This window comes from Gordonibacter sp. (assembly GCF_036667095.1).
Taxonomy (GTDB): Bacteria; Actinomycetota; Coriobacteriia; order Coriobacteriales; family Eggerthellaceae; genus Gordonibacter.
In genome coordinates this window covers 1-47480 of record NZ_JAVWUP010000003.1, presented here as the reverse complement: position 1 = coordinate 47480, position 47480 = coordinate 1, and the positions used below count along the sequence as shown (strand labels likewise).

The following is a 47480-nucleotide window of genomic DNA, read 5'->3' as shown; positions in this document are numbered from 1 at the left end:
GTGCTTTAGTGTCTAGAAAATTTATTTGAATGCATATCTTCGGCATAATCCTAGAATCTGAATCCGCAGTTGAAGCATAATCCCAAGGGTTCTCGACTGTGTTTCCTGGGATTATGCCGAAGATATGCATTCAAATCCTAGAAATCACAGCCCAGGAATCCTTGAGTTTGGGATTAACCCCGCCAGACACACTTTTCTGCCTATAAGCCTGAGTTTTGGCCTATAGCCCTGAGTTTATGCTTCAACTGAGAATTCAGATTGGGGAAAAGGATTGGCCCGGGGAGAGGGGAGCTCCACCGGGCCACAAGGAGGGGGTGCGGTGCCTTGGGGGCACCGCTCTGCTTTTAAGAAGTTAAAGCAGATGCAAACCAAAAGGAGGGGAGCCTTTTGTTCGCAGTACCTATTATAAAAGTAAACCTTGAAAAACATATGTACCGCTCGTGCGTGTTTTATGAATTAGAGGGTCTAAAAGTAACAATTAGGCAAATTCTGCCTGATTGTTACCCGAAAAAAGGATTGGCCCGGGGAGAGGGGAACTCCGCCGGGCCACAAGGAGGGGATGATGCGATGCTCGAGGCATCGCTACTGCTTTGTAAGGGACGCAAGCAGTGCAGGCTGAAAGGAGGGGAGCCTTTCGCTTGCAGAGATTATTATAAGATGAGTAGTTGAAAAACCTGTGACGGGAGCATGTCCATCCTATGCAACGGACGTGCAGTATCGGTGAATTGCACGAATCGAATCGACGCAGGCCGCTCGCGGTCGCTCACTGCCCACTCGCGTTTCGTGCGGATTTTCGCTGCCTTCCGGCATCGCTGCCGGAAGCATTCGGTATCATAGTCTTTGAAAAGAAAGGAACCCTCCATGCCCGACATTTCGTTGCGCTTCCATAAAGACATGCTGGTGCTGTCAGCCCCCCTAGCCGCCGTGTTGGCGCGTCAGGGCATCGATACGGCGCGAGATCTTGAGTACCTGAACCTGGTCGAGCCCGAGGCTGTGCGCGATGCGCTGCGGCTCGAGTCCCTCGCGGGCGCGCAGTGCCTCGTCGCCAATACCGAGGGCATGGCGCCGGCGCGTCTGGCTCATCAGGGCATGGAGGACAACCTGGATGCGCTTGCCCACTCTGCGCTCGCTACTGCGCGGGGGCTGCGTCCCCAGCATCTCCTGGTGGAGATCGGTCCGTGCGGCTTGCCGCTGGATGGTTCAAGCGCTTCGTCGCTCAACGAGAACCGCGACCAGTATGCCCGCGCTGCGCGTGCTTTTGCGGGCGAGGAGTTCGATGCGTTCCTTCTGAGCGGGTTTGCTGGCGCCTCCGACCTCAAGTGCGCGCTCATGGGGGTAGGGCAGGTGAGCGACCGGCCCGTGTTTGCATCGGTGGAGGTGGGGGCTGACGGCTTTCTGCTCGACGGCCGCACTTCGCTTGAGGAGGCCGTGGCGCTTATGGGCGAGTTCGGAGCATCTGTTGCCGGCTTTGCCACGGGCGCCGCGCCGAGACAGGCCGCAGCGCTCGCCGGGCGCGCCTGCGCGGCCGGGTACCTGCCGGTGCTCGCGCAGCTGCGCGTGGCTGCCCATGCCCCGAAACAGGGCGAGGCGACGCCGGAGAACCCGTATTATTGCCCCGATACCATGGTGCAGGCCGCAGCGCTTTTGAGGGCTGCGGGGGTGCAGTTCTTGCGTGCGACGGGAGAGGCGACTCCTGCCTACACGGGTGCACTTGCGGCTACCACCGAAGGCTTCGATGTGGCCCGTGCCGTCGAGGAGGCGTAAATGGGCTCCAATACCGATCGTAGCCCGCATTATGGCGCGCTGCAGGACGTTGTCGACGGTCTGTTCGCCGATACGTGCGTCGAGGCGGTACGTCGCCTGGACGTGGTGATCGCCGCCGAAGCCGCCGACCTGCCAGCCGATTTGAGCGAGGTTATCTCCCTGCTGCCTCCTGGCACCTATACGCGCCTGCGGCTCTGCGACCAGATCAACTCCTCTATCGGCGGTCATGCTTGGGGTCAGGTGTACGGCACGGTAGAATAGGCGGCTTCCTCTGCCGTCTGGGGGCATAGTGGACGTTTCCGGCGCACTCGCGCTACCTTTGGCATCGTAGGCGTTTCCGGTGTGGAAGACGGCGGGGCTGTGGCGGTGCTTCCGCCTTCCTTGGCGCGTTGCTGAGGAAGCTCGTCGGCTTCTTCATGCCGATGTGGAATATCCGTGAACCTCCTCGTGGTTTCCGAATGAAACTAAAATGGTAACAAATTCTCCCCTTGCTTTTACGGCGGTCGCTCGGTACTATATGTCCACGCGGAAACCTCCATACACCACAATATGTTGTGGAAAATTAGCTAAAAGACAGTGGAAACCTTGGGCAAAACCATCGCATAACCACTGCTCGTTTACGGAAAACGAACGAATCGAAGAGAGCATCAGACGGAAGGAACCACAGCATGGCCACGACCATCATCAAGCGCGACGGGCGCACGGCGGAATTCAGGGTAGATAAGATCGCCGAGGCGGTGGAGAAGGCGTTTCAGGCTTGCGGCGCCATGCAGGACCGCGCAGCAGCCGAGGATATCGCGCAGAAGGTTATGGGCAAGCTGGACGGCGGCGCCATCGAGGGCGTGCCTACCGTCGAAGGTGTGCAGGATTTGGTGGAGGAGACCCTCATCGAGTCCGGCTTCGTGCAGACGGCCAAGTCCTACATCCTCTACCGTGCCGAGCGCAACCGCGCCCGCGACGTGAACAGCCGTCTGATACAGACGCTCAAGGACATCACGTTCTCCAAGGCGTCCGACTCCGACATGAAGCGCGAGAACGCCAACATCGATGCTGATACGGCTATGGGGACCATGCTGAAGTATGGCTCCGAGTCGGCCAAGCAGTTCTACGAGATGTGCGTCATCGATTCGAGGTTCGCCCGCGCCCATCGCGAAGGCGACATCCACATCCACGACATGGACTTCTACACGCTTACCACCACGTGCTGCCAAATCGAGCTGCGCAAGCTGTTTAGGGGCGGCTTCTCCACCGGACATGGCGTGCTGCGCGAGCCGAGCGATATTTCCAGCTACGCGGCACTGGCCTGCATCGCCATCCAATCGAACCAAAACGACCAGCACGGCGGCCAGTCGGTGTGCGACTTCGATTACGGTCTGGCCGAAGGCGTGCATAAAACGTATCGCCGTCTGTACAAGAAGCACCTGGCCGAGGCCATGGACATGCTGTGCGAGCTCGAAGATGCCCGCGCCTTCGCCCAAAGCGCGCTTGAGGGCGTCGAGGCCCAGACGGGTGTGTGGGCCAGCCTCGCTATGGACGAAGCCTACGAAGCTGCCGTGCGCGTTGCCGTGAAGGAAGCCGGCGCTGATGACGCGGTGGCCGACCGGGTGCTGGCCTATGCCGCTAAGAACGCGGTCGCCGACACCGACCGTGCTACGTTCCAGGCGATGGAAGCGCTCGTGCACAATCTGAACACCATGCATTCCCGCGCCGGTGCCCAAACGCCGTTCAGCTCTATCAACTACGGCATGGACGTCACGCCCGAGGGCCGCATGGTCGTGAAGAACATGCTTCTGGCTACCGAGGAGGGCTTGGGCTCCGGCGAGACGCCCATCTTCCCCGTGCAGATCTTCCGCGTGAAGGAAGGCGTGAACTACAACCCGAGCGATCCGAACTACGATCTGTTCAAGCTGGCTATGCACTGTTCGGCAAAGCGCCTGTTCCCCAACTTCAGCTTCCTGGATGCGCCGTTCAACGCCCAGTATTACAAGGGAACGCCCGAGACGGAGATCTCCTACATGGGCTGCCGCACGCGCGTCATCGGCAACGTATTCGACCCTGATCGCGAGGTCACGCCGGGGCGCGGTAACCTGTCGTTCACCTCTATCAACCTGCCGCGTCTGGCTATCCGCTCCAAGGGTGATCTCGATCTGTTCTTTGATCTTTTGGATGCGAAGCTGGCGCTGGTGGTGGGTCAACTTGACGAGCGTTTCGAGATTCAGGCGCGCAAGCGAGTGTACAATGCGCCGTTCCTTATGGGGCAGGGCGTGTGGATCGATTCCGAGAAGCTGGCACCGGACGCAGAGCAGCGGGAGGTGTTGAAGCACGGCACGCTGTCGGTCGGTTTCATCGGCCTGGCCGAGGCCCTGGTGGCGTTGACCGGCCAGCATCATGGGCAGTCGCAGGCATCGCAGAACCTCGGCCTTGAGATCGTGGGTCACATGCGCAGCTATCTGGATAGGCTGTCGCAAGAGCGCAAGCTGAACTACACGCTTATCGCCACGCCGGCTGAGGGCCTGTCGGGACGTTTCGTGCGCATGGACTGTGCGCGCTATGGCTCGATCGAGGGCGTCACCGATCGCGACTACTACACGAACGGCTTCCATGTGCCGGTGTACTACGATATCAACGCGTTCGACAAGATCACCACCGAGGCTCCCTACCATGCGCTGACCAACGCAGGTCACATCTCGTATGTGGAGCTCGACGGCGACACGACCGAGAACCTTGAGGCGTTCGAGGCCGTTATCCGCCACATGAAGGAAAGCGGCATTGGCTACGGTTCGGTGAACCATCCGATCGATCGCGACCCGGTATGCGGCTACAACGGCATTATCGGCGACGTGTGCCCCAAGTGCGGCCGTACCGAGGAAGAGCACGGCGGCTCCTTCGAGCGTATCCGCCGCATCACCGGCTACCTGGTGGGCACGCTGGACCGTTTCAACGATGCCAAGCGCGCCGAGGAATCGGACCGCATCAAGCACTCTTTGTAATGGCCGCCCCCGATACCATCCGCTTGTACGGCACCGCTCCGGATTCCATTGTCGATGGGCCGGGGCTGCGCTTTGCCGTGTTCGTGCAGGGATGCACGCATGGCTGCCCTGGCTGCCATAACGAGGACAGCCAGCCGGCGTGCGGCGGCACGGTGGAGCGCATCGACGATCTCGTGGCGCGCATAACGGCGAACGGATTGGCGCAGGGGGTGACCATTTCGGGAGGCGAGCCTTTTGAGCAAGCGCTCGCCTGCGCTGAGCTGGCGCATCGTCTGCGCGAGCGCGGCTTGGGCGTATGGACGTACTCCGGCTACCGCTACGAGGACCTGGCTGCCAGGGCCGCTACGGCTGTCGCTCGGGACGCTGCCTCTTGCGCGGCCGTTACTGCCGCTCCATCGAGTTTCGATGCGTCAGACGACGAAGCGGGCGTGTCGAAGGCATCGGGCAATGCGTCCGGCCCTGCCAAGGAGTCCGAGGCGCTTGCCTCGGTGGATGCTGCCGGCGCACGCGATCTGCTCGCTGCCACCGACGTGCTGGTGGATGGGCCTTTCGTGCAGGCGCTCCACTCCTTCGAGCTACCATGGCGCGGCTCGTCCAACCAACGATTGATTGACGTATCCGCCACTCAGACGCAAGGCCGCATCGTTTTATGGCAAACTCGGGAAGACTTTCCCTGCAAGCCGGCTTCCTGGTAGACGCCCCGTACCATCTTTTTCGCAGGGTTTCGAGCGCAGTGGGGAACCCACGCGAGGGAAATGCGAAAGCGGGCTGCTTTTGCAGGGTACTTGCTCTCGGGATAGGCCTCGGACATGGTAGGATAGCGACATGGAACAGTTCTTCCAGCATATCGAAAACGTCGTCCGCGCCGATTGGTTCAACACGGCCCTCACGGTGCTGGTCATTCTGGCTGCCACGGCTCTGACCGCGCGACTCGTGACGCGCTTCCTTAGCCACCTGCTGCACTTCAACGAGCAGAAGAACCTGCCCTCCAGTTCCATCTTCATCAACATTGGACGTGCGAGCGTGTGGTTTTTGGGCGTATGCATCATGCTGTCCACCTGCTTCAACGTGAATGTCAGCGCCGCTATCGCCGCACTGGGCGTCGGCGGCATCGCCATCTCGCTGGGCTTCCAGGACACCATATCGAACCTGATCGGCGGCTTGCAGGTCAGTCTCATGCGTATCGTGAAGCCGGGCGACAACATCCAGGTGGGAACGTCCACGGGCGTGGTGAAGGACATCACCTGGCGCCATACCACCATCAAAAACGCGCTCGGCCAGGAAATCATCATTCCCAACTCCATCATCAACAAAACGGCGCTGGTGCACTTGCCGCCCACCAATCAGGTGAGCGTGCCGTTCGTGGTGGCAACCGACGGCGATCGCCTGGGCGAGGTGGCCGTTGCTATCGAGCGTGCTGCAGCCGAGGCGGCGGGCAGCGTCGGAAAGCTGACGAAAAACCCCGTCGTGTCATTCTCCGAGATCGGCGACGCCGGATTCAAGGCATCGGTCGTGTTCCGCATGGCCGACAGCCGCGACGGGGGAAAGGCATCTGATGCGGTGGTGCGCGCCATTGCGCCGTTGACCCGGCAGCATGCAGGCGACGTTGAGGGAGTGCGGGAAGGTGAGCAGGCATGAGCGAGAGTTCCGAAGAAACCAGGATCACCCGCGAAGGGCCGCTGCATCGGCTGGACGGAGCGCTTGCGGCGCGAGGGTGGGCTACCCAGCCGCTGCTCCACTACGATCGCGCCCGCATCAAGGCCTCGCGCTGGCGTATCAAGGAATGGGACTACTACCTGGTGGGCGACGACTCGTATGCCGTTGCGCTGACGTTGAGTGACCTGGGATATGCAGGGCTAGTGTCGGCCTCGCTCGTCGATTTCGAGCAGGGAGCCTACAAGACCACCAGTGTCGTTACCCCGCTGCCGCTCGGCCGCTTCAAACTGCCCACTTCATCGAAGGAGGGCATCTCTGCGTTCGAGAACGACCGGGTGTCGTTTCGCTTCGAGGTGGCGGATGGCGTACGTACGCTCAGCGCCCGGTTCGCCCGCTTCGACGGGGACGACGACTTGACGTTCGAGGCGGTGTTGGACGACGAGCCGCGCGATTCAATGGTCATCGTTACGCCGTGGGCCGAGGACCCGAAGGCGTTTTACTACAACCAGAAGATCGTGGGCATGCAAGCGCGCGGCAGCTTTAAAAAGGGCCTGGTAGTGCACGGCTTTGCTCCGAACGGGTCGTTCGGGTTGCTGGACTGGGGCCGGGGGGTGTGGACGCGCGACAACACCTGGTTCTGGGCGGTGGCCCAAGGCTGGCAGGACGGCAAGGGCGGCGTGGCGCCCGGTTCCCATCGTTTCGGGTTGAATCTGGGATACGGCTTTGGCGACACGTCGTCGGCGTCGGAGAACATGGTGTTCGTCGACGGAGTGGCCCATAAACTGCATCGCGTCGACTTCGGTGTGCCCGAGCGTGGCGGCTCGCGAGATGCCCGCAAGGTGGTCGACCGCTTCGATCTGCTGAAGCCGTGGCACGTCCGCGATGACCAGAACCGTCTCGATCTGGTGTTCACGCCGCTGCTCGATCGCGTGGACGCTATGGACTTCGCCTTGATCCGCACCGACCAGCACCAGGTGTTCGGTCGCTTCGACGGCACGGTCGTCCTCGACGACGGGAGTCCTTTCAAAGTGGCGGGTCTACCGGGGTCGGCTGAGGTCGTGCACAACGTCTACTAGCAAGAATGCCCGCTTGCGGCGGGCATTCTTGCTAGTAGCTCTTTTTGGGGGCCTGTCCTACAGCCCTTCGGCCTGGAAGCGCTTCTCCAGCGCCTCTTGATGGATGCTGTACTGCAATGCCATCTCCCTGGCTACGCGCCCGCTTTTCACGAGTTCGAACAGGCTCTGATCCATCGTGCGCATGCCTTCGGCGCCGCCTGCAGCAAGAACACTGTCTATCTGGTGCGTCTTTTCTTCGCGAATGAGGTTGCGAATGGCCGTGTTCATGATCATGATCTCGAAGGCGGGTGCCACCTCTCCCTCTACCGTGGGCACGAGCTGCTGGCTTACGATAGCCTCGAGCACCATGGACAGCTGCATACGAATCTGGCGCTGCTGTGAGGCAGGGAAGGCATCGATGATACGGTCGACCGTGCCGGCTGCACCGGTGGTGTGCAGTGTGGAGAACAGCAGCTGCGCCATTTCCGCCGCCGTTACCGCCGTGCCGATGGTGTCGTAGTCGCGCATCTCGCCCAGCAGCAGGACATTGGGACTCTCGCGCATAGCCGAGCGCAGCGCTTCGCCGTACGTGGCTACGTCGGTGGGCACCTCGCGCTGGGTGACGATGCAGCTGCCGTGCTTGTGCACGTACTCGATGGGGTCCTCCATGGTGATGATGTGCCCCGTGCGCTCGTGGTTCAGCTTGTCGATGATGCAGGCGAGCGTCGTGGATTTGCCGGCACCGGCAGGACCGGTGACCAGCACAAGCCCCTTCTGGAGCTTCGCTAGGCGCAGTACCTCTTCGGGGATGTGGTACGCAGCCGGGTCGGGCAGGCCGAAGGGGATTACGCGAATGACCGCGCCGTACGATCCGCGCTGGCGGAACACGTTGGCGCGGAAACGTCCGATACCGGAAAGAGCGAACGAGAAATCGTCGTCGTGGTTGCTATTGTCCACGAAATGCCTCATGCTGCGGTCGGACACTTCGTAGATGGCGCGTACGAACGTCTCGGTGTCGTCGGGCATAAACGGTGCCGAATCCAGGCGTATCTGCCGTCCACTTACCTCGTAGGAAAGCGGCAGGCCTGCGATGATGAAGATGTCGGACGCATTCGCGTCGACCATTTCCTGCAGCAGCTCTTCAAGTTTCATCCGTTAGCTCCTATCGTGTTGATGCGGTGCCCGACCACAGTGTTTTTCCTGCGCTGTCGTCCGTCCACAGCGTCGTTGCCTTCCATGCGGTTATTCGGTACGTCGCATTTGCTTCTATGATTAGCTCGACGTTGAGCGTGCGTCCGCTTTCGGCGGTGAATTCCGCACGCACGGTCGTCTCGTCGAGCTTCGCGCCTGCGGGCAATATTCTCTTGACGGCAGCACGAGCTTCGGTCTGTCCGCCCCCGGCCGCGCGCACCGAAGCGAGCGCCGCATCGACCTTAGCCGTGAACTCCTGTGCCGCACGCTCGTTGGCGTAGGTGTCGGACGTGAACAGGGCCTGCCTCTCGGCGGCTACATACGTGGCCTGGGCTGTCGTTACCGAAAGCACGGCCATAACAGCCAAGCACAAAGTGATGATGAGGGTAAAAAGGCTGATGGGTCCGATGCGAACCGATCCTCGACGGGGGGCTGTCATGCAGCATCGCCTCCCTTCGCGCCGGAGATACCCGAAGGCGTGGTGCTTCCGGTGTTTTGAGATGCCGGTGTTGCGTTGCTGCTCGCAGCGGCGCTTACGTAGCGCGCGGTATCCAGCTCGTAGACCGTTTCGCCGTCGCGCGCTACGACGATGGAGGCGCGATAGAGGGTGCCGCTCGGTTCGATCTCGGGGGTTACCTTGCGTGTCACGACGAACGTGCCTGCAACTTCCTCGGCATCCGCCGAGGAGAGCGGGTTGCCGTCGGCATCGAAGATGCTTGAGGGTAAGTCTGCTTGCGGCGCGGCGGCAAACGCCTCAGCGTCGTTCGTTGCAAGGGCGACAGCCTGCGTCAACGACCGCTCCTCAAGGCCTCGGGCATGCGCGCTGCCGAATAGCTGCATAAGCACGGCTATCGCGAACGTCAGGAATACGAGCAAAACGAGCGCTTCGACAACAAACGCCGTACCATGCCAGGTGGTGTCGGGTCGGTGCCGGGCTGAAAGCAGCGTCGTTTCGGGCTTGCGTGCCATACTAGGCACCTCCCCTCACACTGCGCAGCGCAATTTTTACGCGGTCTTTGTCGGTGTCGATAACGAGCAGCCCGTTTTCGTACGTGAACGAGAAGCGTTCTGACGAAACAATGAGATGGGCCTTTTCAGGCGTGTACGCCGCATCGGCCAAGGCGTATTCTTCCACGACGTTGCCCTGGTAGGCGTAGATGCGCGTTTCGAACGTGCCGCCATCGAGCCGCTCCGTAAGCACGAGAGAAGCCCCTTCGGGTCCCCGACCCGTGCCAACGGCGTCTACGGCATCGGCTGCTCGCACGCTGTTGGCAATGAGGCCCGTCGCCAAGCGGGAGGTGTCGGCCTGGTCGCGCACCTCAACGAGGGCGCGGTACAGGCCCGTCCCCGCCATGATGGCTATAAGCAAGACAACAACAAACAGCGCAAACAGCAGTGCCGTGAACAGGCGACCGGAGCCCTGCCCCTCCTCGGCCCGCTGCGCGATGGTCCTGCTCGTAAGGGCTCTCATGACGGGATCCTCGTTCTGTTCGGTCGGCCGACTTCCGATCATCGCGGCACCACTACAACACTTGGCATGATGTTCTCGGCAAATACCTCGTAGGTAATGAGGTAGTCCTGGCTATTCACGCGCAAGCCGTAGTCGCGTTGCAGATGCTCAAGCGAAGCCGGGTAGGAGCCTTCGATAGCGCAGCACTGCTTGGCGCTGTCCAGAATGGCGTTACGCACGGATACGGCTCCTTGCTCGCGCAAGCTCTGGCTAATCGAGCCAACCGCAAACCAGCCGCCAACTACAAGCGCGACGACAAGCGCCAGCACGACAATCCGGATATTCCCGCGTTGTCTAACCTGTTGTGTCGAATGCCCACGGCTCACGGCGCGCTCCTAGCCGATCGATCCCATGATGCCGATAAGCGGCATCATAACCGAGATGAGGGTGGCACCTACGGCTACCGTCAAAAACGCGGCCAGCGCGGGTTCCACGCCATCGACGAGGTGGTCCATTTTCACGATGGCATCGTCGAAGAAGGTGAGCGAAAGGCGGTCAAGCACGTTTTCCGTACTTCCCGAACGCGCTCCGATGGTAAGCATACGTGCGTAAACGGGTTCGAACACGCCGCTTTCCGAGATGGCCTGCGCCAGGCTTTTTGGTGCAACAGGGTCGAGCATTGCGCTGCGCGCTTGCTCCAGCTGCGGTTTTAGCGTTCGATGATTCACCATGTGCACGGCTTCCGTCATGGCGGTGTCGGTGTTGATGCCCGAGGCAACGTACGTGGAAAGCGCCGAAGTGAACCTGCTCAGAGCAAGCTGAAACATCGTGTTTCGGGTGAGGGGGAGGCCCTCCGCTAGGGACATGAGCCGCTGACGGCCGTTCTCGGTGCGCATAACAAAGGCCACAAGCAGCACGACGACGGTGCAGACAAGGGTGATGGCCAGCGCCGTCCACCCGATGCCGATAGACAGGCCCACCGCATTGAACGAACCGGAGGCCAAATTACCCGACAGGCTTTCGTAGACGTTGACAAACACGGGCAAAATAATAGCCACGGTGAACGCGAGGATGACGGACATGATGCACAGCAGGGCAGCCGGGTACACGATGCTTGAGCGTATCTTCGCGAACAAGCGACTTTCCTCGTCGTAGTACACAGCAAGTGTGCGCAAGGTTGGCTCGAGGCGCCCCGACACTTCTCCGACACCCACCATATCAACGACATGGCGGGGAAATGCGGCCGAATCCCTCAGGGAATCCGTGAGTGATTTTCCGGCGATAAGATGGCCATATACGCCATCGCAGGCGCGCTTGAACGCGCCGTCCTCCATGTTCTCGCCCAGCAGGCTTACCGCTTCGTCGGTTTGGATGCCTGCGGCCAACATGATGGCAGCACTTTCACAAAACGCGCTCACAGCGCTGCTATCGAGCACGGTAGTGGACATAGTCGTCTTACTCCTTGTCGTCACGGCGTCTTCGCTTCCCTTCGCGTCGGCTCATTGCTAGTACGTGTATCGATCGGTGTACTCTTTGGCGTTGCCGGTATATTTTTCACTGCCTGCCGAGGCGAACGTCAGGTCGATGCGCGTCCAGGTGTTCGCCTCGACGCTGATGCGGACACTCGTCCATCTGCCATCAAGATATACCAAATTCCATGCATGGTAAATACTGTCAGGTGAAACATAACCGGTGACGATTTTGCAGGGGATGCCCTGACTGCGTAGCATGGCGGCCCCTAAGCTTACATAATCGAAGCAGATACCCTTCTTCTCGGCCAAGGTTGCGTCGGGGTTGGGGATGTACCCTGAAGTAGCGGTAAGCTGTTCGGCCTTCGCCGTGTCGTAGGTGATGTTCTCGACTATCCAAGTGTACACCTCGCGCAGTACGTCGCCTTCGTTTTGCGCGCCCGCCGCCAGCTCGCTCGCCTTAATTACTGAGGCACTGTTGGCATCGTAGCTACAGTACAGGTTGGGGCGTATGAACGGCTCGAATTCGCTTGCTATCGCCGCATCGGCTTGGGTCGTGTTGATGGGCACGTAGCGCTCTCCGCTCGTGTTTTGCAGGATGCTGAACACGTAGGTGCCGCTGCCCATGTTGAGCGGACAGACGATGGGCGTGCCATCGCCAGGCAGGTCGTAGTTGTACTCCGTCTCCCCTTGGGCAACCTGGAATTTGAGGCGACTTTCATTGTTCGCCGAGGCGGCAACATAGCCTTGCGCAAGCGCGGAGACATCGATCATGCTGTCGTGGTCGGACACCGCGCCCTCGGGGTTGAAAGCGGCGGTCGCCAGGGGTTTTGGCTCGTAGGACGGGCCGCTCGTGGAGTCCTCCCTCGACACTTCGGGGTTGCTAGAAGAGGAATCGCCACAGCTAACCAGGCCGCCTAAGAAGAGGACGAAGACGAGTCCGAGCACGCCGGAGGCGGCGCGGCGCAGCGCCGCCTCCGGGCAAGATTTGTGCGCGCCGAGGCGTTTCACGGACGGGCGGCCCTTCGGTCGTGTTCGGTGCGGGTGTTGCGCGCGAGCGCCTCCCCGTTTTGCCCATTATAGCGCGTTCGGAATCATGGCTTCCTTACGTTCACAATCAGAGGCGAAGCGGTGTGCAACAGGGCCGAAAAGTTACGGAAAAGCACCGGGTAGCCGTTGATTCAACCTGATTCAAGGCTCAGTTGAAGGAAAAATGGAGGACCAGAATTTGCCTTCGAATAGTGGTAACATTGAAGTTGGGTTTTACCCTGTCTTGCAGAGTTCACCTGCCACATCAGAGTAGAGACAGCATGTGAAACAACGTATGAGCGAATCGGATGCTCCGCTTGGAAGAAAAGCGGAGCCGCAGACGCGCAGGTAAATGCGCAAGGGAAAGATTCGGTGGTACGTATGAGCATGCTAGAAAAACTTTGCGACGCACGGCACACGATTGAGGGCAAGGCGCTTTCCATCCTTGTCTCTGCGGTGTTGGCGCTTTCGCTTATCAACTTGTCTTCGATCGCCTATGCCGCTGGAGAGGGCTCGGCCTCCGATGCTTCGGCAGCTCCCACTGCCGCCGCCCCTGCGGTGGATGACGCGTCCGATACGGCCGATACGGCCGATACGTCTGGCATGCCTGGTGCGTCTGACGACGCGTCCGGCGACACGTCCGGCGACAACCAAACTACCGCCCCCGGCTCCTCCGATGCAGGTACCGGTGCCCCGCAGGATGGTATACCTCCCGTCGCACCGCCAGCCCCGACCGACGACCTTCCGGTTGCCGAGTCCGGGGTTGCCGTGGTTTCCTTGGAATTCTCGCACGGATTCCTTGAGTACCTCGGCCAGACTATTGCGCCTCCCATCGAATCGGTCAAAGTGCCCCTGAACAAGGAGTTCCTGTTCACCGCCCATGCCGATGAAGGCTTCGAGCTAGACAAAGTGAAGACGGTCGTGGCCGATGTCGAGGTCGAGCTTGTCGCTAACGACGCGGGCGAGTACCGGATTCCCCGCGACCAAGTGACCAGCACCCTCACCATCAAGGTGGAAGGCAAAGAGAAGGTGCTGGAGAATGGAGCCACGCCCTCTGAAGACGTTGCTGCCGCCCCGATCACCTCCGATACCGTTATCGGTGCCAACGACGAAACGGCTGATATTGAACCCGAAGGTGCCACCAAGGACGTTGTGGACGGGGCCGCTCAGAACGAAGAAGTCGTAGCGAACGTGAGCAGCCCTGCGTTTGAGGGCTATGCCCAGGCAGGCAACGTGTTGGTAAAGGTAACTGCCGCCGAAGGCGCGCTCCCTGAGGGCACCACGGTCCGGGCGACCCAGATCACCAGTTCTGCCGTTATCGATGCGGTGGAAGCAACGGTTGAAGGTCAGGGTAGAGAACTTGAGAGCGCGGTTGCCGTCGACGTGACGCTCGTGGGTCCTGAGGGCAACGTCATCCAGCCGAATGCGGCGGTGAACGTCTGTTTCTTCAATGCCGGAATCGCCGGTGACACCATGGGTGTTTACCATGTAGCCAACGACGGCTCAAGTGTCGACCCTGTTTCTGCTCGCCAGGCAGACCCTGCGGCGCAGAGTTTTGACGTGAGTCACTTTTCGATCTATGTTGTGACGGCTGAGGGGACTCCTCATCTCGCCACCTACAATTTCTATGGCGTGGATGGCACAACGCTCATAGACACGCAGATTGTGAAGACCGGCGATGCCCTCTACGAGCCCGGGACGCCTGCTGTCGACGAGGGCCAGTCCTTCCAAGGCTGGTATGCCAAGAACGGTAGCGAATGGGCAGACAAATTCAGCACCTTTGGCGAGCAGGCTGTCACGGAAACGGCCACGTATGACCTTTACGCCAAATCATCCGAGTTGTACTACGTGTACTTCATGGACAACCGGCAGATTCGTGTCTATACCGCTAAGTCGGGAACCCCGGGAGACATCATTACGACCGACGTTGCGTTCCCGCTCGGCCCAAACGAGAGCGTGACCGGTTGGTACACGGACAAGGAACTTCAGAACAAAGTTGACTCGGTAGAGCTGAAGACATCGAACGTCACGCTGTATCCCAAAGTCGAAACGGGTAAATGGGTGAACTTCGTCGCCCAGGGTGGGTCGTACACCGCGCCGAAATTCATCGGTGTGGGTGGCGTCTCCGTTGAGCCTGCAAAACCCATTCGATCTGGCTACGACTTTGCGGGTTGGTATGATAACGAATCCTGTAAGGGAGACGCTTATTCATTTGGCACCGAACTCGCAAAAGACACGACGCTCTACGCGAAATGGGAAGCGGCTGAGGCGGAATACAACGTTGTTGTTTGGCTGGAGGCAGCAGACTCGACGCCCCATGCGATGCAGTATGATTACGTGACGACCTTCGACTATCAAGGGAAAACCGACGAAGTTGTTACGCTCCCTGGTGCAGCAGAGTTCAAGACACGTGTCGATTCCTTCTCAATCGACAAGCAGCATATTCTCGATGCTGCCGATAAGTCGAGTGACAAAGCTATTACGGTGAAGGGCGATGGCTCTGCAATCGCCAATGTGTATTTGAACCGTGCTGAATATACCATTGACCTGCGCTGCTCGGCAAAAAGCAGCGATAAAGAAAGTGCCTACAAAGATACTTATCCCCTTGTCGCGAATTACGGTGCCGATATTTCCGCACAATGGGCTGACGAGATGGTCACGATAAATAAGAAATATGGGATTCGCGTTTGGGTAGCCAATCCTAAAAGCCCTGGATCAACGGAAAATCCGGTTATCGCTCCATTTCAGACGATGACGGAAGACAGGACTCTCTATTACGTCATTTGTGGTGATGCTCTGCACCACTTGGAGTTGTACGTGGAGGATGTTGGCAATGGCGCTGCTATAGAGAAGCTCAGCCCCGAAGATCCCCGTTATCAGAGTGGTAGCTTCAGTTATTCGAAAAAATACGATACTACGATGTTTCAACTCGAAGACACGCTCGTGTTCAAGGGCTCAGGCGTGCACGCGTCGATCCCTAATTATGCGAATGCTCTGAATGGGTTTGAATGGGTAGGGGCCGATTTAAGTACGAACCAAGGCTTTTTCAATGTGAATGGCACCTGGACGGCCCGCCATTACTTCCAAAGGAAAGCGTACACCATTACTTTCAACAACCAAAACGTGGTAAGTACGAGCGGGGCTATCAAGTACGGCTGGTCGATCAAGGATGAGGGAGCCGCGCCGGACGCGAAGGACGCGGGCGTGCCGGAAGGATCGACGTTTGCGGGCTGGTACACGTCACCGACGTTCGCAGAGGGAACGGAATTCAATTTCAACGGTGCGACCATGCCAGCGCGAAACTTGGTTTTGTACGCGAAGTGGGTTCTTCCCACGTATAAGGTTACCTACTACATCGACATGGACGCTTCTTCGGTGGCGGCCACCCACGATGTCTCTTACGGAGAGACGACAAGCAGCGAGCCTTCTTCGATCGCCCGTGTTCCTGAGGGATACAAGTGGGTCGGTTGGATGACGCGCTCCGGATCTGGCGGTGACTATACCTATTTACCCTTCAACTTCAATACGCAGGCATATGGCGATATCGAGCTTTACCCCTACTACATCAACGACGAAAGCTATTCGGTGTCTTACCATGCGAACGGCGGTACGGGGGAGGTGCCGACGGACGGACACGAGTATGCGCAAGGTAGCTTCGCCGAAGTTGCAAAGAACACGCTTGCGGCGCCATCTGCCGACCAGATGTTCCTTGGATGGAGCACTCGTTCTGATGGCAGTGGTGCGACCTACTACCCCGGCGGCATGGTGCAGCTTGGTGGAGCGGACGTTACGCTTTATGCACAGTGGGGGCAACCGGCACCTCAGGCCTCGTTGATCTACGATGCCAATGGCGGCGAAGGCAGCCGCACCACCATGGATATTGCCAATAATGGCGAGACGATTCTCAAGACTGAAAAAGAGCTGAACTTCCAAGCACCCCGCGCTGACATGAATTTCGCGGGTTGGAACACCAAAGCGGATGGCACGGGGACTTCTTTTGCGGCAGGCACGGCAGCGCGGGTCAATATCGACGAAGGTGAGAACGTACTTTACGCTCAGTGGAAAGAAAAGACGAAGCTGGTTCTCGCGGCCGAGAGCAAGTCAAAGACATACGACGGCACGCCCCTTACGGGCTCGCAGGTTTCTCTGACAAGTGGCAATCTTGCCAGCGGCGATAAGCTGATGGCGACGACCTCAGGTTCTATTACGAATGTGAGCGAAAACGTTGCAGGCAACAACAAAGTGATCTCTTTTAGCATCGTGGATGGTGTCAAGGATGTCACCTCAAACTACATCATCGAGGTGCTCCCGGGTACGCTTACCATCATGCCTGCCCCGGTAACGCTCAAGTCCACCGACCTGAGCAAGGCCTACGACGGCACTCCCCTTATGAGCGGCGGCGGTGACCCCACCGTCCTCAGCGGCGGATGGGCCCCGAGAGAGGGCGCAACCTATACCTTCGAAGGCTCGGTGCTGCTGCCGGGCGAGACCGCTGCCAACAAGTACGCCTACCAGCTCAACCAGGGAACCTCGGCAAGTAACTACGCCATCGACGCTCAGTACGGCGAGCTGAAGATTGTCGACCGCACCGATGCCGAGAAGTACCAGGCCACGGTTGTGGCTAACTCCGGTGGCGGCGTGTACAACGGCACTAACTACACTGTGTCTGGCTTCGTGGGCGAGGTTGCGGGCAAGGGTATCCCGATAACCGCAGAGGGCCAAACCTACTACGTGACGGGCCTTGTGGCCGAGAAGACCGGCAAGGATGTTGTTGATTCCGGGGCGGTGACGGTTTCGGGCGATCCTAAGGTCAAGGACGTTGCCGGAAACGACGTGTCCGGTCAGTTCGTCATCACTCCTACTGATGGCTCGCTTACCATCACGCCTGCCCAAGTCACCGTTAAATCTGCCGACTTGAGCAAGCCCTATGATGGCACTGCGCTTACCAACGGTGCCACGCCCTTGATAGCTAATGATGGTTGGGTAACGGGCGAGGGAGCTGCCTATGCCTTTACTGGCTCGGTAACCCAGCCTGGCGAAACCGCAGCCAACGAGTTCACCTGGGCGTTCAACGAAGGAACGCTTTCCGGGAACTACACCGTCTCGCCTAGTTTCGGCCAGCTGAGCATCGAGAACCGTGATGCCAAGTACGAGATCCAGGTAGAGGCCAACTCTGGCTCCAAGACCTACGACGGAGCGGCTCTCGAGGTGTCGGGCTTCAAAAACGAGTCCGACAAGGGCATTGAGGTGAAGACCGCCGATGGTGGCACCTACTACGTGACGGGGCTGGCCTCTCAGGCTTCGGGCAAGAACGTTTCCGACTCGGTTGCCTCTATTCCGATGACGGGCACCGCAGTCGTGAAGGATGCCCAGGGCAACGACGTCTCAAGCCAGTTTAATGTTACGCTCAAAACCGGCTCGCTTACCATCGACAAGCGCGCTTTGACGTTGGAGTCTGAGACGATTTCCAAGGAATACGACGGCACGCCGCAGACCAACGGCGCAGCGCCCCTGAAGGTCGAGGACGGTTGGGCTTGGGGCGAAGGTGCCACCTACGCCTTCCCGGGTTCGGTTGTGCTGCCGGGCATGAGCGTTGCTAACGCCATCGCGATAACCTACAACGAAGGGACGCTCGAGAACAACTACCAGCTCAACAAGATCGAAGGCACCCTTTCGGTTAAGAGCCGCGATACCAAGTACGCCGCTGACGTGAACGCCAACTCCGGTGGCGGCGTGTATGACGGCACCGACTACACCGTGTCTGGCTTCAAAGGCGAGGTCGAGGCCCCGGGCATTGGCAAGGCTGTAGAGATCGTGGTCGAGGGCCATATCTACTACGTGACGGGCTTGGTGTCTGAAAAGACCGGCAGAGACGTTGCCGACTCCGGCGAGGTGCCCATCACCGGCACAGCTGTGGTGCGCGATGCCGCAGGCAATGACGTGACCTCGCAATTCAAGATCAACTCGAATCCGGGTACGCTTGTTATCACGGCACGTCCCGTGACCGTAATCGCCGGTACGCCAACGGCTAAAGAGTACGACGGCACCGCTCTCACCGATTCCTCGTGGACGGTAGCCGCCTCCGATGTCAGTACTGGCTTGGTAGGGGGCGATACCATCGATCGCGTGACGGTGAGCGGTTCGCAGCTCTATCCCGGCACGTCCCCTAACGTGTCGAGCGATGCCGTGTTCGGCCAGGTTGATCCAAGCAACTATGCCGTCAACTATGTCAACGGTACGCTCGAAGTGACGGATCGCGCGGTCAAGTACGCCCTCAAGGCAAACGCTGCAAAGGGGTCGGTTCTTTATGACGCTGTCGAGCATGCCGTTCAGGGTGTGGCGTTCGATAATCTGACGTTTGACGGCCAGACGTACACGGTAGAGGGACTTGCCGCTTCGGTGGCAGCCACTAACGTGAACCGCGATGGGGCTCATGATGGTGTTGTTGTTCCCTACACGGCTTCCATTCAAGGACAGGCTGTCGTGCGCGATGCTGCTGGCAGGGACGTGACGGCTCAGTTCAGCATTGACACGGCAGACAAAGCCGAGCTTACCATCAAGCCGCGCTTGCTTGCGGTAGCGTCGCCTTCCGACGAGAAGGTGTATGACGGCTCTCCGCTGACGAGTAAGAACCTGGCATTCTCGGGCGACGGTTTTGCCCAGGGCGAAGGGGCCTCGTTCGACGTGACAGGCTCCCAGACGCTTGTGGGCTTCGCCCCCAACACGTTCACTACGTCTTGGAATGCGGGCACCTCGGTGCATAACTATGAACTCACCGAAATCGTCGGCACCCTCACGGTAAAGAACCGCGATGCCAAATACGAGGTCGAGGTTACCGCTAACTCCGGTGGCGGCGTGTACAACGGCACCGACTACACCGCGTCCGGCTTCGTGAACGAGGTCGCTGACAAGGGTATCCAAATAACCGCAGAGGGCCAAACCTACTACGTGACGGGCCTTGTGGCCGAGAAGACCGGCAAGGATGTTGTTGATTCCGGGGCGGTGACGGTTTCGGGCGCTGCCATAGTGAAGGACGAAGCGGGCAACGATGTGTCGAGCCAGTTCGACATCAAGCCTGTTCCTGGCAAACTTACCATTACACCTGCGTCGGTTGTGCTCAAGTCCATCGACCTGAGTAAGGCCTACGACGGCACTCCGTTGGTCAACGACGGCACGCTGCCTGCGGTAATCGGTGGCGGATGGGCCCCGGGAGAGGGTGCGACCTATACTTTCGAAGGCTCGGTGCTGCTGCCGGGTGAGGTTGCTGCCAACAGGTACGCCTACCAGCTCAACCAGGGAACCTCGGCAAGTAACTACGCCATCGACGCTCAGTACGGCGAGCTGAAGATTGTCGACCGCACCGATGCCGAGAAGTATCAGGCCACGGTTGTGGCGAACTCCGGCGGCGGCGTGTACAACGGCGCCGACTACACCGCATCCGGCTTCCAAGGTGTCAGCACTGCCTTGGGTACCGCAATAACGGTTGAAGGCAAGACCTTCTATGTATCTGGATTGACGTCCGAAGCTGCAGGTAAGAACGTCTCCGACTCGGTGGCGTCTATTCCCATAACCGGTGCAGCCGTGGTCAAAGATGCCGCCGGCAACGATGTGACCAGCCAGTTCAAGGTCGATCTGGCGGCGGGTTCGCTCACTATAACCAAGGCTCCTCTTACGGTGAAGTCGAAGACCGAAAGCAAGCCCTACGACGGCACCGCGCTGACCAACGGCGGCAATATGCCTGAAAGCCAGGACGGTTGGGCGGCAGATGAAGGTGCCACGTACACCTTCGGCGCCAGCGTACTCACTCCCCAACAGGGCCCGGTGGACAACGCGTTTGAGATGGTGCCCAACAGTGGCACCAATCTCGGCAACTACGCCCTGACGCAGGAGATTGGTACGCTCTTCATTACACGCAACCCCAATCCGCTTGATCTTGCGGTTCAGGGCAAGAGCGGTTCGCAACCCTACAACGGCAAGGACTTCACGGTGTCCGGTTTCGAGAACGAGACGGATAAGGGCATCGAAGTAACGACTGCCAAGGGCGTGACCTACTACGTCACCGGGCTGACCGCTTCTAGGATCAGCAAGAACGTTCGCGACTCGGGCACGGTCGCCATCGAGGGCACACCCACGGTGTTCGACGTCTACGGCAACAACGTAACCGACGAGGTGGATCTCGCTCTCAACGCTGGCACGCTTGCCATTACGGCCATCCCGCTCTACCTTGAGTCGGGCAGCTTCTCCAAGGACTACGACGGAACTGCGCTGACCAACGGCGACCATGGTCTCGTCAAGGAAGAAGGCTTCGTCGAGGGCGAAGGTGCCACGTACGTGTTCACCGGCGAAGTGACAAAGCCCAACCAAACGGCCCCCAATGCGTTCACCATCGATTTCGGTACCACGCTGGAAAGCAACTACGAACTTCATAAGGCCGAGGGAACGCTCAAGATCGACAACCGCCAAGCCAAGTACCAGGTCAAGGTGGAGGCCAATTCCGGCGAGAAGACCTATGACGGAGTGGCGCTGAGCGTGTCTGGCTTCAAGAATCAAACCCAAAAGGGCATCGAGGTTACCGCCGATGACCACCAGTACTATGTGACGGGCTTGACGTCGGAAGCTCGCGGCACCGACGTTGCCGAATCGAACGCTTCCATCCCGGTGGATGGCACCGCCGTGGTCAAGGACGAGGCGGGCGTCGAGGTAACGGATCAGTTCAACGTTACGTCGACGAGCGGACGTCTGACCATCACGCCGCGCGAGGTTGTGCTGGAGTCCAAAGACCTGCACAAGGAATACGACGGCACGCCTCTGGAGAACGGCACGAATGGCTTGAAGACCGAGACCGGGTGGCTGACGGACCAGGGTCAGGGCGCTACTTACGATTTCACTGGTTCGTCGGTGACGCTGCCTGCTGCCAGCTCCCCCAACGCTTTTAAGGTTGTGCTCAACGAGGGCACCAATGGGGGCAACTACCATATTACGAAGATTTCCGGCACGCTCTCCATCGACAACCGTGCCGACAAGTACGCGGTTTCGGTCGAGGCCAACTCGGGTTCGAAGACCTACGACGGCACCGATCTTGCGGTTTCCGGCTTCAAGAACCAGGTTGACGGCAAGGGTATTGCGGTAGTCGCCGACGGCAAGACCTACTATGTAACGGGTCTCGCCGCCTCGAAGACCGGAAAGAATGTTGCGCAGTCCGGCACCGTTGACCCCCTGGGCACGGCCATCGTGAGGGACGAAGCGGGCAACGACGTTACCTCCCAGTTCAACATCACGGCCGATAAGGGCAGCTTCACCATTGATGCGCGCCACGTTACCGTTATGGCTGGCAGCGCCGACAAGGAATACGACGGCACGCCTTTAACCGATCCTTCATGGACGGTGGCTACCGGTGACGTTGCCACTGGTCTGGTTGCTGGCGATACCATCGAAGATGCGACGGTAGCCGGCTCCCAGCTGGTGGTGGGCGACTCCCTCAACGTATCGAGCGATGCCGTGTTCGGGCAGAACACCGACGCGCGCAACTACGAGGTCGGCTACGCCGACGGCACGCTCAGGGTGACGGACCGCGCGGTCAAGTACGCCGTCAAGGCCCTTGCGGCCGACGGCACGGCTCGGTACGACGCTTCCGAGCATGTTGTTTCGGACGTGACGTTCGACACGCTCATGTTCAACGGCCAGAAGTACACGATCGAGGGCTTGACGGCCACCGTGTCTGGCACCAACGTGAACCGCGATGCCAGCGGGGCTGTTGTTCCCTACACGGCTCCCATTCAGGGCAGGGCCGTCGTGTTCGATGCGAAGGGCAACGACGTTACCGCCCAGTTCAGCATTGATACGACCGATTTGGCCAAGCTTGTTGTCACGCCGCGTTCGGTTACCGCGACGTCGGGTTCTGACGAAAAAGTGTACGACGGCACCCCGCTGAAGAAGGACGGCGTTGAGGTTTCCGGCGACGGTTTCGTCGCCGGAGAAGAGCCCTTCTTTACCGTGACGGGTACGCGGACGCTCGTGGGCTCTGACAACAACACGTTTACCATGACGTGGAAGGCCACTGCCTCGTCTTCGAACTACGACGTACACCAGGTGTTCGGCACTCTACTGGTGAAGGCGCGCGACGCCAAGTACGAAGTTGATATCACGGGCAAGTCCGGCGGCGGCGTGTACAACGGCTCCGACTACACGGTGTCCGGTTTCGAGAACGAAGTAGACGTTCCGGGCATAGGCAAGGCCATCGAGGTTACGGCCGGCGGCCAGGCCTACTATGTGACGGGTCTGACGTCTGAGAAGACCGGCAAGAACGTTGCCGATTCCGGTCAGGTGAATATAACCGGCACGCCGGTAGTGTACGATGCCGCGGGTAACGTCGTCACCGACCAGTTCAACGTCAAACCTACCCCTGGCGAGCTGGCCATCACCGAGCGCCACGTTACCGTGACGGCGGACAACGCTGCCAAGGAATACGACGGCACGCCGCTGGTGCGCAACACGTGGACCGTTGCCGACCCCATCGATAACGCCGGTTTGGTTGGTGGCGATACCATCATCGCTGCTACGGTGGAGGGCTCTCAGCTTTATCCGGGTGCTTCTGCCAACAAGGCGAGCAAAGCGGTGTTCGGCAAGGGCGACCCGAAGAACTACCTGGTCGATTACGTTGAAGGCGCGCTTGCCGTGACCGATCGTGCTGCCGAGAACAAGTACGTGGTGGAACTGACCGGCTTGGAAGAGAGCCATAGGTACGACGGTGCCACGTACACGCTTGCCGGCCCTTCCTACAAGACCACGGTGTTCAACGGCCAGACCTACACCATCACCGGCCTGAGCGCCTCGGTTGAGGCGACGCATGTGAAGCGCGGTGCTTCTGACAGCGTGGAGGCTTACACGGCTCCCGTCGAGGGCACCATGGTGGTTCGCGACAGGGACGGCATCGACGTGACGTCGCAGTTTACGGTCGACAAAAACGTGTCGTTGTCGCTGACCATCGAGCCGCGCACGCTGGAGCTTAAGTCGCAAACGTTGAGCAAGATGTACGACGGCGCGGCGTTTGCCAACAACGGAGCGGCGTTGGCCGTGGAGAACGGTTGGGCAACGGGCGAGGGCGCAACGTACGAGTACGACGCATCCGTGACGCTTCCCGGCACGGTGGACAACACGTATAGCATCAAGTACAACGACGGTGTTTTGGCAAGCGACTATCAGGTTGAGAAAAGCGTCGGCACGCTTACCGTGACCGACCGCCCCGACGCCTCTAAGTACGTCATCAAAGCGTTGGCTAACGATGCCACCGTCATCTTCGATGGCTCTGAACAGCAGGTCGAGGGCGTGGAGTTCGACAATCTTACCTTCGACAGCCAGACCTACACGGTCGGAGGCCTCACCGCACGCGCGACCGGCACCGACGTCAAGCTTACCGCCGCCGGCAGCGTGGCAGCCTATACTGCAGCTATCGGCGGCACCGCCAAGGTGTACGACGCCGAGGGCATCGATGTGACCGCCCAGTTCGCGGTGGACACGACCGACCTGGCCGAGCTTACCATCAACAAACGCCCGGTGACCGTGAAGGCGGCCTCCGGCTCTAAGGACTACGACGGCACGCCGCTTGCGGATGCGGGCTGGAGCGTTGAGTCTCCCGGCGAGGGCATGGGCCTGGTGAACTCCGACGCCATCACCTCGGCGACGGTGGTGGGTAGCCAGCTCTACCCGGGTACCAGCAACAACGTGCCCAGCAACGCCATGTTCGGCACGGGCCTCGCCTCTAACTACGAGGTGGTCTACGCCAACGGTACCCTCACGGTGAACGACCGTGCGACGAAGTTCGATGTCACGGTATCTACCAACAGCGGCTCCAAGAGGTACGACGGCACCGACTTGACGGTTGAGGGCTTCAAGAACGAAACCGACAAGGGTATCGAGATCGCGGTCAACGGGCAGGTCTACTATGTCACGGGCCTCGCTGCTTCCAAGACGGGTTCCAATGTGGCCGATTCCGGTACGGTTGAAGTGACGGGAACCGCCAAGGTCATGGATGCCGCCGGCAACGACGTTACGGGCCAGTTCAACGTGAATGTTGTTCCGGGTGAGTTCATCATCACCCCTGTACCATTCAACATTGCTATTACGGGAGCTACCGATTCGAAGACGTACAACAGCCGCGAGCAGGCGGTTGAGGGCTATACGCTAGGCTCCATGCCCGATGGCATAGTGGTGGCGCTCAAGGCCGACGCTCACGCGCGCGCTGCGGGCACGGATGTCGGAACCTACCCCATGGGCCTTACGGCCGACAGCTTCAACGTAGAATCCGCAAACTACCAGGTGACGCTCAACGTCGTTGACGGCTGGCTCAAAATCAACCCGGCTGAGCTTGTTATCAAAGCAGACGATGGCGGCAAGACGTACGGCAAGCCTGATGGCGAGTTGACCGCTACGATCACCGGTCTTCAGGGTGACGATACGTTCACAGGCTCCTACGACGTGAACCGCGCGCCCGGCGAAAGTGCCGGCTCCTACGACATCACGGTCGACAACGTGGTGTTCGGCAACCCGAACTATACGGTGAAAACCGAGCCTGGCACGTTCGTGGTTGCTTCGGCCGATACGGTGAACATCATTGTGGGCAATACGACGAAACCCTATGACGGCCAGCCGCTGGTTCCTGGCGAGTCTACCATCGTGGGCTTGCAGCCGGGCGATACCGTCGAGTTCGAGTACGGCGGATCGCAGACCGATGCTGGTACGGGCGAGGGCACGGTCACCAATGTCGTCATTCGCAACGAGGCGGGCGAGAACGTGACGGGCAACTATGCTGGCATCGAGATAGTACCCGGTTCGCTTACCGTTACGCCGAAGGCCGTCACGATTGTGGTGAACAACGCTTCCAAGATTGCTGGCACTGCCGATCCGGTCTTCACGGGTACGGTTGCGGGCCTGGTGGCCGAGGGTGATCTGGGCGCGATTGTCTACAGCCGCACCAATACTGCGTCGAACGGCGAAGGCACGTACGCCGAGGTGCTCACGGCAGGCTTCACCGCCAACAAGAACTATACGGTGACGGTGGTTCCGGGCACCTTCGTTATCACGGCTGCTCCGGTTGTGCCGGTTGCGCCCCTCAATCCGCCGACGCCGGTTACGCCCACGCCGCCGCCCACGCCGGGTGTGGTTCCTGAGGGTCCGTTGGCTCCGGTAATCAACGCCTTGCAGGACATCGCCGAGACGGTTATTGCTCCGATTGCCACGCCTCTGACCGGTCCCGACGAGGAAACCATCGGCGACGACGAGACGCCGCTTGCGGGCTACGACGTGGTGAATTGTTGGGTGCACTATTACCTGATCATCGGCATTATCATCACCCTGCTCTACGGTGCCGGCGTGCTGGTTCGCCGCGTCCGCTTCACCAGCAAGCTGAAGGGCTTCGAAAACGATGTGCTGGGCATTGAAGATGAAAGCACGGTTCCGCTTGTTGCGCCGACAACGACGGAAGGGAAGGAGGCCTAGCATGAAGAAGAGCAACTGGATTATCGCGGCTGTTCTGGCCCTAGGCGCAGGCTTCTTTTTGTGGCTGTGGTACTACCTCGGGTTCAACTTCGTTGACGACCCGCTGGACTTGGTCATTGCGATTGTGTGGTGGGCGGTGGTGCTGGGCTTGGTGTTCGGCATTCGCTTCGTGGAGAAAAAGCGCCAGCAGCGCGTGCGTACTACGTACCTCGCACCGGGTAAACTGTTCAATAGCGAGGCCGGCTTGGTTGATCTGGCTGCGCTCGAGGAGGGCATGACGGTAACCGATGCGCTTGAAGGTACGCTCTCGGAGCTGAAGTACTCCTTCGATCGTACCGACCTTCCCGAGCGCGACGAGGTGACGTTCGATCGAATCGTGCGCACCGAAAAGTTTGACAAAGACGATGCCGATAAATGGGAAGGCGAAGTTGTGGATGTTAAGACGCAGCAGGCCTCGCCCTTTAAGGGCAAAGAAGAGCTTGCCAGCTTGTTAGCAGCGTGAGTATCAGCCGCTTCGGCGGTGCGAAAACCCCGGAATGTGAAACGGCCCTCCAGAGGTGACTGGAGGGCCGTTTCACGTTGATTCGCGTGCTCGGATTTTTTCGAGCACGGTGCGCGTTCAGCTACTCGTCGACACCGATGATGACCGACGATGCTTTGACGATGGCATACGCCTCTTTCCCTACTTCGAGCTGTAGTTCTTTGAGCGACCCCATGGAAATCGTCGACGTGATAAGCTGCCCACCTTCGAGCTCCATGATTACGATGGCGTTCACTGCTCCCGGATGGATAGCCGTGATGGTGCCTTTCAGCGTATTGCGCGCGGATAGCTTCATTGAGTCGTGCCCCCTTCTTTGCCGTCCCCCAATAGTCTCTTCGCTTCTATTGTAGCGTGCCCTCCCTCGTCGTGCGGATAAAACTGCGAGAAGAGGCAATCTTGCCTTGCCTAGCGTTTGCGACCGGGCCTCTCTGCCTCGTTTTGAGTTGCAGCGCTGTCGGCTGCCTTGCTTTTGTGCGGCTGCCTTTCCGCGGAAAAGGCGTATACCAGGCTTTACCAAAACTTAACCTATCTCCTACCGGCTTTTGATGGTGATTGCCCATCATGTTCTTCGCACCGCGCGACAAGCATTCGCGCAGTGCGTGCGAAACCAAGAAATTCGCGTTCTCGGGACGCCAATGAAAGGAAGAACATGAAGAAGCGTTTGGCACTGGTTGCAATGGGGGCTGTGATGGCACTGGGCCTGTTCGCCCTTGCAGGTTGCGCGGGCGGCGGCAATGCCGGCTCGGGATCGAGCGACGGCAGCTCGTCCTCGTCTCCCTCTGGCGAGGTGTCGGTCTACTCGCGTGAGGATGGCTCCGGCACGCGTGGCGCATTCATCGAGCTGTTCGGTATCGAGGAGAAGCAGGGCGACAAGAAGGTGGACATGACCACTACGGCCGCCTCCATCACAAACTCGACGTCGGTTATGATGACGTCGGTGGCGGGCGATCCGAACGGCATCGGCTACATCTCGCTGGGCTCTCTGAACGACACGGTGGCGGCCCTCCGGGTGGATGGCACCGAGCCGACCGCTGCCAACGTGAAGAGCGGCGAGTACAAGATTTCCCGCCCCTTCAATATCGTGACCAAGGACGGCCTGTCCGATACGGCCCAGGACTTCATTGCCTTCATCATGAGCGCCGAGGGCCAGAAGGTCGTCGAGGACAGCGGTTACATCGCGGTTGAAGACGGCGCTAAGGCCTACACCGCCTCCGGCAAGAGCGGCAAGGTCGTGGTTGCGGGCTCCTCTTCGGTGAGCCCGGTCATGGAGAAGCTGGCCGAGGCCTACGAGGCTTTGAACAGCGGCGTGAACATCGAGGTGCAGCAGTCCGACTCCACCACCGGCGTGAATATGGCTACGGAGGGCACCTGCGACATCGGCATGGCCTCCCGTGAGCTCAAGGACTCCGAGACGGCTGCCGGCGTGAAGCCCACCGTTATCGCGCAGGATGGCATCGCGGTTATCGTCGGCAAGGGTGCTACGATCGGCGACATCACCAGCGACCAGGTGAAGGCCATCTACACCGGTGCTACCACCACGTGGGAAGACGCCCTCGCGTAAGCGAGGCCTCCCGGACAGCAGAGAATTTCCATGACGAAGTTTCATATCAAGGAAGGCGTTGCGCGGGTGTTCTTTATCGCCTCCGCGGGGATATCGATCCTCGCGGTGGCGCTTATCTGCGTCTTCCTCTTCGCAAACGGCCTGCCGGCCATTGCCCAGATAGGCCTGCCGGACTTCCTGTTCGGCACCACCTGGAAGCCAGGCAACGACCTGTACGGCATCTTCCCCATGATCGTGGGCAGCATCTACGTCACCGCAGGCGCCATCGTGCTGGGCGTGCCCGTAGGACTTTTGTGCGCCATCTATCTTTCTCGGTTCGCCAGCGGTCGCGTGGCGCGTTTCCTCAAGCCGGGCGTGGAGCTTTTGGCGGGAATCCCGTCGGTGGTATACGGCTTCTTCGGCTTGGTCATGATCGTGCCGTTCATTCGCGTGAATGCACCCGGCAACGGGTTGTCGCTGCTGGCAGCGGCCATCCTCTTGGGCATCATGATTCTGCCTACCATCATCACCGTGGCGCAAAGCGCGCTCGACGCGGTGCCGAAGAAGTACTACGAAGGGGCGCTCGCGCTGGGCGCCGACCATGAGCGCGCGGTGTTCAAGGTGCTCGTGCCCGCGGCGACCTCCGGTATCATGGCCGGTGTCGTGCTGGGCGTAGGGCGCGCTATCGGCGAGACCATGGCAGTGATCATGGTGGCTGGCAACCAGCCGGTCATCCCCGAGAGCATCTTCAGCGGCGTGCGCACCATGACGGCCAACATCGTGCTGGAAATGGGCTATGCGGCCGATCTGCACCGCGGGGCGCTCGTGGCCACCGGCGTGGTGCTGTTCGTGTTCATCCTGCTTATCACCATGCTGTTCAACCTTATCAAGAAGCGGGGTGAGGTGAAATGACCGGCGCACAGGCAGAATGCAGCGACCGCTTCGCCGAAATGTACGCCGTGGCCGAGGCGCGCAGTGCGCGTTCCCGCCGCGTGGTGTCGGCCCTGCTGCGCACGTTGGTGTACCTGGGCGCGCTCATCACTACGGCCGTACTCGTGTTCATCGTGGGCTACATTTTGGTGAAAGGCGTGCCGTACCTCACGCCCAGCCTGTTCGCCTGGGAGTACACGTCTGAGAACGTGTCGCTCATGCCAGCACTTGTCAATACGCTGCTCATGGCCGGCTTGTCGCTGCTCATGGCGGTACCACTCGGTGTGAGCTCGGCAATCTATCTGGTGGAATACGCGCCACGCGGCAGCAAGTTCGTGCAGTTGGTGCGCACCACCACCGAGACGCTGCAGGGCATCCCCTCTATTATCTACGGCCTGTTCGGCATGTTGTTCTTCGTGACGGCGTTGCGCTGGAACCTGTCGCTTCTGGCGGGCGCCTGCACCTTGGCCATCATGATCCTGCCGGTAGTCATGCGCACGAGCGAAGAGGCGCTCATCGCCGTGCCGGATGCTTACCGCGAAGGCGGCTTCGGCCTGGGCGCGGGACGTTTGCGCACCGTATTCCGCTGCGTGTTGCCTACGGCCATTCCCGGCATCTTGGGTGGCATCATCCTGGGCCTCGGCCGTGTGGTGGGCGAGGTGGCGGCCCTTATCTTCACGGCGGGCTCCATCGCCCAGATTCCGAACTTCGCCGAGGGCTTGGGCGCGGTATTCGACTCCACCCGAACGCTTGCAGTGCACATGTACGTGCTGGCCAGCGAAGGTTTGCACGTGAACGAGACGTATGCGACGGCGGTGGTGCTGCTGGCGATGGTGGTGCTGCTGAACATGCTGGCCACGTTCGCCGCCCGTAAGATGAGCAAAGGAAGGCAACATGATTAACGCATTGTGGGGTAAGAAGCGTACTGAGGCGTGCGCCGCATCGGTACGGGTGGCTTCGGCGAGCAGCGGAGCCGCTGCGGTAGCGATAGCTCCTGCGGCAGGGATGGCGGCTGCGGTAGCGATGGCTCCTGCGGCAACGGCGACTCCCTTCATGATGACGGGGTCCTCCTCCACGCTGGAGCGGCCTAGCTACCAGCCTAACGTGAGCGTGCGCGCCCATCGCAGTGCGGGGCTTGTTCCCGCCGTGTCTAAAATGGGCGTTGCCGACCTGGATCTGTACTACAAGGACTTCAAGGCGCTGAAAAACATCGACCTCGAGTTCCCCGAGAATCAGGTAACCGCGCTCATCGGCCCGTCAGGATGCGGCAAGTCCACGTTGCTGAAAAGCCTGAACCGCATGAACGACCTCGTGGAAGGGTGCCGTATCGAGGGCTCCATCACGCTTGATGGCCAAGACATCCGCCGCGATGTCGAGGTGAACGCGCTTCGCCGTCGTGTGGGCATGGTGTTCCAGCAGCCCAACCCGTTCCCCATGAGCGTGTACGACAACGTGGCGTTCGGCCCGCGCACGCACGGCATCAAGAAGCGCGAGGACTTGGATGCCATCGTGGAGCAGAGCCTGCGCGACGCGGCTATCTGGGACGAGTTGAAGGATCGCCTGAAGAAGAACGCGCTGGGCCTTTCCGGCGGCCAGCAGCAGCGCCTGTGCATCGCCCGTGCACTGGCCGTGCGCCCCGAAGTACTGCTCATGGACGAGGCCACCAGCGCACTCGACCCCATCTCCACGGCAAAGATCGAGGAGCTGGTGGCACAGCTGAAGGAGCGCTACACCATCATCATGGTCACGCACAATATGCTGCAAGCGCTGCGCGTGTCCGACAAGACGGCGTTTTTCCTGTTGGGTGAGATGGTGGAATCCGGCGAGACTGACGACATCTTCACAAGTCCGCAAGATCCCCGTACCGCCGATTATGTGGCGGGTAGATTCGGGTAAAATGGGTTCAAGTGGCGAGTCAGCCTCGGTCGATAAGGAACACCCCGTGATTTACTACGTTGAAGACGATACTAATATCCGCGATCTCACCGTTTACGCGCTATGCCAGGCAGGCTTCGAGGCCTGCGGGTTCGCGGCGGCGGGGGAGTTCTTCTCTGCCTGCAAGCAGCGTCTGCCCGAGTTGGTGCTGCTCGATATCATGATGCCCGAGATTGACGGGCTGGAAATCCTGCATGTGCTGCGGGCGGATTCCGCGACCAGGCATCTGCCGGTGATGATGCTGACGGCCAAGGGCACGGAGTTCGACACGGTCAGCGGCCTGGATGCCGGCGCCGACGACTATCTGGCCAAGCCTTTCGGCATGATGGAGCTGGTTTCGCGCGTGAACGCGCTTCTGCGCCGTGCAGCTGCACCGGCCGTTGCGGCAGACGACGAGTTCGCTTGCGGCCCGGTCGAGCTTGCCGTTTCGTCCCATATCGTCACGGTCGACGGTGAGCCGGTCACCCTTACGTTGAAGGAGTTCGACCTGCTGCGCACGCTCATGCAGAACGAGGGCCACGTGCTCTCGCGCAGCCAGCTGCTCGAGGCGGTGTGGGGCATGACCTACGTGGGCGAGACGCGCACGGTGGACGTGCATGTGCAGACCCTGCGCCAGAAGCTCTCCGCAGCAGGCGAGGGGGCCGATGCCTGCATCCAGACGGTGCGTGGCGTGGGCTACTGCATCAAACGCCCATGAGCCCGACCCATTTCACCGTGCGCAGCCTGGCTGGCAAGCTGTTCTCGAGCATGCTGGTGTTCACGCTAGGCATCATCCTCGTGTTCGCCACGGCTCTGACCACCATCTACTACCTGTCCTACGAGCGCGATGCCGAAGCCGAGCTGGCTTCGAGTGCGCAGGATGCTGCCGATTACCTGAACGCATCTCCCACGGCGGCGAATATTCCCGCCTTGGAAGAGCAGTTCACGGGAGTGGTGCGCTACACGCTTATTGCAGACGACGGGGCGGTGCTCTACGACAGCGCCGTCGATCCCGCTACCATGGAGAACCACGCCGATCGGCCCGAGGTGCGCGAAGCCGACGCTGCCGGCAAGGCGGCTATCATGCGGCACTCCGACACGTTGGGCACCGATACGGTATACGCTGCGGTGAAGCTGGACGACGGAAGTATCGTTCGCTTGTCCGAATCGCGTCATTCGCTGCTGGCGTTCTTGGGTAGCATGGCCATGCCGGTAGTCGTGGCGCTGATAGTGTCGGGCATCCTCGTGTTCGTGCTGTCGCGCACGCTCACGCGCCGCATTATGAAGCCCATCGACGCGCTCAACTTCGCCGATCCGCTGGAGAACGAGATATACGAGGAGATGGACCCCCTGCTCATTCGCATCGACGAGCAGCAGCGTCGCCTCTTGCAGCAGAACCGCGAGCTTGCTGCTGCCGAGAACATGCGCCGCGACTTCTCCAGCAACGTCAGCCACGAGATGAAGACGCCCTTGCAAGTGATATCCGGCTATGCGGAGCTTATGAAGAACGATATGGTGCAACCGGCCGACCGCCAGAAGTTCGCCGGCCTTATCTACGAAGAGGCCCAGGCCATGCGGTCGCTTATCAACGACGTGCTTACCTTGTCCCGCTTGGACGAATCGGCATTCGGCGATGAGTCGAGGCGCATCGACCTGCATGCCGTGGCCGAGCGTGTGGCGGGACGTCTGGGAAGCTTTGCTGCCGACCAGGGTATCGAGGTGCGGGTCGAAGGATCGCCTGCCTCTATTGCCGGCACGGAGACGCTTGCCGAGGAAATGATCTATAACCTGGTGGAGAACGGTATCCGCTATAACCATGAGGGTGGGAGCGTCGTCGTGCGCTTCGAGGTGGAAGAGGGCGGTGCGGCCGCAGCCTCCCCTCCGTTCTCGGTGCCAGAGGGTGCTTCCGGCGAGGAGGGCGAGGCGATCGAGGCGCGCCGCTCAGTGGTCGTGCGCGTCAGCGACACCGGCCCGGGCATTCCCGAGGAGCTGCGGGACAAGGTGTTCGAGCGCTTCTTCCGGGTGGACAAAAGCCGCTCGAAGGAGACGGGAGGGACCGGTCTTGGCCTGGCCATCGTCAAGCACGCGGTCTTGTATCATCATGGAACCATCGACGTGGAAACTGCCGAGGGCGTTGGCACCACGTTTGTGCTGAGGTTGCCGGCTGTATAGTGCGGCATGGATATCCTAGGTAATCTAGGGCAAAAGAAAACCGCAGTTTATCTGCGGTTCTTCTGAAGCCCGGCCCCCGGCCAGGAGGATGAACCCACCTTAAAAGGTGGGTGCTCGCAGCTTGCTTCCTGGCTTTCGCATCAACAGATGCGAATCTCCATTCCACACGCTATCTTGAGCTCCCTCATGTATCAGCATCGGTCCATCGCAAAGTGTGGCTTCGAGGGCAGGACCTGCTTTAAAGTATACGTTTGCTTTGGGCAAAATAAAGACTTGACATGCTGCTGTTCCCCGGTTTTTACAAACAGCGGACAAACGAATGCTCTAGGCAAACAGACGTTCGTATGATACTATGGCGGACATGGATACGTTATTTACTGAGATAGAGAACGAACGCAAGTCGAAAGTCGCGCCGTTGGCGGTGCGTATGCGTCCGCGTTCGCTTGACGAACTGGTGGGGCAGGGTGAGGCGGTAGGGCCGGGAAGCTGGCTTCGCAACGCTATCGAGCAGGATCATCTGAGCTCGGTCATCCTGTTCGGGCCGGCAGGCACGGGCAAGACGTCGCTTGCGCACGTCGTTGCAGAGACGACGAAGGCCACGTTTGTGGAAGTGTCGGCTATCGGCGGCTCGGTGGCCGACTTGCGCCGCGAGATGGATGCGGCCGATAAGCGTCTTTCGATGAGTGGATTGCGCACTATTCTGTTCATCGATGAGATACACCGGTTCAACCGCAGCCAGCAGGACGCGCTGCTGCATGCGGTGGAGGATCGTGTTTTGGTGCTGGTGGGAGCTACGACGGAAAACCCGTTTTTCGAAGTGAACTCCGCTTTGATCAGCCGCTCTCGTATCGTGGAGCTGCATGCGCTGTCCGATGACGATATTGCGGAGTTGGTCGGTCGTGCCGTAACCGACGAGCGGGGGCTGAACGGGCGGTACCGTCTCGACGCGAAGGCGCGCGATGCCATCGTGCTTCTGGCGGGAGGCGATGGCCGCACAGCGCTCACGACGCTCGAGTTGGCTGCTGGTATGATGGCCCCCGGCACGCCTGCGAAACCCGCCAAGATAGACGAGGGCGCCATACGTGCCGCAACGCCGCATCGTGCGCTTCCCTATGATAAGAACAAGGATATGCACTACGATGTGATCTCCGCGTTTATCAAGTCGATGCGGGGTAGCGATCCCGATGCTGCGCTGTACTGGCTTGCCCGTATGATCGATGGGGGCGAAGATCCGAAGTTCATCGCGCGCCGCATCTTTATCTTGGCTTCGGAAGACATTGGCAATGCCGACCCCCAGGCACTGCTTATCGCCGAGGCCGCTTTCAAATCGGCAGAGGTCATCGGATACCCTGAGTGCCAGTTGAACTTAGCGCAGGCTGCCGTGTACATGGCGTTGGCCCCCAAGTCGAATGCCACATGCGGCATCTTCGAGGCACTGTCCGAGGTGCGGCGCGGTCCGGCGCGCAAGGTGCCCGATCACCTGCGAGACCGGCACCGTCCCGGCTCCGAGAACTATGGCTCCTACCTGTATCCTCACAGCTACCCGGGTGGCTGGGTTCAGCAGCAGTACCTGCCCGACGGCCTTGCGCGTGGCGCGTTCTACCAGCCGGGAGATCGAGGCTGGGAGGCCTACCGCTCTGACGCAACGGCGCGCGATCGTTTTGAGGCGCCGCCGCGTGCTCGGACGACGCGGAAGCCGGGCGATCTTCCGCATGATGACGGACGCGGCAGCAAAGGCCCCGAAAGACGCGAGGGCCCTTCGGAATCCGACGCTGAAAACCCCACGCCGCACTCAAAGTAACCGATCAGTACCGCCTATGGAAGCAGGGTGAAAACGTGATCTGGCCTGTATAGAATCCGAGGTGGACGTGGTATAGTGAAAACTTGTGTTAGCTCAGGAGGTCATCATGGATTTCAGCGAAGTTGTCAACATAGCGTTGCCGATCGTATTCATACTTGTCGGCGCGGCCCTCGTTTGGCTGGTCATCGAACTGGTCATGACCGTGCGCAAAACACGCAAGACGGTCAGCGAGATCCAGAAGCAAATTGAGCCCACGCTGGGCTCTGTCGAGCGCATTACGGCGTCCCTCGAGCCCACGGTGGACTCCGTCGGGCGTATCTCCGCCTCGCTCGAGCCCGTTGCGGCGAAAGTCGATCCTTTGGTCGAACGCGTGTCTCTCACGGTTGATGCGGCCAACTTGGAGATTATGCGCATCGACCAGATCCTTGAGGACGTGAACGAGATAACCGATTCGGTCTCTTCTGCCGTCGACGTAGTGGACACGGTGACCAGCGCTCCTATGGAGATGGTCAATAACGTGACAACGCGCGTGCGCAACCTGTTCAAATCGCAGCGTGCGAGCGACGAGTCCGTGGCCCTGGGGCAGATGAAGGCTGCCGATACCATCAAGAACGTGGTGAGGGGCTCGGCCCAAGTTGCCGAGGCGGCGGTGGCCGACCAGCGGGCCTTCATGGCGGAACAGCGCGTCGAGCGCGAGGAGCGCACGGCTGCCAAGCAGGCCGCTGCTGAAAAGACCTCCCAGGCTGCTGAGAGCATGACCGACGCGGTGACTTCCGCTGTTTCTGCCGATACCGATGCGGAGCCGGGCTATTTCACCTATGAAGGCGATCGTAGCGGCGTTGCGGGCACTTCTGCTAAGGCAGGCGACGCTCCGGTTCAGCCAGGCAAGACCGAATAACAGCAAGGAGCGCATGTGGACGACCGCGATCAAGTCGAGCGGGAACAGGTCAAGGCGCTCAAGGCGCGCCGTCGTTTCCTGTCGGTATGGACCATTGTCGGCGGCATCCTGCTCACCGGGGTGCTCGTCTACCTGATGGGCATTCTGTCGGTGCCGGTGGGCATCGTCGTGTGGTCAACTATCATCGTATTCTGCCTGCGTGGTCCTGTAAGCAAATTGGAGAAGCTGGGTTTGAGCCGCGCGGTGGCTACGGCGATTTCCTACGTGCTCATGTTCGGCGTGCTGGCGTTGGTGGCCTTGCTTATGTTCTCGCCGGCATTTGGCGTGGGCGGCCAGTTCACCAGCCTTATCCAAAGCGTTCCTGGCTACGTGCAGCAGCTGACGGATTGGGGCAACCAGCTCTACGCGCAGTATGCCGACATCTTGTCGAACGAGACGGTCCGGAAGTGGATGGAGGAGGCTCTCGCCTCGGTGGGCAGCTGGGCTTCGTCGTTCGCCCGCGAGGGCGCTGCGGGTGTCGTGTCCGTTGGCGGCACCATTGCCAGTATGTTCATGGCTGTCGGCTTTGCTCTGGTGGTGGCCTTTTGGGTGCTTATGGAGCTGCCGGCGCTCGGTCGTGAGACCCGTCGCCTGGTAAGCCCGCGGCGCCAGGGCGATCTAGAGATGCTCCATGTGACGTTTACGCGCGTGATGGGTGGCTACATCAAGGGCACGCTTTTGCAGTGCGCCATCATCGGTGTGGCGTGCGCCGTGCTATTTACTGCCATCGGCCTGCCGAATGGGGCGGCGCTCGGTGGCATCTCCGGCCTGTTGAACATTGTTCCCATCATCGGCCCGTGGTTGGGCGGCGCGCTTGCCGCCATCATCGGCGTGTTCGTAAGCCCTTGGATCGCCATCGTCGCCTTGCTGGGCACCATTGCCATTCAGCAGATCGTCTACACGTTCATATCGCCGAAGATCATGGCGGATTCGGTGGACGTGCACCCGGCGCTCACGCTGCTTGCCCTTATGGCTGGCTCCGCTCTCGGCGGTGCCATGAGCGGTCTTACCGGATCGCTGGTGGGTATGCTGGCCTCCATTCCCGCTGTAGCGGTGGCGAAGTCGGTTTTCGTGTACTACTTCGAGAAGCGCACCGGACGCCGGCTCGTGGCAACCGACGGCGTGTTCTTCAAGGGAACTCCCGGCGAGACCCTGGAGCTCGACCCCATAGCCGATGCCACGTCTCCGCATCCCAACGTCACGGCTGCGGCCGAGCGCAGCGAGCAGCGGAAGGCTAGGATGGCGAAGCGCGCGCGCCGTCGCAAAGACCGTGACGGCGAGGGTGAAAGCGACGACGGCAAGGAAAGCTGATCGCTGCATCAGAGGAGTAAGTCCGCGCGGGGCGCCCTTTGCGGCGGCCGCGCGGTTTTGGGTATACGACGGCATCGGCGCGCACGCCGATGCCAAGGAATTCGAACAGGAAGAACAACGACATGGAGTACCTGAGCACTGCCGACATCCGCGAGAAGTACCTGAGCTTTTTCGAGTCGAAAGGCTGCAAGCGCATGCCCTCGTCCTCGCTTATTCCGGACGATCCGTCCTTGCTGCTTACCAGCGCCGGCATGGTGCAGTTCAAGCCGTACTTCCTGCAGCAGAAGCATCTGGAGGCCCCCTACGTTGGCACGACGACCGTGCAGAAATGCGTGCGCACCAACGATATCGACATCATCGGCACGACGGGCCGCCATCTGAGCTTCTTCGAGATGCTGGGCAATTTCAGCTTCGGCGACTACTTTAAAGAAGAGATGTGTGCCTGGGCCTACGAGCTCTCCACCGAGGTACTGGGCCTGCCGGCCGAGCGCCTCTACTTCACCGTGTACTTGGACGACGACGAGACTATCGAGATATGGAAGAAGCTCGGTGTGCCCGACGACCATATCTCACGTTTGGGGGAAGAGGACAACTTCTGGCGGGCCGGACCGACTGGCCCCTGTGGTCCCTGCTCGGAGATATACTTCGACCAGGGCGAGCAGTACGGCTGCGGCAGCCCTGATTGCGCGCCGGGATGCGACTGCGATCGCTTCCTTGAGTATTGGAACCTGGTGTTTACCCAGTACGACGGCCAGGAGGACGGAACGCTTGCTCCGCTTCCCAAGAAGAACATCGATACGGGCATGGGCCTTGAGCGCATGGCCGCCATCATGCAGGGCGTGCAGACGAATTACGAGACCGACGTGCTGCGCAGCCTTGTGGCCGTGGGCGAGCGTTTGTGTGGCGTCGTGTACGGCGCAGCGCCCGAGTCCGACCTTTCCCTGCGCATCATGGCCGACCACAGCCGCTCGGTGGCCTTCATGATTGCCGATGGCATCCTGCCCTCGAACGAGGGCCGCGGTTACGTGCTGCGCCGCCTGCTGCGCCGCGCCGTGATGAAGGGGCATTTGCTGGGGTTGGACAAGCCTTTCCTGAACGAGTACGTCGACGAGATCGTGCGCCTCATGGGGCAGGTGTATCCCGAGATCATCGACAACCGCGAGCTGGCAGGTCGCGTGATCCTGTCCGAGGAGGAGCGTTTCGGTGCTACCCTGCGCCAGGGCCGCGCATTCTTGGACGAGGCCCTGTCCGGTCTCGAAGGTACGACGCTTCCCGGTGAGCAGGCGTTCACGCTGCACGATACCTACGGCTTCCCGGTAGAGGTGACCCGCGAGATGTGCGAGGAGCGCGGCATCGAGGTCGATGTTGACGGCTTCACCCGCTGCATGGACCAGCAGAAGGCCCGTGCTCGGGCTGCTTCCAAAGATGCTGACAAGGCGTGGTCTACCTACGGCGGCATCATGAACGACATCCTGGAAGAGACGGGCGCAACCGAGTTCGTCGGGTACACGAAGAACGAGGCCGAGGTGCGGGTAGTGGGCCTTGCTAGGTGCGGTAAGCGCGTCGAGGCGCTCGTTGCGGGCGAATCAGGCGAGCTGGTCGTGGATGTCACGCCGTTCTACGCCGAGAAGGGCGGTCAGGTGGGCGACATCGGCGTGTTCACGAACGCTGAGGCAACGGCCCGCGTCACGAACACCCAGGAACCTGAAAAAGGCCTGATCGCGCATGACGTTACCGTCGAGAACGGCCGCATCGCGGTTGGCGACGAGCTGCATGCGGTCATCGATGCACCGCGCCGCGCGCGCATTTGCCGCAACCACACGGCCACGCACATCCTGCATTGGGCATTGCGCCAAGTGCTGGGGGACCATGTGAAGCAGGCCGGCAGCTTCGTGAGCGAGAATCGCCTGCGCTTCGACTTCACACACTTCGAGGCCACCACGCCCGAGCAGGTCGCCGAGGTGGAGCGTCTTGCCAATGAGAAGATCATGGAGAACCACGCCGCGCGCGCTTACGAGACGTCGTTGGCATCGGCGCGCGAGGCAGGCGTTATGGCGCTGTTCGGCGAGAAGTACGGCGAGTTTGTGCGCGTGCTGGACCTCGAGGGCTTCTCGCAGGAATTGTGCGGCGGCACCCATGTGTCTGCCACGAGCGAGATCGGCTTCGTGAAGATCACCAGCGAATCCAGCGTGGGTGCCAATCTGCGCCGTGTCGAGGCAGTTACCAGCTTCGACGCGCTTGCCTATATGAACCGCGTGGAATCCGAGCTGAAGGAGACGGCCGAGGAGCTGCGCGTGCCGTTGTTCGACGTGAGCGAGCGCACGGCTTTGAACTTGAAGTCTTTGAAGGAAATGCAGACGAAGTTGAAGCGCAACAAGCAGGTAGGTGCCGAGGACCGTATTGCCGAGGTGGCTTCCTTGGCTGTTGCAGCCAAGGAAGGCTACGCTATCATCATTGCGAATGTGGGCGAGGCCGATGCCGGCGGCTTGCGCAATGCGTGGGATGTACTGCGTGCCCGCACCCCTGAATTGGGTGCCGTGGTGCTGGCTGCCCGTAAGGACGATGCCCCTATCCTGTTGGCTGCCGGTACGCCGGAAGCGGTGGAGGCCGGCTTCAACGCCGGTGCGGTTATCAAGGCTATCGGATCGTGCATCAAGGGCGGCGGCGGCGGCAAGGCCGAGATGGCCCAGGCTGGCGGCAAGGATGCCTCGGGCATCGAAGCGGCCTTGGAAGCTGCGCGGGAGATGCTGCTGTAAGGTTGCTGGCTAAACGCAGGCGGAAGGTTCACATGCGCATCATGGCGTTGGATATTGGAGAGGCGCGAGTAGGGGTTGCGGTCAGCGATCCGGGCGAGCGTGTAGCCTCGCCGGTGGTGGTGCTGCCGACGGCTGAGGTGCTGGCGTGTGCCAAGCCGTTTCAGCGTCTGCTCGAAGATTGGGAGCCTGAGCTTTTGCTCTGTGGGCTTCCCTATACGCTTGCTGGAACAGAGGGGCCGCAGGCTGCGCGCATACGCACGGCTGCGGCCCAGATTACGAGTACTTGCGGCATTCTCCACGAGTTCGCCGACGAGCGCCTCAGTTCGCAGGAGGCCAAACGGAGTTTGCGTGAAAAGGGCATGGCGGAGAAGGCTATGCGGGGCAAAATCGATATGATAGCCGCAAGTCTGTTCTTGCAGGCGTGGCTGGATGCCCGCCGCGGGGATTAAGAGAACGCAAAGGACCAGTATGCCTCCACGCAAGCAATTCACCTACTCGCAGCGCCCGAATCATGCGGCCCGGTCGGCCCATGCACGTGGTGAGCGCGAGTTCCGCACCTACGATACCAGCTACATCCGCCCGAAGCAGAGCAAGGGTCCTATCATTTTCGCCATCGTTTTGGCTCTGGTGGTTGTCGGCGGCTTGGTCTGGGGCGCTACTGCGTTGTTCGGCGGCCTTATGGGCGGCTCGTCGGCAGAGCTGCTTGCCTCGGGCGAGAAGGCCTCCCTCACGGTGGCGGAAGGCTCTGGCGCGCAGGCGATCGGCAAGCAGTTGCAAGAGGCGCGCCTGGTGCCCAGCGCAACGGATTTCACGAAGCGCGTAAGTGAGCTGGGCGCGGATGCCAAGCTCAAGTCCGGTGCCTACCTCTTCGTAGGCGGAACGTCGGTCGACGACCTGATAGCCCAGATCATCGCGGGCCCCGTATCGGCGGGTGGGCTCACCGTCCCTGAGGGGGTCACCCTGGCCAAGACGGCTGAGCTGGTGGCGCAGGCGACGAACGGCAAGGTGACGGCCGAGGCGTTTACTGCCGCTGCCTCCGATGCCAGCGTCTACGCGGCCGAGTTCCCCTTCCTTGCCAGTGCGGGGACGAACTCACTCGAAGGCTTCCTGTTCCCCAAGACGTATTCCGTAGGCGACGGCACGACGGCCGAATCGCTGGTAAAGACGATGCTAGCCCAGTTCCAGAAGGAGATCGCGACGCTGGGCTGGTCGTATCCCGAAAGCCAGGGCCTGAGCATTTACGACGCGGTGAAGCTGGCCTCCATCGTGGAGAGGGAATCCAGCGGCGACGAGCCGGTACGCGCCAAGGTGGCTGCAGTGTTCTACAACCGCTTGGCCACGCAGGGCGAGCCGAGCAACGGTTTCCTGCAAAGCGATGCGACCACTGCCTACGAAGTGGGGCATGATCCCAGTGCCGAAGAGGTGCATGCGCAAACGCCGTACAGCACCTACGCGAACCCGGGTTTGCCTCCTACGCCTATCTGCTCGCCGGGCTTGGATTGCTTGCAGGCAGTATGCGCTCCCGACCAGGAGGCGCTGGGCAAGTATTTCTTCTTCTTCTTCGATAAGGATGCGAACTACTTCTTCTCGGAGACCTACGAACAGCACCAGAAGACGTTCTCGTAAGGCGCGTTGCGCGCCTTGACGGAGAGCCAGAGGGGTTGCCATGTCGTTCCTTGAACCGGATCGCTATTTCTCGCGGTTGTCGCATGTCGACATCGACCGCGATCTGCTGGCGCTCGGCTATCGCCACGTGCTGCTGGACGTGGACAACACTATCCTGACGCGCGACACGCATGAAGTACCGCGTGATGTGGGATTTTGGCTGGCGAAGGCGCGCGATGCGGGCCTCTCGTTTTGCCTCGTGTCCAACAACTGGCACGAAGGTGTCTACCAGTTGGCAAACCGCCTGTCGCTGCCTATCGTCGCGAAGGCCGTGAAGCCGCTGCCCCCGGCGTTCCTGGCGGCCATGAGGAAGATCGGCGCCGTGCGTGCGAACACGGTGGTTGTCGGCGACCAGCTGGTTACCGATGTGATGGGTGCGCATTTCCTCGGGATGAAGGCCTATCTGCTGGCTCCGCTGGTCGAACAGGACCTTCGCCACACCTTGCTGCTGCGCAACTTCGAGCGCCTGGTTATGGGCGAGCGCCAGCCCGAAAATGTTGGCGAATCGGTACAAACACAAGAAGAGGGGCGCTTCTTATGACAGAAAAGCTGTACTTACTCGGCCATCCTATTGCCCACTCCAAGTCTCCCGTTATGTACAACGCCGTGTACGAACGGTTGGGATTGCCTTGGCACTACGAACCCGCCGATCTGGCTACGGCAGAAGAGGCGCGCGCGTTTCTTGCAGCACGCGATTTTCTGTCGGTCAACATTACGACGCCTTACAAGCCCGAGGCTCTGCGCGCAGCCACGCACCGCGCCGCATCGGCAAAGCTTGCACAAGGAGCGAACTTGCTGGTCAAGCATGGCGATGCGCTCATAGCGTACAATACCGACGGTCAAGGCTGCGTGGCGTTTCTGGAACGGACGGGCTTCTCGTTTGACGACGCCTCCGTTGTCGTGTGCGGCACGGGCCCGACATCACTGGCTATCTGCCACGCCTGCGCCATCGCCGGCGCGCGCGAGGTAGTGCTGGTGGGGCGCGACAAAGAACGTTCGCGGCAGGTGCTGGAGACCTATGTGGAAGCGTTCGACCAACTGGCCCATGCCGCCGTCGACCTTCCGGCAGCGCAGGAACACCATCGCAGTTTCCGCACGGCCTACGACCAGACGGCGTTCAAGTTCGGCAGCTACGCTACGTCGACGCAGGCCATCGGCTCCGCCGACCTGGTAGTGAACGCCACGACCCTTGGCATGAAGCCAGACGATCCCGCGCCCTTCGACGTGGGGCTGTTGCACGAGGGGCAGTGCGTGTTCGACGCGGTGTATGGCCATGGCGAGACCGCTCTGGTGGTGGGCGCTCGCACGGCGGGCTGCATGGTGCACGACGGTGCGGGCATGCTGGTGGCCCAGGCAGTGTCAAGCGTTCAGGCGGTGATCGACATCGCAGGCGCTGACGTCGACCTCGAGGGTATCGACCTGTTCTCCCTCATGGCTGAAGCGGCGGGGTTTGAGGTAGCTTAGCCTCCCTTATCCGTGACGATCCGTGACGATCTGGTTCGCCCGGTCCCGCCCCGCTTTTCCGACCCAGCTGGTAGGGTACAATAGGCTCAAACAACGACTGCGGGAAAGCGAACCATTATGCGCTACATGACAGCAGGCGAGAGCCATGGGCCGGCGCTGACGGCCATTGTAGACGGGGTGCCGGCCGGCCTGAAGATTTCCGAAGACCAGATCAACAGCGACTTGGCGCGTCGTCAGGCAGGCTACGGGCGCGGTGGCCGCCAGCGCATCGAGACGGATAAGGTGTCCATCACGTCGGGCGTGCGCTTCGGGCGCACGATGGGCTCGCCGATCGCACTCGTGGTGGCGAACCGCGACTGGCAGAACTGGACCGATCGCATGGCCGTTTTTGGCGACCTGCCCAACGACCTGGTGCGCGAGGTTGCTCCGCGTCCCGGTCATGCCGACTTGGTCGGTTCGCTCAAGACAGACACCAACGACTGCCGCAACATCCTCGAGCGCGCAAGCGCACGTGAGACTGCGGCGCGCGTCGCCGCGGCTGGCATTGCCCGAGAGCTCCTTGCCGACTTGGGCGTGGAGGTGTTCTCCTATGTCGCTTCTATCGGATCGACCACCCTCGAGGAGGACGACCCGATGCTGACGGCGCCCGATTACAAGCCCCTGGACATCGAGCTTTCCGATCTGCGCTGTCCGGACGAAGCTGCCACCGAGGCCATGAAGGTCGAAATCGACCGTGCCCGCGAAGCGGGGGAGAGCCTGGGCGGCACGTTCAGGGTTGTGGCTACGGGGCTTTTGCCGGGTGTGGGCGGCTATGCCACGGCTGACGAGCGGCTGACGTCGCGCCTGGGCGCAGCGTTGTTCTCCATTCCTGCTATCAAAGGCGTCGAATTCGGCCTGGGGTTCCAAGCCGCACAGCGGGTCGGCTCGCTGGTCCACGACCCTATCGTGCTGGATCGCAAGACCGGTTTCACCCGCGCCAGCAACAATGCAGGCGGCCTCGAAGGTGGCATGACTACGGGCATGCCGCTAATCGTGACGGTGGCCATGAAGCCCATCCCCACGCTCATGACGCCGCTTCCTACGGTGAATTTGGACACGCTCGAGGTGGAGGAGGCATCGCGCGAGCGCAGCGACGTGTGTGCCGTGCCTGCCTGCGCCGTGGTGGCAGAAGCCGAGGTTGCCATGGTGCTGGCCGATGCCTATCTGGAGAAGTTCGGACATGACAACATGGGAGACATTAAGGCTGCGGTGAAGAACTACCGGCAACGCCTGCGGACGATGTCGCGGTGACACCCATGGATGAAACAAGCGTGCGCCTTGCGGCCTCGCACCCTCCGCGTGTTGGGTGCGAATTGGGCCGCCCGGTGTTCTTTGTCGGGTTCATGGGTGCCGGAAAGACCTCGACAGCGCGCAAGTTGGCGCGCACTTGCGGCATCGCCTCGGTCGATATAGACACGTACTTGGAGCGCCGCGAAGGCATGCACGTGAAGGAGCTGTTCGCCGAGGTGGGCGAGGATGGCTTTCGTGCGATAGAGACCGACGTGCTGCGCGTACTTGCGGCAAAAGAGCCGCTGCTTGTGTCCTGCGGCGGCGGCGTGGTGCTGTGCCCCGAGAACCGTGCCGTGCTGAAAGAAGAAGGATTCGTCGTGTATCTGCAGGTGACCGCGGATGAGGCAGCTTCGCGTATCAGAGACGTATCCACGCGTCCGCTGTTCCTCGACCTCGATACGGCTCGTGCCACCATCGAGGAGCGCCTACCGCTGTACGAGGAAGTGGCCGATGCCATAGTGGATACGGCAGGCAAAGGTGTCGCGGCCATCGCCCGCGAAGTGCGCGGCGTGCTGGAGAGGGAGGGAATCCTGTGGCAACGAAAGTAATCGTCAATATTCCTGGCGAGGAAGCCTACGACGTGCGTATCGCTGCGAATGCGCTGGAGGGGCTGGGCGCCCGTATGCGTTCGGTCGAGACTCTCAGCCAAGGCGAAGGGGTGCTGATCGTTACCGATTCCAACGTAGCGCCGCTTTATCGCGACCAGGCCAAGGCCTCGCTTGCTGCCTCGGGCTTCCGGGTGCGCGACATAGTCGTGCCGGCGGGGGAGGAGGCGAAGTCCCTTGCGGTGGCGGGTGAGCTGTGGGAGGCTATGGCGCAGCTGTCCTTGGGGCGCGACTGCGTGGTCGTGGCCTTGGGCGGCGGTGTCGTAGGCGATCTGGCTGGGTTTGCGGCCTCCACGTACCTGCGCGGCGTCAGCCTGGTGCAGGTGCCGACGACCTTGCTTTCCATGGTGGACTCGTCGGTGGGCGGCAAGACGGGCGTGAACCTTGCTGCGGGCAAGAACCTGGTGGGCACGTTCAAGCAGCCGTCCTTTGTCTGCGCCGATACGACGACGCTTGCTACGCTGTCTGAGCGGGAATGGGTCTGCGGCTGTGCGGAAATCGCCAAGTCGGCCGTAATCGATTCCGATGAGTTCTTTTTCTGGCTGGTCGAGGCCGCCGCCGCGCTTGCATCGCGCGACGAGGAGACCGTGGCCGAGGCAGTTGCGCGTTCGGTGGTGTTTAAGGCCGATGTCGTGGCTCAGGACAAGACCGAGAGCCGTGGTGTGCGCGAATGCCTGAACTACGGCCATACGCTGGGGCATGCTATTGAGGCGCTGGCGGGGTACGGCATGTTCTCCCACGGTGTTGCGGTGGCCGAAGGCATGCGCTTTGCGGCGCGCCTGTCAGCGCAGTTGACCGGTGCCTCCGCCGATTTCGTGGCCGCTCAGGACGATTTGCTGGATGCTTTGGGGCTTCGCTCTTTGGATTGGTCGGCCGCGCCTGAGGATATGCTGGCCTTCATGAAACGCGACAAGAAGGTTCGCCAGGGAAAGGTGCGCTTCGTGCTGCCGCGCGACGTGGGCTCATGGGAGCTTGCTGACGTAGACGATGCTGCGATTCTCGAACACCTGGAAGCATGGCAACGCTCGAAGGGCGCATAATGAAAAAGTTTTTGCTGATGAACGGTCCGAACCTTAATTTGCTGGGCGTGCGCGAACCGGAGGTGTACGGCACGGTGACGCTGGCGGATATCGAGCGCGAGACGACGGCGTACGCGGCCGAGCGCGATGTGCTGGTCGATTGCTTTCAGAGCAACCACGAGGGCGCGCTTATCGACAGGCTGCATGAGGCGCGCGGCATCTATGATGGCATTATTTACAACCCCGGTGCACACACGCATTACTCCTATGCCTTGCGTGACGCGGTGTCGTCCATCGACGTGCCGACGGTGGAAGTGCACCTCTCCGATATTTCCACGCGCGAGGATTTCCGCCGGGTGTCGGTGATAGCTCCTGTATGTATCGCTCAGATCAAAGGCAAGGGAAAAGCAGGCTACGGGGAAGCCGTGGATGTCCTCTTGGCTCAGGTGGGCGGGTTCTGATGGCTGCGGGGTGTGCGAGGGAGCGACTTGAGCGTTTGCGTGCGGCCTGTGCTGCCGAGCACCTTGATGCGTTCTTTGTGCGGGACTTGTCGAGTATTCGGTGGCTGACGGCGTTCGACGACGTGTTCGACGACGAAGACGCCCATGCCTTGCTGGTAGATTCTCGCGACGTCGTGCTGCATACCGATTCCCGTTATACGGAGGCAGCACGGCAGGCGGCAGAGGGTACTTCTATCGCCGTCGACGATAAGCGGCAGACGCATTCCGCCTTTGCCGTTCGCTTCCTGGCCGAGGGTCGTACGGTTGCGCTCGGTATCGAGGATACCCTGATGCTCGGTGAGTACCGCGCGCTCGAAGCCGCCCGTGCGCAGGCGGCTTCGTCCCTGCAGGTGCGGGAGACTTCCGGTTTCGTGCGCTCGCTGCGTGCTGTGAAGGACGCGACTGAGGTCGCACGCCTAAAGGCCGCGCAGGCGATCACCGATGCTGCGTTCGCCCACCTTGTCGGTTTCATGCGTGCGGGCATGACGGAGCGCGCGGTGCAGATCGAGTTGGAGGACTTCATGCGCCGCCATGGGGCTGACGGGCTCGCCTTTCCCTCCATTGTGGCGACGGGTGCGAACGGTGCCAGTCCGCATGCGATTCCAGGTGATACGCCGCTCGAGGCGGGCCAGTGCGTGGTGCTGGACTTCGGGGCGCGGGCGCAGGGTTATTGCTCGGATATGACGCGCACGGTGTTCTTGGGCGCGCCCGATGCGCGGATGCGCGCCGCCTACGAAGCCATTCGCTGTGCCAACGAGCGGGTGCAGGCTGCGCTCAAGCCGGGCGTGACCGGCGCGGCCATGCATGCGCTGGCTGAGCAGGTGCTTGCCGAAGCGGGCTTCGGCGGCAAGATGGGCCACAGCCTCGGGCACGGAGTGGGCATCGATATCCATGAGGA

At 60.7% G+C, this 47480-nt stretch carries 35 protein-coding genes; 27 read left to right on the top strand and 8 right to left on the bottom strand.

Going from position 1 to position 47480, the window contains the following annotated elements; translation table 11 throughout:
• The first annotated feature begins 861 nt into the window (after positions 1–861).
• The 6 genes from RR842_RS00765 (at position 862) to RR842_RS00740 (ending at position 7486) form a co-directional block, all read left to right on the top strand.
• Positions 862–1764 carry a homocysteine S-methyltransferase family protein gene (locus tag RR842_RS00765; protein ID WP_332522204.1) on the top strand — a complete coding sequence of 301 codons (903 nt, stop codon included), beginning with the start codon at positions 862–864 and terminating at the stop codon, positions 1762–1764.
• Positions 1765–2025, top strand: a complete 261-nt coding sequence (locus RR842_RS00760; RefSeq protein ID WP_332513251.1) for a hypothetical protein — start codon at positions 1765–1767, stop codon at positions 2023–2025.
• A 407-nt stretch (positions 2026–2432) separates the two neighbouring features.
• The gene (locus RR842_RS00755; RefSeq protein ID WP_332565415.1) at positions 2433–4754 is read left to right on the top strand and encodes an anaerobic ribonucleoside triphosphate reductase; all 2322 of its coding nucleotides are present in this window, start codon (positions 2433–2435) and stop codon (positions 4752–4754) included.
• On the top strand, positions 4754–5449 hold the full coding sequence (locus RR842_RS00750; RefSeq protein ID WP_332728806.1) for a 4Fe-4S single cluster domain-containing protein: 696 nt from the start codon (positions 4754–4756) through the stop codon (positions 5447–5449). The genes RR842_RS00755 and RR842_RS00750 overlap by 1 nt, the downstream gene beginning before the upstream one ends.
• A 130-nt stretch (positions 5450–5579) precedes the next feature.
• Positions 5580–6392 (top strand): mechanosensitive ion channel domain-containing protein, encoded by an 813-nt coding sequence (locus tag RR842_RS00745; protein ID WP_332553450.1) that lies wholly within the window; start codon positions 5580–5582, stop codon positions 6390–6392.
• Positions 6389–7486, top strand: a complete 1098-nt coding sequence (locus RR842_RS00740; protein ID WP_332728805.1) for a DUF2804 domain-containing protein — start codon at positions 6389–6391, stop codon at positions 7484–7486. Before RR842_RS00745 ends, RR842_RS00740 begins: the two co-directional genes overlap by 4 nt.
• A gap of 57 nt (positions 7487–7543) precedes the next feature.
• Here RR842_RS00740 and RR842_RS00735 read toward each other — a convergent pair whose 3' ends face one another.
• Genes RR842_RS00735 through RR842_RS00705 form a run of 7 tightly spaced genes read right to left on the bottom strand, consistent with a single transcriptional unit; the run spans position 7544 to position 12586 of the window.
• A complete protein-coding gene (locus tag RR842_RS00735) occupies positions 7544–8617 on the bottom strand; it encodes a PilT/PilU family type 4a pilus ATPase (RefSeq protein ID WP_332513257.1) in 1074 nt (357 codons plus the stop codon).
• Positions 8618–8627: 10 nt separating this feature from the next.
• Positions 8628–9095 (bottom strand): S4A5 electrogenic sodium bicarbonate cotransporter 4, encoded by a 468-nt coding sequence (locus tag RR842_RS00730; protein WP_332513258.1) that lies wholly within the window; start codon positions 9093–9095, stop codon positions 8628–8630.
• On the bottom strand, positions 9092–9625 hold the full coding sequence (locus RR842_RS00725; RefSeq protein ID WP_332513260.1) for a hypothetical protein: 534 nt from the start codon (positions 9623–9625) through the stop codon (positions 9092–9094). The genes RR842_RS00730 and RR842_RS00725 overlap by 4 nt, the downstream gene beginning before the upstream one ends.
• 1 nt (position 9626) lies before the next feature.
• Positions 9627–10127 carry a DUF4860 domain-containing protein gene (locus tag RR842_RS00720; RefSeq protein ID WP_332513262.1) on the bottom strand — a complete coding sequence of 167 codons (501 nt, stop codon included), beginning with the start codon at positions 10125–10127 and terminating at the stop codon, positions 9627–9629.
• 38 nt (positions 10128–10165) lie between these two features.
• Positions 10166–10492 (bottom strand): hypothetical protein, encoded by a 327-nt coding sequence (locus RR842_RS00715; protein WP_332517972.1) that lies wholly within the window; start codon positions 10490–10492, stop codon positions 10166–10168.
• Between the two features lie 9 nt (positions 10493–10501).
• Entirely contained in the window at positions 10502–11554 is a 1053-nt protein-coding gene (locus tag RR842_RS00710; RefSeq protein ID WP_332513267.1) for a type II secretion system F family protein, read from the bottom strand.
• A gap of 57 nt (positions 11555–11611) precedes the next feature.
• The gene (locus RR842_RS00705) at positions 11612–12586 is read right to left on the bottom strand and encodes a transglutaminase-like domain-containing protein (protein ID WP_332513268.1); all 975 of its coding nucleotides are present in this window, start codon (positions 12584–12586) and stop codon (positions 11612–11614) included.
• A 399-nt stretch (positions 12587–12985) separates the two neighbouring features.
• On the opposite strand from RR842_RS00705, the gene RR842_RS00700 reads away from it, so the two are divergent.
• Complete coding sequence (locus tag RR842_RS00700) at positions 12986–26098, top strand: InlB B-repeat-containing protein (protein ID WP_332728804.1); 13113 nt, start codon at positions 12986–12988, stop codon at positions 26096–26098.
• Between the two features lies 1 nt (position 26099).
• Positions 26100–26600 carry a hypothetical protein gene (locus tag RR842_RS00695; protein WP_332511921.1) on the top strand — a complete coding sequence of 167 codons (501 nt, stop codon included), beginning with the start codon at positions 26100–26102 and terminating at the stop codon, positions 26598–26600.
• 121 nt (positions 26601–26721) lie between these two features.
• On the opposite strand, the gene RR842_RS00690 is transcribed toward RR842_RS00695, so the two are convergent.
• The gene (locus RR842_RS00690; RefSeq protein WP_332511919.1) at positions 26722–26934 is read right to left on the bottom strand and encodes a molybdopterin-binding protein; all 213 of its coding nucleotides are present in this window, start codon (positions 26932–26934) and stop codon (positions 26722–26724) included.
• A 354-nt stretch (positions 26935–27288) separates the two neighbouring features.
• Between RR842_RS00690 and RR842_RS00685 the strand changes: the two genes are divergently transcribed.
• From RR842_RS00685 to RR842_RS00595, 19 genes are all read left to right on the top strand, one after another.
• The gene (locus RR842_RS00685; protein WP_332511917.1) at positions 27289–28200 is read left to right on the top strand and encodes a substrate-binding domain-containing protein; all 912 of its coding nucleotides are present in this window, start codon (positions 27289–27291) and stop codon (positions 28198–28200) included.
• A 30-nt stretch (positions 28201–28230) separates the two neighbouring features.
• Positions 28231–29091: a phosphate ABC transporter permease subunit PstC gene (gene pstC, locus RR842_RS00680; protein WP_332511915.1), complete on the top strand. Its 861-nt coding sequence runs from the start codon at positions 28231–28233 to the stop codon at positions 29089–29091.
• Positions 29088–30011, top strand: a complete 924-nt coding sequence (pstA, locus tag RR842_RS00675; protein WP_332711214.1) for a phosphate ABC transporter permease PstA — start codon at positions 29088–29090, stop codon at positions 30009–30011. Before pstC ends, pstA begins: the two co-directional genes overlap by 4 nt.
• Before the next feature lie 253 nt (positions 30012–30264).
• Complete coding sequence (pstB, locus tag RR842_RS00670) at positions 30265–31005, top strand: phosphate ABC transporter ATP-binding protein PstB (RefSeq protein ID WP_332511923.1); 741 nt, start codon at positions 30265–30267, stop codon at positions 31003–31005.
• 46 nt (positions 31006–31051) lie between these two features.
• Positions 31052–31741, top strand: coding sequence for a response regulator transcription factor (locus RR842_RS00665; RefSeq protein WP_332511912.1), 690 nt, complete (start codon positions 31052–31054; stop codon positions 31739–31741).
• Positions 31738–33195, top strand: coding sequence for an ATP-binding protein (locus RR842_RS00660; protein ID WP_332522188.1), 1458 nt, complete (start codon positions 31738–31740; stop codon positions 33193–33195). Before RR842_RS00665 ends, RR842_RS00660 begins: the two co-directional genes overlap by 4 nt.
• 361 nt (positions 33196–33556) lie before the next feature.
• Entirely contained in the window at positions 33557–34996 is a 1440-nt protein-coding gene (locus tag RR842_RS00655; protein WP_332511909.1) for an AAA family ATPase, read from the top strand.
• Positions 34997–35102: 106 nt separating this feature from the next.
• On the top strand, positions 35103–35894 hold the full coding sequence (locus RR842_RS00650) for a DUF948 domain-containing protein (RefSeq protein WP_332522190.1): 792 nt from the start codon (positions 35103–35105) through the stop codon (positions 35892–35894).
• Between the two features lie 15 nt (positions 35895–35909).
• Positions 35910–37244: an AI-2E family transporter gene (locus RR842_RS00645; RefSeq protein ID WP_332728803.1), complete on the top strand. Its 1335-nt coding sequence runs from the start codon at positions 35910–35912 to the stop codon at positions 37242–37244.
• 122 nt (positions 37245–37366) lie between these two features.
• Entirely contained in the window at positions 37367–40000 is a 2634-nt protein-coding gene (gene alaS, locus RR842_RS00640; RefSeq protein ID WP_332728802.1) for an alanine--tRNA ligase, read from the top strand.
• 32 nt (positions 40001–40032) lie between these two features.
• Positions 40033–40449, top strand: coding sequence for a Holliday junction resolvase RuvX (gene ruvX, locus RR842_RS00635; RefSeq protein ID WP_332511901.1), 417 nt, complete (start codon positions 40033–40035; stop codon positions 40447–40449).
• Positions 40450–40468: 19 nt separating this feature from the next.
• Positions 40469–41626 carry an endolytic transglycosylase MltG gene (mltG, locus tag RR842_RS00630; RefSeq protein ID WP_332511900.1) on the top strand — a complete coding sequence of 386 codons (1158 nt, stop codon included), beginning with the start codon at positions 40469–40471 and terminating at the stop codon, positions 41624–41626.
• A gap of 40 nt (positions 41627–41666) precedes the next feature.
• On the top strand, positions 41667–42206 hold the full coding sequence (locus RR842_RS00625; RefSeq protein WP_332553698.1) for a YqeG family HAD IIIA-type phosphatase: 540 nt from the start codon (positions 41667–41669) through the stop codon (positions 42204–42206).
• The gene (locus RR842_RS00620; RefSeq protein WP_332728801.1) at positions 42203–43129 is read left to right on the top strand and encodes a shikimate dehydrogenase; all 927 of its coding nucleotides are present in this window, start codon (positions 42203–42205) and stop codon (positions 43127–43129) included. Before RR842_RS00625 ends, RR842_RS00620 begins: the two co-directional genes overlap by 4 nt.
• Before the next feature lie 117 nt (positions 43130–43246).
• A complete protein-coding gene (gene aroC, locus RR842_RS00615) occupies positions 43247–44419 on the top strand; it encodes a chorismate synthase (protein ID WP_332511896.1) in 1173 nt (390 codons plus the stop codon).
• Between the two features lie 5 nt (positions 44420–44424).
• Entirely contained in the window at positions 44425–45006 is a 582-nt protein-coding gene (locus RR842_RS00610; RefSeq protein WP_332511894.1) for a shikimate kinase, read from the top strand.
• A complete protein-coding gene (gene aroB / locus RR842_RS00605; protein WP_332574208.1) occupies positions 44991–46103 on the top strand; it encodes a 3-dehydroquinate synthase in 1113 nt (370 codons plus the stop codon). The genes RR842_RS00610 and aroB overlap by 16 nt, the downstream gene beginning before the upstream one ends.
• Positions 46103–46543 (top strand): type II 3-dehydroquinate dehydratase, encoded by a 441-nt coding sequence (gene aroQ, locus RR842_RS00600; RefSeq protein ID WP_332511890.1) that lies wholly within the window; start codon positions 46103–46105, stop codon positions 46541–46543. Before aroB ends, aroQ begins: the two co-directional genes overlap by 1 nt.
• Positions 46543–47480, top strand: a 938-nt coding sequence (locus RR842_RS00595; protein WP_332728800.1) for a Xaa-Pro peptidase family protein, incomplete at its 3' end; no start/stop codon positions are given. The genes aroQ and RR842_RS00595, both read left to right, overlap by 1 nt.

Coding starts and splice junctions, on each gene's coding strand:
- RR842_RS00765 (WP_332522204.1), top strand. CDS start 862: ATGCCCGACATTTCGTTGCGCTTCCATAAAGACATGCTGGTGCTGTCA.
- RR842_RS00760 (WP_332513251.1), top strand. CDS start 1,765: ATGGGCTCCAATACCGATCGTAGCCCGCATTATGGCGCGCTGCAGGAC.
- RR842_RS00755 (WP_332565415.1), top strand. CDS start 2,433: ATGGCCACGACCATCATCAAGCGCGACGGGCGCACGGCGGAATTCAGG.
- RR842_RS00750 (WP_332728806.1), top strand. CDS start 4,754: ATGGCCGCCCCCGATACCATCCGCTTGTACGGCACCGCTCCGGATTCC.
- RR842_RS00745 (WP_332553450.1), top strand. CDS start 5,580: ATGGAACAGTTCTTCCAGCATATCGAAAACGTCGTCCGCGCCGATTGG.
- RR842_RS00740 (WP_332728805.1), top strand. CDS start 6,389: ATGAGCGAGAGTTCCGAAGAAACCAGGATCACCCGCGAAGGGCCGCTG.
- RR842_RS00735 (WP_332513257.1), bottom strand. CDS start 8,617: ATGAAACTTGAAGAGCTGCTGCAGGAAATGGTCGACGCGAATGCGTCC.
- RR842_RS00730 (WP_332513258.1), bottom strand. CDS start 9,095: ATGACAGCCCCCCGTCGAGGATCGGTTCGCATCGGACCCATCAGCCTT.
- RR842_RS00725 (WP_332513260.1), bottom strand. CDS start 9,625: ATGGCACGCAAGCCCGAAACGACGCTGCTTTCAGCCCGGCACCGACCC.
- RR842_RS00720 (WP_332513262.1), bottom strand. CDS start 10,127: ATGAGAGCCCTTACGAGCAGGACCATCGCGCAGCGGGCCGAGGAGGGG.
- RR842_RS00710 (WP_332513267.1), bottom strand. CDS start 11,554: ATGTCCACTACCGTGCTCGATAGCAGCGCTGTGAGCGCGTTTTGTGAA.
- RR842_RS00700 (WP_332728804.1), top strand. CDS start 12,986: ATGAGCATGCTAGAAAAACTTTGCGACGCACGGCACACGATTGAGGGC.
- RR842_RS00695 (WP_332511921.1), top strand. CDS start 26,100: ATGAAGAAGAGCAACTGGATTATCGCGGCTGTTCTGGCCCTAGGCGCA.
- RR842_RS00690 (WP_332511919.1), bottom strand. CDS start 26,934: ATGAAGCTATCCGCGCGCAATACGCTGAAAGGCACCATCACGGCTATC.
- RR842_RS00685 (WP_332511917.1), top strand. CDS start 27,289: ATGAAGAAGCGTTTGGCACTGGTTGCAATGGGGGCTGTGATGGCACTG.
- pstC (WP_332511915.1), top strand. CDS start 28,231: ATGACGAAGTTTCATATCAAGGAAGGCGTTGCGCGGGTGTTCTTTATC.
- pstA (WP_332711214.1), top strand. CDS start 29,088: ATGACCGGCGCACAGGCAGAATGCAGCGACCGCTTCGCCGAAATGTAC.
- pstB (WP_332511923.1), top strand. CDS start 30,265: ATGGGCGTTGCCGACCTGGATCTGTACTACAAGGACTTCAAGGCGCTG.
- RR842_RS00660 (WP_332522188.1), top strand. CDS start 31,738: ATGAGCCCGACCCATTTCACCGTGCGCAGCCTGGCTGGCAAGCTGTTC.
- RR842_RS00655 (WP_332511909.1), top strand. CDS start 33,557: ATGGATACGTTATTTACTGAGATAGAGAACGAACGCAAGTCGAAAGTC.
- RR842_RS00650 (WP_332522190.1), top strand. CDS start 35,103: ATGGATTTCAGCGAAGTTGTCAACATAGCGTTGCCGATCGTATTCATA.
- alaS (WP_332728802.1), top strand. CDS start 37,367: ATGGAGTACCTGAGCACTGCCGACATCCGCGAGAAGTACCTGAGCTTT.
- ruvX (WP_332511901.1), top strand. CDS start 40,033: ATGCGCATCATGGCGTTGGATATTGGAGAGGCGCGAGTAGGGGTTGCG.
- mltG (WP_332511900.1), top strand. CDS start 40,469: ATGCCTCCACGCAAGCAATTCACCTACTCGCAGCGCCCGAATCATGCG.
- RR842_RS00625 (WP_332553698.1), top strand. CDS start 41,667: ATGTCGTTCCTTGAACCGGATCGCTATTTCTCGCGGTTGTCGCATGTC.
- RR842_RS00620 (WP_332728801.1), top strand. CDS start 42,203: ATGACAGAAAAGCTGTACTTACTCGGCCATCCTATTGCCCACTCCAAG.
- aroC (WP_332511896.1), top strand. CDS start 43,247: ATGCGCTACATGACAGCAGGCGAGAGCCATGGGCCGGCGCTGACGGCC.
- RR842_RS00610 (WP_332511894.1), top strand. CDS start 44,425: ATGGATGAAACAAGCGTGCGCCTTGCGGCCTCGCACCCTCCGCGTGTT.
- aroQ (WP_332511890.1), top strand. CDS start 46,103: ATGAAAAAGTTTTTGCTGATGAACGGTCCGAACCTTAATTTGCTGGGC.